Genomic DNA, 56757 nt, shown 5'->3' with positions numbered 1-56757 from the left:
CGACTGTATTGCCTGGTATTCACCATTCGCGGCGAAACGTTACGGGCAATCAGCCTGCGTAAAGCCAACTCCCGAGAGGTGCGAGACTATGAACAGGAAATCTGACCTCATCATGCCCACGCCCGCAGAGGACGCCGCCATTGCGCGCGGCATTGCCGCAGACCCGGATGTGGTGTCCTTGCCGACCGGGCAAATCAAGCGCATGCGTGCCGCGCGCGAGGTACTCGAGCAGGTCGTGGGAAAAGAAAAAGCGGATGCGCTGGTGAAGCGCCGTGGCAGGCCAGCCAAGCCGGCTGACGAGCGCAAGGTCAACCAGACGCTGCGGATCGATCCCGATGTGCTGGAGGCCTACAAGGCAACCGGCAGCGGCTGGCAAACGCTGATGAACGACGCGCTGCGCGACTATGCGAAATCGCACCGGATGCTGCCCCGGCGCTAAGCCGGACGAAGCCGGCACCGGGCACCGCCAGCCAGTCAGCCAGCCAGTCAGCCAGTCAGCCGGCCAGTCAGCCGGCCTGCAGCCGGCCCAGCAACCGCCGCCCCGCCTCGATCACCGCCGCATCGGGCTGCACCTGGTAGCGCACGATCATGCCTTCGATGCACAGCATCGCTTCTTCTGCCACTGCCTGCGGCTGGTCCAGGCCCAGGCGCGCGGCGATGCCGGCGACGAACGCCGCGAGTTCGGCCTTGTGGGCGGCCGCCTGCTCCGCCGCGCGCGCGTCCCCGCCCGCCTCGGCCACCACGTTGATAAAGGCGCAGCCGCGGAAGTCGCGGCCGAACCAGTCCGCCAGCGCATCGGCGATCACGTCCAGATGGGGGTGTGCCGCCAGGCGGGCTTCCACGTCTTGCCGGAACCACGCCATCCACTCGTCATGCCGGCGCGCCAGGAACGCCGAGATCAGCTCGTTCTTGGAGGCGAAATGCCGGTAGAGCGACATCTTGGCCACGCCGGATTCGGCAATGATCCTGTCGATGCCGGTGGCGCGATAGCCCTCCTGGTAGAACAGGCGGGCAGCGGTGTCGAGGATGCGGTCGCGGGCGGAAGGCGTGGCCATGGTGGCGGCGGAGTCGGTAATGGGAGCGGCCGGACAGCGCCCTGCGCCATCCGGCCTCTATCGGTCGATACTATGACAGACAGACCTGTCTAGCAAACCTCGCCTACTCAGGCTTCGAGCTTTGTCGCCGCATCGCGCAGCGCCGTACGCAGGCCCTCTTCCACCACCGGATGGTAGAACGGCATGCCCAGCATCTGCCCGATGGTCAGGCCCTGCTGGTAGGACCACGCCAGCAGGTGGGCGATGTTCTCGGCACGCGGGCCGGTCCATTCCGCGCCCAGGAAGCGACCCGTGGCCTTGTCGGCATAGACGTGCATCAGGCCGCGGTTCTTCAGCATCACGCGGCTGCGGCCCTGGTCCTCGAAGCTGACCTCGCCGGTCACGAACGTGCCTTCGGCCAGGTCGGCGTAGCGTTGGCCAACCATCGCGATCTGCGGGTCCGTGAACACCACCGCGATCGGCGCGCGGCGGGCCAGCGGCTGCACCTGCGGATAGCTGGCGGCGTTCTCGCCGGCGGCCTTGCCTTCGTCGGCGGCCTCATGCAGCAGCGGCAGGATATTGTTGGCATCGCCGGCAATGAACACCGGCGCATTGCCGCACTGGAGCGTGCGCGCATCGAACAGCGGCACGCCGCGCGCATCCAGCGCGAGGCCGGCGTTCTCCAGGCCCAGGCCGCGCACATTGGGCACGCGGCCAGTTGCAGCCAAGGCATAGTCGAAGCGCTCAGTGACGCTGCGGCCCTCACGGTCGAGATAGGTCACGACCACCTGGTCGCCGTCGCGGCCCATGTCGGAGACCTTGGCGTCCGGGTCGAGATAGAACTCGTCGTTGAAGGTCTTGGCCGCGTGGGCACGGATCACCGGGTCGGTCAGGGGCCCGAGCGAGCCGCTGACGCCGAACACGCGCACCCGCACGCCCAGGCGCGACAGGGCCTGGCCCAGCTCCAGCCCGATCACGCCGGGGCCGAACACCACTACGCTGTCGGGCAGGTCTTGCCACGAAAACACATCGTCATTGACGATCAGGCGGTCGCCGAACGCCTGGAACGGCGCCGGCAGCATCGGCGCGGAGCCGGTGGCGATGACCACGCGGCTGGCGCGCACGGTGGTGTGCCCGTCCACTTCCAGCGTGGTGTTATCGATAAACCGGGCGTAGCCGCGGATGCGGTCGGCCGCGGGGATGTTCTCCACGCCGCGCACCACGAAGCCGACAAAGCGGTCGCGCTCGCTGCGCACACGCGCCATCACCTCGCGGCCGTCGATGCGGATCTGGCCATCGACGTGCACGCCGAACGGCGCGGTGTGGCGCAGTTCGTGCGCGGCCTCGGCGGCGGCGATCAGCAGCTTGGAAGGCATACAACCCACACGGGCACAGGTGGTGCCATAGGGGCCGCCTTCGATGATCACGGCGCGCTTGCCCGCGGCGATGGCGGCACGGTAGGCGGCAAGGCCTGCAGTGCCCGCGCCGATCACGGCGACGTCGGTCTGGATGGTGGTCATGGCGGTCAGTTCCTTTGTCTTGATGGCGTCAGGCTGGTGTCAATCAGCGGGCTGGATGGGGCCGCCATGCCGTCGGGCAAGGCGGCCCCATCGGGTCCGGCGACTGCCGGTCCCCGGATGGGGATGAAACGGGAATCGGCTTACTTGCCCAGGTACTGCTGCAGCGCCTCGGCGCCGCCGATGAGCTTGCCGTTGATAAAGACCTGCGGAGCGGTCATCTCGCCGGACACGGCGCCCAGCACCTTGCCGCGCACCTTGTTGTCCAGCGGCACGTCGATGTAGTCGAAGCCGTTGTCGTCCAGCAGTTGCTTGGCCTTGGCGCAGAACGAGCAGCCGACCTTGGAGAACACCACCACCTGGTCCGGCTTGCGGGCATCCGGGGCGATGTGGGCCAGCATGGTGTCGGCGTCGGACACCTTGAACGGGTCGCCCGGCTCTTCCGGCTCGATGAACATCTTCTGTACCACGCCGTCCTTGACCAGCATCGCATAGCGCCAGCTGCGCTTGCCGAAGCCCAGGTCGGCCTTGTCCACCAGCATGCCCATGCCTTCGGTGAATTCACCGTTGCCGTCTGGGATCATGGTGATGTTTTCGGACTCCTGGTCCTTGGCCCATTCGTTCATCACGAAGGTATCGTTGACCGACACGCACAGGATGTCGTCGACGCCGTGCCTGGCGAACACCGGCGCCAGCTCGTTGTAGCGCGGCAGGTGGGTCGACGAGCAGGTCGGCGTGAAGGCGCCCGGCAGCGAGAACACGACCACGGTCTTGCCGTTGAACAGCTCGCCGGTGGTGACGGTCTTCCATTCGTTGTCTTCACGCATGCGGAAAGCGACATTGGGAACGCGTTGGCCTTCACGGGATTGCAGCATCAGTTCACTCCTTGGTCTGGATCGGGTTGGTATCGGCTGCGGGTTGCAGCGAAGGCCCCATTCTGTCGACCGGGATGTGATTTGTACAATTCATCGTTTTAACTGCGACGATTGTCTTATGCTATTGATCTGGCATAGCCATTCCTTATTGCGCCGGCAATGGCACCTCATCCGCGCGCACGCAAAAGCATATTTTTTCGGCAAATACCGGCGAGTGCCCTATCATGCGGCATCCACCCAGACTCCCGTTTTGTCCGCAATGACCCGACCTTGCCGCCTGCCGTCTCTCCGCCGATGGGCCCCGATGCTCGCGCTGTCGCTGATGCTGGCGCACCCCGCGCAGGCGCAAACCCTGAAGAAGCCGGCCCTGGATGCGCTGGTCTCCGGCACCCGAACGGCAGCCCAGGCCGACCTGCAGGCGTTCATGGCCGCCGCTGCCAAGGCCGAGCCCTCAGTGGCGCCGGCGGTGGCGGCGTGGCAAGCCCGGTCGCCGCTGGCCGGCGACAACCTGGCCAATATCGGCCGCCTGCTGGGCGTCTACAACCGCGTCCACAACGAGGCCGCGGTGATCGACGCCATCGGCAGGATGGTGGCGCTGCGTACCGTGCGCGACGAGAAGATCCCGCAGCACGAGAACCCCGCCATCATCGAGTTCGGCAAAATGATCGAGGCCATGGCGCGTGACTTCGGGCTGGCCTACCGCAATGTCGACAACCGGGTCTTCGAGGTCACACTGCCTGGCGGCAAGGACACCTTCGGCATTCTGACCCACGCCGACGTGGTGCCTGCGGCGGCCGAGGAATGGGTGCTGGAGGACGGCACCAAACTGGATCCGTTCCGCATGACGCGCGTGGGCGACACGCTGTACGGGCGCGGCACCATCGACGACAAGGGCTCGATCGCCACGGTCATGTATGCCATGAAGACCGTCAAGGAAAGCGGCGTGCCGCTGGCGCGCACCATCCGCCTGATGATCGAGACCACCGAGGAAACCGGCGGCGACGGCATGAAGTACTACCGCCAGCACACCACCCTGCCCGAGTACAACGTCGTGCTCGACAGCAAATACCCCGCGGTGGTGGCGGAAAAAGGCGCGGGCACGCTGACCGTCTCCTTCGGCATCAAGGCGGCGGACGGCCAGAGCGCGCAGGGCAAGCCCGACCACAAGGGACCGGCCATCGTTGCCATGCGCGGCGCGGCCTCTGCCAACGCCATTCCCGAGACCGCCACCGCGCGCATTGCCGGCGGCGATGCTGCCGCCGTGGCTGCCACGCTGGAACAGGCGCGCGCTGAATTCCTGCACCGCCACACCCCGCGCGGCAAGTTCTCCATCGACGTGAAGCGCGCCGGCAACGACGTGGAAGTCAAGGTCACCGGCGCCTCGGCGCACGGCTCGCGCCCGGAGGAAGGGGTCAACCCATTGCCGCGGCTGGCGCTGTTCCTGCAGGCCAGCGGCGTGCAATTTGCCGAGAACCACTACCTGAACGCGGTCCGCTACCTGAACGACCTGTACGGGCTGGACTACCTCGGCACCAGGATGGAGGTGGCCTACCGCGATCCGTTCATGGGCCCGCTCACCATGTCACCCACGCTGGTGCGCGAGCGCGGCGAATATGTCGACGTGGTCACCAATGTGCGCATGCCGCGCGGCCGCACGCCGGACGAGCTGGGCGGCAAGATCACCAAGCGTATTTTCGGCTGGGCGGCCACCCATGGCCCGGTCGAGATCAAATATGACCAGGGCAACTGGATGGCGCGCGATCCCAAGGGCGCGTGGCTGTCCACGCTGCTGAACATCTTTGGCGACACCACCGGGCTGGAAGCCAGGCCGGTTTCCACCGCCGGCAGCACCACCGCCAAGCTGATGCCCAATGCCATCAACTTCGGGCCAGCGATGCCGGGCAAGAAGTACACCGCGCACAATGCGCGCGAGTACAAGGAAGTTCCCGACCTGAACCTGGATATGCAGATGTTCACCGAGATGCTGGTGCGGATCGGGAACCTGGACAAGATGCAGTAGAAGGGATTCTGCATGTCCCTCGAGCGTCAGCCCCTAAACTGATACCCGGACCACCGTCACAACCCCAGCTCACTCAACCCCGCATGCGCATCCGGCCGCCGGCCCAGGGTCCAGTGGAACTTGCGGTCCGCAGCCTTGATCGGCGCATCGTTGATGCAGGCATAGCGCCTGCACATCAGCCCCGCTTCATCGAACTCCCAGTTCTCATTGCCGTATGACCGGTACCAGTTGCCGGAATCATCGTGCCATTCGTAGGCAAAGCGCACGGCGATGCGGTTGCCGTCGTGCGCCCATAGCTCCTTGATCAGCCGGTAATCCAGCTCCTTCTGCCACTTGCGCTGCAGGAAGGCGACGATGTCGGCGCGGCCGCTGACAAATTCCGCGCGGTTGCGCCAGGCGCTGTCGACGGTATAGGCCAGCGCCACGCGCTCTGGGTCGCGGCTGTTCCAGCCGTCCTCGGCGGCACGGACCTTGGCGATGGCGGATTCACGGGTGAATGGGGGCAACGGCGGACGGATTTCGGCTTGCGCGGACATGCGGGGCTCCTTTTGCTGAAAACAGGAAGAACCAGACGGGAAGAACAGCCTGCTCGAAATGATACAGACTTGTCTCATTATTGATAGACAGATCTGTCTTGTCAAGGCAGGCTGCCGGCCAGAATTCAAAAGCAAGACCCGGAGTGCGAGGCGTTCGCGGGCGGCCTAAAGTTGGCATCATGCAAGCGAGATACAGGAGACCCACGGTGAGCATCAGCCAGATACAACGCCCCGAAATGGCCGTGCCAGGGCCGCGCAGGCCAATTCCGCCGGCGCGCGGCACGGCGCGGGAGCATGGGCACGGAGCCGATATCGCCACCCGCGTCAATGGCACCGACTGGGCGGCCGTTGCACGCGAGCTCGACGACTACGGCTGTGCCGCGATCCGCAGCCTGCTGTCGGCAGCCGAATGCGACACGCTTGCCGCCGGCTACGCGCAGGACGCGCTGTACCGCTCTCGCATCGAGATGCGCCGACACGGCTTTGGCCAGGGTGAGTACAAGTACTTCCGCTACCCCCTGCCCGACACCGTGGCCGCATTACGCACGGCGCTGTATCCGCACCTGGTGCCGGTGGCCAACCGCTGGAACGCCGCCATGGGCATCGATGTGCGTTATCCCGCCGCGCACGCCGACTATCTTGCCCGCTGCCACGACGCCGGCCAGTTGCGCCCGACGCCATTGCTGCTGCGCTACGGGCCGGGCGACTACAACTGCCTGCACCAGGACCTGTATGGCGAGCACGTATTCCCGCTGCAGGTCGCCATCCTGCTGTCCGAGCCGGGCCGCGACTTTAGCGGCGGAGAATTTGTGATGACCGAGCAGCGGCCGCGCATGCAGTCGCGGGCCGAGGTGGTGACGCTGCACCAGGGCGACGCGGTGGTATTCGCCGTCAGCCAGCGCCCGGTGCAAGGCAGCCGCGGCAGCTACCGCGTGAACCTGAGGCATGGCGTCAGCCGGCTGCACGCGGGCCAGCGCTACACGCTGGGCATCATCTTCCACGACGCCACGTGAGGGATTCCATGACCCGATCCATGACTCGTCACGCAGAGCAGCCAGAAGCCAGCGCCACCGAACGCGACCCGCGCTGGGCCCGCGTGCTGGCGCGCGATCCGGGCGCCGACGGTGCCTTTGTCTATGCGGTCAAGACTACCGGTGTTTACTGCCTGCCGAGCAGCCCGTCGCGCCTGCCACATCCGGCCAATGTCGAATTCTTCGACAATGCCGCCGCGGCCGAAGCCGCCGGCTACCGGCCCAGCCGCCGTGCCGCCGCGCCCGCGCTGGCGGAACAACACGCAGCCATCGCGGCCGACGCCTGCCGCCGCATCGAGGCCGCCGACACCCTGCCCACGCTGCCCGAACTGGCCCGTGCAGCGGGCGTCAGCCCCTATCACTTCCACCGCCTCTTCAAGGCCGCCACTGGCCTGACGCCGCGCGCCTACGCCGCGGCGCACCGAGCGAAGAAGCTGCGCGAGCAACTCGGCACCAGCGGCTCCGTGACCGAGGCGATCTACGACGCCGGCTTCGGCTCCGACAGCCGTTTCTATGAGACCTCGGACGCGGTGCTGGGCATGACCCCGTCGCGCTACCGCGCGGGCGGGGCCGACACCGATATCCGCTTTGCCATCGGCCAGTGCTCGCTGGGCGCGATCCTGGTGGCCCAGAGCGGGCGCGGTGTCTGCGCGATCCTGCTGGGCGACGATCCGCAAACGCTGCTGCAGGACCTGCAGGACCAGTTCCCGCGCGCCAACCTGATCGGCGGCGACGCTCAGTTCGAGCAACTGGTGGCGCAAGTGGTGGGCTTTATCGAAGCACCGTCAATTGGCCTGGCGCTGCCGCTGGATGTGCGCGGCACCGCGTTCCAGCAGCGTGTATGGCAGGCCCTGCGGGAGATCCCTGCGGGCAGCACCGCCAACTATGCCGAGATCGCGGCCCGCATCGGCGCGCCGCGTGCGGTGCGCGCGGTGGCGCAGGCCTGCGCCGCCAACCATCTGGCGGTGGCCATTCCCTGCCATCGCGTGGTGCGCAGCGACGGCAACCTGTCGGGCTACCGCTGGGGCGTGGCGCGCAAGCGCGAACTGCTGGAGCGCGAGGCGCAAGCCTGAGTGGCCCGCGCTCAGCGCGCCACGGCTGCCTGCACCCGAGCCAGGTAGTCGTGGATCTGCGCCACCACCGCCGCGCCCTCACCTACCGCCGCGGCGACCCGCTTGGTCGACCCCGCCCGCACATCGCCGATGGCAAACACGCCCGGCACGCTGGTCTGCAGCGGATACGGCACCGCCGACGCGCAGCCCAGCTCGCCTCCGCCGGTGCGCACGAAGCCCTTGTCATCGACCTCGACGTTGCAGGTGCGCAGCCACGACGCATTGGGATCGGCGCCGATAAACAGGAACAGGTGCCGCACATCCATCGTCACCGGGGCCGGGCTTTCCGCCCGGCATTCGTAGCGCACCGAACTGAGCCACCCTTCCCCCGCCAGCGCGCTGATCTGCGCGTGCGTGTGCAGTGTGATATTGGGCAGCGAACCGATGCGGTCGATCAGGTAGCGTGACATGGTGGCGGCCAGCCCCGGCCCGCGCACCAGCATATGCACATGTGCCGCGTGCGAGGCCAGGTAGACCGCTGCCTGCCCGGCCGAATTGCCGCCACCCACCAGCATCGCCGGCTCGTTCTTGCACAGCTTGGCCTCCACCGGCGAGGCCCAGTAGTACACGCCGCGCCCTTCAAAATGCTCCAGCGCGGCGATGTCCGGGCGCCGGTACTGTGCGCCGGTGGCGATCACCACGGTGTGGGCCGGGATCATGCGGCCATCGGCCAGCTCCAGCCGGATCGGGTCCGCACCGCAATGCAATGCCTTGACCTCCAGCGGGATGGCGATATGCGCGCCGAACTTCAGCGCCTGCACGAACGCGCGCCCGGCCAGCGCCTGCCCGGAGATGCCGGTGGGAAAGCCAAGATAGTTCTCGATCCGGGCACTCGCGCCCGCCTGCCCGCCCGGCGAGCGGCAATCGATCACCGCCACCGACAAGCCTTCGGAAGCGGCATACACGGCCGTGGCCAGCCCTGCCGGCCCGGCGCCGACCACCACTACGTCATAGACGTGGGCCGGATCGAACTCCGGCAACAGCCCCAGGCACGAAGCCAGCTGCCCTTCGTCCGGCGCGCGCAGCACGCGGCCATCGGCGCAGATCACCAGCGGGAAGTCGCTGGCGGGCGCGTTGGCGTAGTCGAGCAGCAATGAGCAGTCGCGTTCCGCGTCGATATCGATGACCGTATGCGGGTAGCCGTTGCGCCGCAGGAAGGCCTGCAGTGCCACCAGCTGCGGCTCGGTGCCGTGGCCGACCAGCACCGGCCCGCTGCCGAATTCGATCAGCCCCACGCGGCGCAGGATCAGCGCGCGCATGATGCGTTCGCCCAGTTCGGCCTCGGCCACCAGCAGGGCGCGCAGCCGCTCTGGTGTGATCGCATAGCCCTGGGTATCGGTCACGGCCACGCCGTCGACCAGCGCCGGGCGGCCGCTGAGCGTGCCGACCTCGGCCAGGAAGTGGCCGGCTCCCTGCTCGGTGATCTGGTGTTCGCGCCCCAGGCCGTCGCGCCGCATCAGGCGCACGCGGCCGCTGCCGATCAGGTACATGCCCCGGCCCGTATCGCCGATGGCAAAGAGCTTCTCGCCCGCGCGCCAGCTCTGTGGCGTGCCAAAGCGGCGCACGCGCGCCATGTCGTCGGCGCTGAGCTGCGGGAACATCTGGTGCCAACGTGACTCCAGCGTGGAGTACGGCGCCTCCAGGCCGCCGCCAGTCTCCGGCCCGGGCTCCGTGCCAGTCTCCAGGTCCGCTCCCGTCGCTTCCTGCAAGATCGCCATGCTGCTTCCTCCGTCTGGATCCGCACCTGCCAGGACACACCTTTCCCGCTGCCGCGGCGCGGCCTATCGATAGTAGACGGCACGGCGCAGAATGCGAGAACCGCACGGCGCAGTTGCGGATTGTGCCGGCTTGGGATTGAATGAGCGCCTGGGCGTGCCACCAGGCCTTTGCCACCGCCGCCACCCTTAGTCCAGAACCAAGACTTGATGCATTCCAGCCCTGAATCCGACGCCAGCCAGTCTGGCGAGCACACCGGCCGTCCCGCCCGCCCCGCCCTGCGGCCCCTCACGCCTGTCGAGGGCCGCGTGCTGGGCGTGCTGGTCGAAAAACAGCACACCGTGCCCGACACCTACCCGCTGTCGCTCAATGCACTGGCGTCGGGCTGCAACCAGAAGACCGCCCGCGCCCCCGTGATGAACATCAGCGAGGCCGAGATCCTTGAGGCCATCGATGGCCTCAAGGGCCTGAGCCTGGTCTTTGAAGGCAGCAGCAGCCGCGTGCCGCGCTTCGAGCACAATATGCAGCGCGTGCTGGCTGTGCCCAGCCAGTCCGTCGCGCTGCTGGCGATGCTGCTGCTGCGCGGCCCGCAGACCGCAGCGGAACTGCGCCTGAACACCGCGCGCCTGCACGGCTTTGCCGATATCTCGTCGGTCGAGGCCTTCCTTGACGAACTGGCCAGCCATGCGCCGCCCTTTGTTGTCCGGCTGCCGCGCGCGCCGGGTGCACGTGAAAATCGCTGGATGCACCTGCTGAGCGGCGAAGTGAGCGCCGCCGCGGCCGCCGACGAAGCCGAACGCACCACGGGCGGCGCCACCGCCTCGCCGGGCGAGCTCGAACAACTGCGCGCCGAGCAGCAGGCCCTGACCGAGAAAGTGGCGAAGCTGCAAAGCCTGGTCAAACACATGGCCGGGCAACTCGGTATCCCCGTGGACGAGTTTCTCGACTGACGCCTGCGTCATACCCCACGGTACCAGCCACCCCGCTGCCGGCCAGCATTGGTGGTTGGTGGATATTTCTGGCGGTTAATTGCGTAATTGCCCCCCCCCCCCCCCGAAAGCGAGTCACGATGCTCAGACCGCTCGGGAAAGGCATCATGCACGCAGCGCGGCAGGCAACTTGCCGCCGACCTGCCCGATGACCCGGATGTCGCCTATGCTCTGCTCAGGACAGCAGACTGGACGGGGAGACCGGCGCAGCCATGGACAAGACAGCCTTCGTATTTGCCGGCGGCGGCAGCCTGGGTGCGATCCAGGTCGGCATGCTGCGCGAACTGGTGGCTTGGGGCGTGATGCCCGATATTGTGATCGGCGCCTCGGCCGGCGCCATCAACGGCGCCTACTTTGCCTGCAATCCTGGCGTGGCCGGCGCCGGCCGGCTTGACGCGCTGTGGCGCGGCATCCGGCGTTCCGACATCCTGCCGTGGAGCTGGCGCAGCGTCTGGAGCATGTTCGGCGGCAACCGCGGCCACCTGGTTGAGGCGGCCGGGCTACGCGCGCTGCTGGCGCAGCACTTCGGGCCGCGGCGGCTGGAAGCGGCGGAACTGCAGCTGCATGTGGTGGCCACCGACATGCACAGTGGCGACGAGGTCTTGCTGTCCAGCGGCAGCATCGTCGACGCGGTGCTGGCCAGCGCGGCGATCCCCGGCGTGTTCCCGCCGGTGCAGTTCGAGGGCCGCACGCTGATCGACGGCGGCGTGGCCAACAACACCCCGGTATCCACCGCAGTCGCACTCGGTGCCACGCGGGTGATTGTGCTGCCCGCGGGCTTCACGTGTGCTGAGCGCCGCGCGCCGCGCGGCGCGCTGGAGCATGCGTTCAACGCGCTCTCGCTGCTGGTGGCGCGCCAGCTCGTGCACGACTTGCAGCACTTCGCCGAGCGCGCGCAGATCAGCGTGGTGCCGCCGCTGTGCCCGCTCGACATCTCGCCCTACGACTACTCCAAATGCGGCGAACTGATCGACCGCGCCGCGGCCACCACCGCGCAGTGGCTGCAAGGCAAGGGGCTGGACAGCCAGCGCATACCGAGCGCGCTGGCGCCGCATTCGCACGACGAAGCGGCGCCCAGCTGCAGCGCCGACATCCCGACGGCTGCGCCCCACTGAAGCCGCTCAGCGCGGTGCCTGCCAGCCGGACTACGACAGCCAGGGCTTGTCCGAAGCGGTGCGCTGGCGGATGGCGCGCCTGCCGGCCCCGGCAGGTCTGGACGCCTTGCTGGCGCGCATGCACACGGAGTAGTCCGCCGGATCAGGGCAGCCGCGCCAGCAACCGGTCGCCCAGCGTGGGTGGCAGCGCCAGGCGCCCTGCCTTGCCAGGCGCCGCGGCATCGAAGACCACGGCCTGGCCGTCCCAGCTGAGCCGCACCGGCCCGCTGCTGTTGAAGGTGCGCTGGGCCAGCACGCGGTTGCGCTCCACGCCGTAGATGCGCAGCAACACCCGCTCCCGGCCCAGATAGCAGTATTCCGCGGCGTACCGCGCAGCGGCATCCAACGACGGCAGGTGCCGGCAGTTGTGCGCGCCGGCGCGCTCCCAGGCGCCGTGGCCATAGGCGATGGCGGTCCAGATACCACCGAGCGCCAGCAGCCGCCCCGCGGTGACCCGTGCCAGCCGCTGCGCGCGGGCCTTGCGCCCGTCCGCGGTGGCCATCACGTGCGACACCGCGCGAGATACGGCCAGCCCCAACAGCAGCATCGTCACCGCCGCCAGGTGGAAATAGAACGCCGACTCCGGCATTGACGCCATGATCTGACCCATGCCCGCTCCCGGAAAATATCGTCAAACTACCGTCCCGCCGAAATCAGAATCCGGCCTCCGCGCCGTCATATAAATCCGCGCCGCATTAATCGGCGCCATTTATTCCAACATATTGAAAATCGGCGCCCTGATATATTCGAGCATAATCAACCGACCGCACCGGGCCAATCCGGTGTATTCCCGCACCGGACCCTGCCGGCGACCGCCGCGGTCTTATTTTTCCGATGGCAGCGCCACGAGCAGGCTGAGCAGCCGCGCCACCGTCGGGGCCACGATCGCGGCCAGCGCAGCCGCGCTGGCGGCATCGCCGTCGCGGGCGGCATGCTCCAGGCGCTGGGCGAACGCACACAAGCCGTGGCAGCCAACGTAGTGGGCAGATGCCTTGAGCCGGTGGGCGACGCTGCGCACCGTGTCCAGCGCACCGTCCGCGGCGCGCAGCTTCGCCAGGTCAGCCTGCGTCGCGGTGACCAGGGCGCGCACCAGTTCAGCGGCAAAGGCGCGGTTGCCGAAGGTCTGCGCCGCGATGGCTGGCACGATGCCCGCGGCCTCGCGCGGGGACAGCGCCAGGTAGCGCTGCCGGGCCAGCATGGCGACGATGGCCGCTTCGGTCACCGGTTCGCGCAGGCAGGCGGTCACGCCTTCGTCCGCACCGGGTACCTGCACCGCAGCGGCCGGCAGCACCACGGCGCAGACCGGGCCGGCGGCACGCCAGGCACGCAACAGGGTGTCGGGGATCTCGGCGGCGGCGCCGGCAATCACCAGGCCGACGTCCGCGGCGGCGTTCGGCGCGGGCGTGTCGGTATGCACATCAAAGCCGAGATCGCGCAGGATCGGCGCAACGCCGGCGACCCAGCGCGTGTCGCCGGGCGTGGCAAGCAGCAACGCGCCGGTCATGCGCAGCCTCGCGACGCGAGACCAATTGCGGGCAGCATGCTAGCCAATCGCGATATGGTGGCGCCGCGCAAAGTCGATGACATCGACAATCGATCTTGCCCCGAGTTTTTCCATGACCCGGGTCTTGTGCGTGCTGACCGTCTTGTTGGAGATAAACAGGGTTTCGCCGATGTCCTTGTTCGACATGCCCTTGGCAAGCATCTGCATGACCACCAGTTCCTTGTCGGAAAGGCTGGCCAGGCGCGCAGCTTCGTCGGCCTGGCCGGCGTTGTTGCCATGGTCGATTTCCGGCATCACCGTATAGCCGGCCAGCACGGACTCGGTGCAGCGCACGATCTCGCCCAGTTCCTGGGTCTTGCTGACAAAACCATGCGCGCCGGCCTGGCGCACGCGCGGGGCAAACGTGTTCTGGTCCTGGCCGGAAATGACCAGGATGCGCACCGCCGGGTGGCTGGCCTTGAGGCGGGGGATCACGTCCAGCCCGTTGATCTTCGGGATGTCCAGGTCCAGGATCACCACGTCGGGGGTGTATTGCCGCACGATCTCGATGGCGGCCTGGCCATTGTCGGCCTCAAGCACATGGGTAATGCCCAGCACCTGCGAAAAGTGCGCCTTTAGCACCACCCGCACGGGCGGGTGGTCGTCGACGATCAGGATTGTGGCCACGACTTGAACTCCATAGCAGGCGCCTCGATGTCCGGGCACCCGGGCATGTCATTGTGCTCAGCATTTGCGCCGGAGGGCACCGGAAATTTCCGAGCGGGGGCTTGCATCTTCCGAAAACCCGGCCGGGGCTTTGCAAGCCTGGCGCAATGCGGGCCATGGCAGATGCGCAACGCCAATCATAACGCTGCCACCACGGCATAAAAGACCACGTCGCCGGACAACGGCCGGGGATATCCAAAGGGCTTTCGGCCTGCCCGCAGCCATCGGGTTTCCCGATGCTGCCGCGTGCGTTGCCTGACTGGTGCCGGCGTGCCGGGCCGTGAGATGCTGAGCGGGATTGTCTTCGATATGTGACGCGACAGGCGAAAATGGCGCGTGATCCGGAAATTTCACCCTCAATCTCAGATTCGTCTTAATGAGATAACGAGGCTGAGCCCATAGAGTGAAAACAAGCCCGCCACCGCTACGCTACCGCGCAGCGGTGGCTGCCACGTTTTCACTGTATTTTGGCGCCCCGCTTGTCTATTCGTCCGCTCATCCATATCGAATCGCCCTCGGTCACCGCTTGCCCGCACCGCTTCACGCGCGCCTGGCGGCTTGCATGCATCGCCCTGCTGCTCGTTGGCGTATCGGTCTGCGCCGGTACCCGACCGAGGGCAGAGCCCGCGCCAGCGCCCGCCACGGTGCCATCCCTGGGCGGCATGCCTGTCGCCTCGCCCGAGGCACCTGCCCTGCAGCCAGCCCAGCCACCGGGGATCCGCACGCCGGCACCGCGCATCGCCCCACCGCCGCACGCAAAGCCACAGGCGCACTGGCGGGTGCTGGGGTGGACGACCGGACTGCTCTGCCTGCTGACGCCATGCCTGCTGACATGGATCTTCGTGCTGTATCGCGAGGTGCGCCGGCGCCGGGCCGCGGAGATAGCGCTGAAGGACAACATCGCGATCCAGTCGGCGCTGCTCGACGGCATTCCCCAGCCGGTCTACCTGCGCGATGCCTCGCTGCGGCTCATCACCTGCAACCGCAGCTATGAAGAACTGGTCGGCGCCACGCGCGACACACTGCGCGGGCAGCCGCTGGATGCGTCGGTCCAGGTGCATCCCATCGCCATCGACATGGCCGAGGTGGCTCGCGACTACCGCAAGGTGATTGAAGACGGCACCCCACTGCACAAGGACCGCTGCCTGCGCCTGGGCGGGCGCACCCGCCACGTGCTGAACTGGCTGACACCGCTGCGCGGCGCCGATGGCACCGTCAAGGGCCTGGCCGGCGGCTGCGTCGACCTGACCGAACGCCACGACATGCTGGCCGAGCTGGCCCACGCCAAGACAGAAGCCGAGGCCGCCAACCGCGCCAAGTCCACCTTCCTGGCCTCGGTCAGCCATGAGATCCGCACCCCGATGAACGCCATCACCGGCATGCTGGAGCTGACCCTGGCGCGCTGCCAGCTGGCCGAGCAGGAACGCCTGCAGCTGGTCACGGCGCACAAGTCGGCGCTGGGCCTGCTGGCGCTGATCGACGACATCCTGGACCTGTCCAAGATGGAGGCCGGCAAGTTCAGCATCCACCCGGCACCCGCTTCGCTGCCCGGGCTGGTCAAGGACACGCTGCTGATCTTCGGGCCGGTAGCGACGCAGAAGGGCCTGTCGCTGACCAGCGGCATCGGCGCCGCCGTCGCGCCGCTGCACCAGGTCGATGCGCTGCGTTTCCGCCAGATCCTGGCCAACCTGGTGTCCAACGCAGTGCGCTTCACGGACAGCGGCTCGATCCACGTCAGGCTCGACGCGCAAGCGCCTCGCGACGGGGTGCAGCAGGTCATGCTGACCGTCTCCGACACCGGCATCGGGATTCCCGCCGGCGCGCAGGAGCGGCTGTTTGAACCCTTCGAGCAGGTGCATGGCCTCACACGCCCCCGGGCCGGCGGCACCGGGCTGGGACTGGCAATCTGCCAGCGCCTGGCCAGCGCGATGGGCGGCCAGATCTCGCTGTCCAGTCAGCCGGGCCAGGGCACGCGCGTCATGGTGACGCTGCCGCTGACGCTTGCCGTCGCCACGGAACTGCCCGAACCGGTGCCCCCGCCCATGGCGGGCTGCGCACGGCGCCGGGCCAGCGTCCTGGTGATCGACGACCATGCGCCCAACCGGCTGCTGCTGCAGCGCCAGCTGGAACACCTGGGCCACCGCGTAAGCACCGCCTGTGATGGCCGCGAAGCGCTGGCCAGACTGGACGGCGCCAGCTTCGACGTGATCGTGTGCGACTGCGCCATGCCGGTCATGGACGGCCTGGCATTCGCACGGGCGGTGCGCGCACGCAAGGATGCGCACAGCTGCGTGCCGGTGATCGGCTGCACGGCGAGCGCCGTCGCGGTGGACCATGCCGCGGCGCTGGCGGCGGGCATGGATGCCGTGATCGTCAAGCCGGTTGGCCTGCAGGCGCTGGATGCGGCGGTGGCACAAGCCTGCGCCAGTGGCTACCGCGCGCGCAAGGTGGCCGTGCCAGTGCAGGTCAGCACGCCCGGCAGCCAGGCCGGCACGCGTGACGAGGCCGCCCACTGCGGCGTCATGCCCGGCTCCCGGCCGTCATGGTGCGCGGTGTGCCGGGCGATGAACGTGCAGTGCGACCGCCTAGACCAGCCGGAAGACTAAGCCCGCTCAGGCCTCCAGCGGCACCGCGCTGGTGCACTTGATCTCGTCCAGGCATACGCTGGACTTCACGCCGCTGACACCCGGAATACGCATCAGCGTATCGAGCAGGAAGTCAGACAGCGACTTCAGGTCCTTGGCGACCACCTTGAGCACATAGTCAATATCCCCGGTCACCGAGAAGCATTCCTGGATCTGCGCCAGCTCAGCCACCAGGCGCTTGAAGTTGGACAGGTCGCGGATATGCCCGCGCTCCATCGTCACATGGATAAAGGCCACCACGCCAAAGCCCAGCGCCGCCGCGTCCAGCCGCGCCTCATAGCGCTTGACCAGCCCGGCCTCTTCCAGGCGGCGGTGGCGCCGCAAAGTCTGCGCCGGCGACAGCGCGATGGCCTCTGCCAGTTCCAGGTTGGAGGCCCGCCCCTGCTCCTGCAACACCCCCAGCAAGCGGCGATCGGTACGGTCCAGCTCGATCGATTGCACTTTTATTTCCTCATCCTAATGTTTATAGCAATCCGATTTCATAATCTAGGGTTTCCCTGCCTGTTTTACGAAATCCAATTTTGCCGTCAGGAATATACACTGCATCCCAAGCAAGCGCACTACAGGCCTGTCCTGCAACAGGTTTCCGCCGAGCCGGCTGGCACCGGCGCGACCTCGTTGCCAAGTGCCGCCGCCACAATATTATTTCCCGCCCCTTTAGTGAGAAAGCCATGGCCGACCTGTTTGACAACCCGATGCAGCTGATGGGCTTCGAATTCGTGGAATTCGCCTCGCCCACCCCCAACGTGCTTGAGCCGCTGTTCGAGCAGATGGGCTTCACGCTGGTGGCAAAGCACCGCTCCAAGGACGTGGTGCTGTACCGCCAGGGCGAAGTGAACTTCATCGTCAACCGCGAGCCGCACAGCCACGCCGCCTACTTTGCCGCCGAGCACGGCCCGAGCGCCTGCGGCATGGCTTTCCGCGTCAAGGACTCGCACAAGGCCTACGCCCGTGCGCTGGAACTGGGCGCACAGCCGGTGGAGATCCCGACCGGCCCGATGGAGCTGCGCCTGCCCGCGATCAAGGGCATCGGCGGCGCGCCGCTGTACCTGATCGACCGCTTCGAGGAAGGCAAGTCGATCTATGACATCGACTTCGAGTTTATCGAAGGCGTCGACCGCCACCCGGTTGGCCACGGCCTCAAGCTGATCGATCACCTGACCCACAACGTCTACCGTGGCCGCATGGCTTACTGGGCCAACTTCTACGAAAAGCTGTTCAACTTCCGCGAAATCCGCTACTTCGACATCCAGGGCGAATACACCGGCCTGACCTCCAAGGCCATGACCGCGCCGGATGGTAAAATCCGCATTCCGCTGAACGAGGAATCGTCCAAGGGCGCCGGCCAGATCGAAGAGTTCCTGATGGCCTTCAATGGCGAGGGCATCCAGCACATCGCCTTCCTGACCGACAACCTGATCGAAGTCATCGACCGCCTGCAACTGGCAGGCGTGCCGCTGATGACCGCGCCGAACGACTACTACTACGAAGCGCTGGACACGCGCCTGCCCGGCCACGGCCAGCCCGTGGAGCAGCTGAAGTCGCGCGGCATCCTGCTGGACGGCACCACGGAAGGCGGCAAGCCCCGGCTGCTGCTGCAGATCTTCTCCAAGACCGCGCTCGGCCCGGTGTTCTTCGAGTTTATCCAGCGCCGCGGCGACGAAGGCTTCGGCGAAGGCAACTTCAAGGCCCTGTTCGAGTCGCTGGAACGCGACCAGATCGCACGCGGCACGCTCAAGGTCGAAGCCTGACCGGCATCGGCCTTCCCTGACCGGCAGCCCTTGACGGGCACCGCCGGTTCCGGAAACGCGCACACCACCTTCGCGGCAGTCACCCTGCCGCGCGGGCGGTGACGTCCCCCAGGCCCAAGCGTTCGACTCGATACAAGCCAGAAACGCGGGCCCGCATTCCATGAGAATGGGTAGAGGAAACAACAGAATGCATTCAAGCAGCAATGACGGCACGCTCAAGCGCGGCCTGAAGAACCGGCATATCCAGCTGATCGCGCTGGGTGGCGCCATCGGCACCGGCCTTTTCCTGGGCATCGCCCAGACCATCAAGATGGCGGGCCCCTCGGTCCTGCTGGGCTATGCGATCGCCGGCATCGTGGCGTTCTTCATCATGCGCCAGTTGGGCGAGATGGTGGTGGACGAGCCCGTCGCCGGCTCGTTCAGCTACTTCGCCGACAAATACTGTGGCCACTTCGCCGGTTTCCTGTCGGGCTGGAACTACTGGGTGCTGTACATCCTGGTGAGCATGGCCGAGCTTTCGGCCGTTGGCATCTACGTGCAGTACTGGTGGCCTGAGATCCCGACCTGGGTCTCGGCGCTGGCGTTCTTCATGATCATCAACGTGATCAACCTGTCGAGCGTGAAGTCCTTCGGCGAGATGGAGTTCTGGTTCTCGATCGTCAAGGTCGCGGCCATCATCGGCATGATCGGCTTTGGCGGCTACCTGCTGGTGTCCGGCAATGCCGGCCCGCAAGCGAGCGTGGCCAACCTGTGGCAGCACGGCGGCTTCTTCCCCAACGGCATGGGCGGCCTGGTGATGGCCATGGCGGTGATCATGTTCTCGTTCGGCGGGCTGGAACTGGTGGGCATCACCGCGGCCGAGGCAGATTCTCCCGAGAAGACCATCCCCAAGGCCACCAACCAGGTGATCTACCGCATCCTGATCTTCTACGTGGGCGCGCTGGCAGTGCTGCTGTCGCTGTACCCCTGGGAGAACGTGGTCACCGGCGGCAGCCCGTTCGTGCTGATCTTCCACGCGCTGAACAGCAACTGGGTGGCCAATGTGCTGAACGTGGTGGTACTGACCGCGGCGCTGTCGGTCTACAACAGCGGCGTGTACTGCAACAGCCGCATGCTGTACGGCCTGGCCCAGCAAGGCAACGCCCCCAAGGCGCTGCTCAAGGTCAACCAGCGCGGCATTCCGCTGACGGCACTGGCGTTCTCGGCCGTGGCCACCGCGGCCTGCGTGGTGATCAACTACTTCATGCCCGGCAAGGCCTTTGAGATGCTGATGGGCCTGGTGGTGTCGGCGCTGATCATCAACTGGGCGATGATCAGCCTGATCCACCTGAAGTTCCGCGCCGACAAGCGCCGCGCCGGCCAGACCACGAAGTTCCAGAGCTGGGGCTATCCGCTCACCAACTACCTGTGCCTGGTGTTCCTGGCCGGCATCCTGGTGGTGATGTACCTGACGCCTGGCCTGCGCCTGTCGGTCTACCTGATCCCGGTGTGGCTGGTGGTGCTCGGCGTGAGCTACCTGGTGCGCCAGAAGAACGCGGCCGCCGCGCTGCAAAGCGGCGTGGCCGCCCAGCAACTGCGCTGAAGCGGCAAGGCGGCGCCTGCAGGCTGCGGGCGCCGCCGGTTAGAATTCAGGCTGCGCGACGCCCCCTGCGCCGCGGCAGCTGCCCCCCGACCCCATTCCATCGCATCCCATGTTTGCACACATCGAGGCATTTCCCGGCGATCCGATCCTCTCGCTCAATGAGGACTTCCAGCGCGACCCGCGTACCGACAAGGTCAACCTGAGCATCGGCATCTACTTTGACGACGAGGGCCGCCTGCCGGTGATGCAGGCCGTGGCCAGGGCCGAGGCCGCGCTGCTGGCCGACATGGGTCCGCGCCCCTACCTGCCGATGTCGGGCCTGGTGGCCTACCGCAACGCGGTGCAGGCGCTGGTCTTCGGCGAAGACTCGCCGGCGCGCGCCGCCGGCCGCATCGCCACGCTGCAGACGCTGGGGGGCTCGGGCGCACTGCGCGTGGGCGCCGATTTCCTCAAGCGCTACTACCCGCAGGCGCAGGTGTGGATCAGCGATCCCAGCTGGGAAAACCACCGCGTGGTGTTCGAGCGCGCCGGCTTCACCGTCAATACCTACCCGTACTATGACGACGCCACCGGCGGCCTGAAGTTCGACGCAATGATGGACGCGCTGGGCGCCATCCCCGCGGGCAGCATCGTGCTGCTGCACGCCTGCTGCCACAACCCGACCGGCGTGGACCTGAACCAGGACCAGTGGCGCCAGCTGATCGCGCTGCTCAAGGCCAACCAGTTGCTGCCGTTTGTCGACATGGCTTATCAGGGCTTTGGCGCCGGCCTGGAAGACGACGCCTTTGCCATCCGCGAGCTGGTGGCACAGGACGTGCCCTGCCTGGTGGCCAACTCGTTCTCGAAGAACTTCTCGCTGTACGGCGAGCGTTGCGGCGGCCTGAGCGTGTTCTGCAACACCGCCGGCGAAGCCGCCAACGTGCTGGGCCAGCTGACCGGCGCGGTGCGCGCCAACTACAGCAACCCGCCCACGCATGGCGCGCGCGTGGTGTCCAAGGTGCTGACCACGCCCGAACTGCGCCAGCTGTGGGAGGAAGAACTGGCCCAGATGTGCAACCGCATCGCGCGCATGCGCGAGGCCATCCACCACAACCTGCGCGACCATGTCAGCGGCGAGGCCCTGTCGCGCTACCTGACCCAGCGCGGCATGTTCACCTACACCGGCCTCACCGCCGACCAGGCCGAGCGCCTGCGCGAGCAGCACGGCGTGTACCTGCTGCGCTCGGGCCGCATGTGCGTGGCCGGGCTGAACGAGCGCAATGTCGGCATCGTGGCCAAGGCCATCGGCAGCGTGCTGAAGGGCTGAGCCCAGCACGCAGACAGCCTCATGGCGGCGCCTTCGGGCGCCGTTTTTGTTTTTCGGCGCCAGGCCCCGGCCAGCGTAATTTCTACAAGGGTCGTGGCGTTTTTGACTCTTTCCTTGCGGCTTGCCCAGGCCGCGCGCAACGCCATCGCCGCGGCCATGCCCGGCACTGAACTTGCAGCCTTCCTGTATCCCCGGCACCACCTCCTGCCCTGCCGGCTCCTACAGAAGGCTCGCATATGTCCGAAGACAACGCTCCGGCCCAGTGCAGCACCGCCCTGCCCCCTGGCGCGGCCGCGCGCGCGGTCACGCTGCACGTCAACGGCAAAGCCTGCACGCTGCAGCTGGAACCGCGCTGCACCCTGCTTGACGCGCTGCGTGAAGTGATCCACCTGACCGGCGCCAAGAAAGGCTGTGACCGCGGCCAGTGCGGCGCCTGCACGGTGCTGGTCGACGGGCGGCGCATCAACGCCTGCCTGACGCTCGCGGTCATGCAGGAAGGGCGCAAGATCACCACCATCGAAGGCCTGGCCAGCGGCGACAGCCTGCATCCGATGCAATCCGCCTTCGTCGCGCACGACGCGCTGCAGTGCGGCTTCTGCACGCCGGGCCAGATCTGCTCGGCGGTGGCGATGCTGGCCGAAGCGCAGGCCGGCGAAGCCAGCGCGGTGCAGCCGCTGCGGCCGGCGGCGCTGCGGCTTGGCGACGATGAGATCCGCGAGCGCATGAGCGGCAACCTGTGCCGCTGTGGCGCTTACCCCAATATCGTTGCCGCGGTCCGCGAGGCCAGCGGCAAGGGTGGCGGCAGCTAAGGGGCGGGCATGAATCCTTTTTCCTATGAACGGCCCGGCTCCGTGGACGACGCCATGCGCCTGGGCAGCCAGCCCGGCGCACGCTATGTGGCCGGCGGCACCAACCTGCTGGACCTGATCAAGGCCGGCGTGGAAACGCCGCGGCTGCTGGTCGATGTCAGCCGGCTGCCGCTGGCCCAGGTGGCGGCGCTGCCCGATGGCGGCCTGCGCATTGGCGCGATGGTCAGCAACACCGATGCGGCCAACCACCCGCTGGTGCGTGAACGCTATCCGTTGCTGGCGCAGGCGCTGCTGTCGGGCGCCTCCGGGCAACTGCGCAATATGGCCACGGTGGGTGGCAACCTGCTGCAGCGCACCCGCTGCCACTATTTCTACGACCCCGGCTTCCCGGCCTGCAACAAGCGCAAGCCAGGCTCGGGCTGCGGCGCGCGCGACGGCATCAACCGCATCCACGCCATCCTGGGCGCGAGCGAGCATTGCATCGCCGTGCATCCGTCCGACATGTGCGTGGCCCTGGCCGCGCTGGAGGCCGTGATCGTGGTGCGCGCCACCACCGGCGAGCGCCGCATCCCGATCGGCGATTTCCACCGGCTGCCCGGCGACACGCCGCAGTGCGACACCATGCTGGCGCCTGGCGAACTGATCGTCGCCATCGACCTGCCGCCCTCGCCCTATGCGCCCCATGCCCACTACCTGAAGGTGCGCGACCGCGCCAGCTTCGCCTTTGCGCTGGTCTCGGTAGCCGCGGCGCTGGACATCGACGGCAATACCGTGCGCAGCGCCCGGCTGGCGCTGGGCGGCGTGGCGCACAAGCCATGGCGCGTGCCGGCGGCAGAGCGGGCCCTGGCTGGCCGCCCGCTGAGCGCGCACAGCGCGGCGCAAGCCGCGCGCCTGCTGCTCGATGGCGCGCAGCCCTATGCCCACAACGCATTCAAGATCGGACTGGCGCAACGTGCCGTGCTGCGCGCGCTGCAGGTCGCCAGCCGGTCACAAGGAGCTTCGGCATGGGCGTGACCGGCACCCCGCTCGACCGCGTCGACGGCATCCCGAAGGTCACCGGCCGCGCGCGCTACACCGCCGACCACGCCCTGCCCGGCCTGGCCCATGCGGTGATGGTGACCAGTTCCATCCCCCGCGGCGAGATCGCGGCAATCGACACCTCGGCCTGCGAGCACATGCCCGGCGTGCGCCTGGTGCTGACCCCCTTCAACGCGCCGCGCCTGCCCAAGGGCGGCAAGGCGGCCGCGGACATCCCCACGGCCGGCCACGTCATGAGCCTGTTGCAGGACACCGCGGTGCACTACAACAACCAGCCCATCGCCGTGGTGGTGGCCGACACCCTGGAGCAAGCCCGCGACGCCGCCCGCTGCCTGCCGGTGCAATACCGGCAGGCCGATGCCGTGCTGGACTTTGCGCAGGCCCGCATGCAGGCCCGCAAGCCCGACGAGGACGAAGACGGCTCAGCCGACAGCCACCGCGGCGATCCCGACGCCGGCATGCGCGGCGCGGCTGCCGTCATCGACGCGGTCTACACCACCCCGATGGAGAACCACAACCCGATGGAGCCGCACGCCACCATCGCCGCCTGGGACGGCGACCACCTGACGCTGTACGACGCGACGCAGTACGTCACCGGCGTGCGCAAGGCCGTCTCGGCCGCGTTCGGCATTCCCGCGGACAGGGTGCGTGTGATCTGCCCTTACGTAGGCGGCGGTTTCGGCTGCAAGGGCTCAGTCTGGTCGCACGTGGTGCTGGCCGCGATGGCGGCGCGGCAGGCAAGCCGCCCGGTCAAGCTGGTGGTGGAGCGGACCCAGATGTTTGGCCCGGTGGGCGCGCGGCCAATGACCGAGCAGCACGTGGTCGCCGCCGCGGCACGGGATGGTGCGCTGAGCGCAATCCGCCACGACGTGATCGCCTGCACCTCGACGACAGAAGAGTGGCTCGAAGCTTGCGCGCTGATCACGCGCAGGCTCTATGCGTGCCCCAACCAGCAGACCAGTCAGCGGCTGGTCGAACTGAACATCGGCCCCCCGACTTTCATGCGCGCGCCGGGCGAAGCCACCGGCAGCTTTGCGCTGGAGTGCGCGCTGGATGAACTGTCGGAACAACTTGGCATCGACCCGGTGGAACTGCGCCTGCGCAACCATGCCGATTCCGATCCCGAGAGACACCTGCCGTTTTCCAGCAAATCGCTGCGCGAGTGCTACCGGGTGGCCGCCGAGCGTTTCGGCTGGGCGCGCCGCAACCCCACCCCGCGCTCGATGCATGCCGACGGCAAGCTGGCGGGCCTGGGCATGGCCACCGCGACCTACCCCACTTACCGCTCGGCCGCCAGCGCAATGGTGCGCCTGCTGCCGGACGGCACCGCGCTGGTGCGCTCCGGCTCGCAAGACCTTGGCACCGGCACTTACACGGTCATGACGCAGGTCGCCGCCGACGCGCTGGGGCTGCGGCCCGAGTGTGTACGCTTCGAACTGGGCGACACGGCCTTCCCCGAGGCCCCGGTGTCGGGCGGCTCGCAGTCGGTTGCCAGCGTCGCGCCTGCCGTGCAGCAGGCGGCCGAAGCTGCACGTTTGCAACTGATCCGCGAGGCCGTGGCCGACTCGGCCTCGCCGCTGTCCGGCGCGCCGGTCGAAGACGTGGAGATTGCCGACGGCTGGCTGCAACGCCGCTCCGATCCGGCGCAGCGCGAACCCATGTCCGCGCCGATCAGGCGCGCCGGCGCCCGTGCGATTGAAGCGCGCGCCAGCGCCAGGCCCGGCAAAGAGCGGAGAAAGTATGCGATGCACGCCTTCGGCGCCGTCTTTGCGGAAGTCCACGTGGACCCAGACCTGGGCGAGATCCGCGTCCACCGCATCGTCGCCAGCTACGGCGTGGGCCGGCTGCTGAACCGCAAGACCGCGCACAGCCAGCTGATGGGCGGCATTGTCTGGGGCATCGGCATGGCGCTGCATGAGAAGACCGAGCTGGACCCGGTCACCGGGCGCGTGGCTAATGCCAACCTGGCCGAGTACCACATGCCGGTCAACGCCGACGTCGGCACCATCGACGTGACGGTGGTCGACGAGGTCGATCCGCATATCAACGCGCTGGGCACCAAGGGCATCGGCGAGATCGGCATCGTCGGCGTCGCCGCGGCCATCGCCAATGCCGTTTACCACGCCACCGGCCGGCGCGTCCGGGACCTGCCGATCACGCTGGACAAGCTGCTGGACTGAGACCATCCGCTCCCACGCTGCCCGCCGGTGGTTGCGCTGGCCGCCATCCAATGGAAAGATGTCGTCTACGGGCCCCGTGCCCGCAACCCGACTGCCCGCCGCGCGGGCGTGGAGGCTGCCGTGACTGAGTTCTGCCCGAAGCGTCCATCCTCGTGCATCGCCCTGCTGCTGGCCGCCGGCGCCGTCCTGGCCCCGGCCCTGGCCAGCGCCCAGACCCCGGCGCCGCTGGCCGAATGGCAGTTCTCCGCCGGCATCCCGCTGCAGAAGCTGTTCGAGGAAGAAATTCCGGTCTGGCAGGTGCGCGTGGGGGCGGCGGCCATGGTCCGGCCGCGCTACGACGGCTCTTCCGAGTACATTGTCCTGGGCGGCCCCAGCATCGATATCCGCTACCGCGACCTGGCCTTTGCCTCGGTCGGCGAAGGGCTGGGCGTGAACCTGCTGCGGGGCAAGAACTGGCGCGCGGGGATTGCGCTGTCCTACAACCTGGGGCGGCGCGCCAAAGAGGATTCGCCGCACCTGGACGGCATGGGCAATATCAACCCGGCGCCGGAAGGCAAGCTGTTCGCGGAATACGCAGTCTCGAAGGAATTCCCGCTGGTGCTGCGCATCGACGCGCGCCGCAGCCTGGGCGGCAGCGACGGGTGGGTCGGAGATATCGGCGCCTATATGCCGCTGCCTGGCAGCTCGGAGAAATTCTTCTGGTTCGCCGGACCCACCGTCACGCTGGCGGACTCTCGCTACATGAACGCCTGGTACGGCGTCAGCGCGGCGCAGGCCCGCGCGGGACGGCCGCAGTACCAGGCAAGCGGCGGCATCAAGTCGTACGGGTTCGGCGTGACTTCCGTCTGGTATTTCGCCAAACATTGGTTTGCCAGCTCGGACGTGGCCATTTCGCAGCTCGCCGGGGATGCGGCCGACAGCCCGATCACGCGCAAGCGGACCAATGCGGTGTTCGACCTGTCGGTTAACTACGAATTCTGAGGTTCGTTGCCGTCGCCTCCGGGCGGCTATCGCACAGTGGATGGGTTGCACCCGCGCCAGGGCCGGCATCGCCCCGGCATCTCGATCACTACATCCCGCATAATTTGGCCAGCCGGAGTATCCGGCCGCAGAGTCCCCACCAGGGGATTGCCGAAGAATGCCAAGGAAGGAGATGTAGTTGAAGTCCAGCATCAAGCATCGCGCCGCGCTCAGCTCGCGTTTCGCCGCCATCGCCATTGCCGGCCTGGCCGCCGCCCACACCGCCCCGGCTGCCCTCGCCGCTGAAGCGTGGCCCGCCAAGCCGATCAAGGTGATCGTGCCTTACACCCCCGGCGGTTCCACCGACACGGTTTCGCGGGTCGTGTTCGAGCAGGTCTCGCAACGGCTGGGCCAGCCCATCATCATCGAGAACAAGCCCGGCGCCAACAGCACCCTGGGCGTCGGCGTGGCTGCGCGCTCGGCGCCGGATGGCTACACCTTCGTCTCGGTGCTGGCCGCCTACAGCGCGAACATGTCGCTGTACTCCAAGCTCAGCTACAAGCCCACGGACCTGGTGCCGGTGGCTGAGATGGCCGAACTGCCGCTGTTCCTGTTCTCCAGCAAGAAGCTGCCGGTCAAGACCGTGGCCGAACTGGTCGACTACGGCAAGAAGCATCCCGACACGCTGACCTTCGGCTCCAGCGGCGTCGGCAGCTCCGCGCACCTGACCGGCGAGCGTCTGGCGATGGCATCAAAGCTCAAGCTGACCCACGTGCCGTACAACGGCAGCGCGCCGATCCTGCCCGCGCTGGTGTCCGGCGAAGTCTCCGTCGCCTTCGACCCATTGCTGGTGCCGATGCCGCATGTGAAGTCGGGCAAGATCAATGTGCTGGCCGTGGCCTCCGCCAGGCGCTGGCCGGGCGAGCCCAACATCCCGACCATGGAAGAAGCAGGTTTCCCCGGCTTCGTGATGAGTTCCTGGACCGGGCTGATGGCGCCTGCCGGCACGCCGCAACCGATCGTCGCACGCATGGCCAGGGAAATCGCCGCGGCCACGCGCAGCCCGGAAGTCACGAAAAAGCTGACGGACCTCGGTTTTGTGCCCGTGGGCGGTACGCCTGACGAGTTCCGCAAGCTGATTGAGCGTGATACCGCGCGCTATGCGGAGATTGTGAAGGCGGGGAAGATTACGCTGGATTGAGGTTGCAGACCGCGATACAAGCCCGGGCATAAACGTGGCGAGCTACCAGGCTCGCCACGTTTTTTTGGATGGCGACTACCGGGTAAAGGTCTCTTGTCGACCCAAAGCGGCGATTCCCGCGCCGCGCCCCGCAGAAATTCTTTATTGAATTCGGACAGCGAGCCCTCGTGATCGATCTCGACGCCGAAGTTCGAATCAGTCTCGAGGCGCTCAATGGCGACCTTCACGCTGAATCCTGTGAAGGTCATGCCTGCCCATTGCCCCACTATTTCAGGCGATGACCTTCTGGTCTGCGGCAGGCTGCTCGCGCATGCGACGGGCTTCGTCGCGCAGGAACTGCTGGTAATCGTCCAGATCGCCGTCGAAGGGCTCGACGCCGCCCTTGGTGACCAGCCAGAACTCGTCACATACGGCGCGCAGCAGGGCGCGGTCGTGACTGACCAGCATCACTGTGCCTTCGAACTCATTGAGCGCCATGCCCAGCGCTTCGCGTGTGGCCAGGTCGAGGTGGTTGGTCGGCTCGTCGAGCAGCAGCAGGTTGGGGCGCTGCCACACGATCATGCACAACACGAGCCGCGCCTTTTCGCCGCCGCTCATCGTGCTGACCGCCTGATGGACCATGTCGCCACTGAAGTTGAAGGTGCCGAGGAAGGTGCGAAGGGATTGTTCGGTTCCACTCTGGCCAGGGGCGCGCATGTGAGCCGGCGTGTCCTTGGCAAGGCGAATCATGTGTTCCATCGGCGTATCGAGCGGGCGCAGCACGTCGAGTTCCTGCTGTGCGAAGTAGCCGATATTCAGGCCCTTGCCTTCGCTGATTTCGCCGCCAATCGGCGCCAGCGCGTGCGCCACCGTCTTCACCAGCGTGGATTTGCCTTGACCGTTGGCACCGAGAATGCCGATGCGCTGCCCGGCCAGCACGGAACGGTTGATGCCCCGCACGATGACCGTGGGCGGCGTGCCCGGCAGTGCGCCTGCCGGCGCCGGATAGCCGAAGCTCGCGTCCAGCATCGACAACAGCGGGTTCGGGACGTTGAGCGGCTCCTTGAACTCGAAGTTGAACTCTGCCTCGGCAAGCACCGGTGCGATCTTCTCCATGCGTTCGAGCGCCTTGACCCGGCTCTGTGCCTGCTTCGCCTTCGAGGCCTTGGCCTTGAAACGGTCGATGAATTTCTGCAGGTGGGCGATCTTGTCCGCCTGTTTCGCCACCGCGGCCTGCTGCAATACGAGCTGCTCGGCGCGCATGTCTTCAAACTTGCTGTAGTTGCCGCCATAACGCACGAGCTTGGCGTTGTCGACGTGCACCGTCACCTGCGTCACCGCGTCGAGGAATTCGCGGTCGTGGCTGATCACTACCAGCGTTCCTGGATAGCGCTTGAGCCAGGCTTCCAGCCAGACCAGCGCGTCGAGGTCGAGGTGATTGGTCGGCTCGTCGAGCAGCAGCAGGTCGGACGGGCACATGAGCGCGCGCGCCAGTTGCAGTCGCATGCGCCAGCCGCCGGAGAAACTGTTGACCGGCTGACTAAGCTGCGCAGCACTGAAGCCAAGGCCCAGGATCAGCGCTTGGGCACGTGCGGGGGCATCGTGTGCGCCGGCGTCGTGCAGGGCCATGTAGGCGTGCGCCATGCGCATGCCATCGTCGCTGGCCTCGGCGGCGGCGACTTCGGCCTGCGCGGCCAACAGCCCGGTGTCACCCTCGACGACGAAGTCGGTCGCGCTCTGCCCGGTCTCCGGCATCTCCTGTGCAACCTGGCCCATCTTCCACGCAGCGGGAATCGAGAACTCGCCGCTGTCTTCGTGCAGCGTGCCGTTGAGAAGGCCGAAGAAGGACGATTTGCCGGCGCCATTGCGACCGACAAGACCGATCTTTTCGCCGGGGTTAAAGGTGACGCACGCGCGGTCGAGTACGACATTGACGCCACGACGCAGCGTGACATTACGGACGGAAATCATAGGGGGCTACTTCGGAGAGGATAGGCATGATAGCCGAACGGACATGCAGGGCTGTCACTTTTCTGGGAGCCGCTTGCGCTTTGCGGCGCCCACCGGCCACAAAGCAGGGCAGCCCCTGGCGCACCGGGCGTTCCGGCTGCGGGGCCAGCGAACATAGCGGTGAATGACGGCTACTGGCTGCGGATTCAACCGGCAGCCTGGTGCCGCCAGACTATGGCTGCCTCAGAACGACCCAGAGGCGAACTTCGTTCCGGCTCGCCAGACAGCCGGAAAGCCGGCGTACAAGGGGTTAGCTCATTAGGGCACCACGGTGCTTGCCTGCGCGGTGATTGTCGTGCGCGAGCGAGACGCCCCCCTTAGCCGAGTTGCTCGGCAAGGCCGACGATGATGCCCTCAGGCCCACGAATATAGGCGAGCCGGTACGATTTTTCGTACTGCATCCGGCCAATGAGTTCTGCGCCATGGGCCTGCATCCGCGCAACGACAGCATCGATGTCATCGACGGCAAACAGGATGCGACGAAGACCCAAAGCGTTCACTGGCGCGTCCACTGGACCAAACCTGACTGCATTTGGCGTGTGGAATTTGTCCAGTTCAACCCCCTGCCCATCGGGAGTCCGCAGCATCACGAGGGTGGCTCGGACGTCTCCAAGCCCTATGAGGCTCCCGACAGAAGGCCCTTCAACCGTGGTTTGGCCCTCAAGCTCGAGGCCCAACTCGACAAAGAAAGCCTTCACCGCTTCGAGATCGTCGACAACTATCAGGACGTTGTCCATTCGCTTGACTGTCATGTCCTTCGGTCCCTCTCTTAACGGTGCCGCGTATTCGGGGGGAATTGGCGTCCAGTGTGTTGCTGTGGCTGGCACGCCTCAGGCGACGGCACCTGGCGGCGCATGACGTGCCAGGAAGCGGTCCAATTGGCCAGCGAACGCCTTGCTGTCCTGTGGAGCGTACGGTGCCGGTCCGCCGGTATCAACGCCCGAGCCGCGCAGTTGGTCCATCACCTCGCGCATCGTCAGGTACTCCTGGATATTCTCACGGCTAAACCAGCTTCCGCGTGGGTCAAGCACATAGGCGCCCTTGTCGAGGACCGCGGAGGCAAGCGCTATGTCCGCCGTAATGACGAGATCCCCGCTGCTGACCAGTTCGACGATACGGTCATCGGCGACGTCGAAGCCCGCCGGCACTTGCAGTGCCTTGATAAAGCGGGAAGGCGGCGTGCGCAGATACTGGTTGGCAACCAGCGTGACGTACACTTTGGCACGTTGTGCGGCCCGATACAATATTTCCTTGACGACAACCGGGCAGGCGTCTGCGTCAACCAGTACTTGCATCGCGGTACTTCCAAGTGAGTGAGGGAACGCTCATATTCTGACGTCTTTCCTATGGTTGCGAATCCAGCCTGCGGCGAAGATCCACCGCTTCACCTAGCACGTCCAGCACTGCCACCGATTCGTCCCACCCGATGCAGGCGTCGGTGATGCTCTGTCCGTATGACAAAGCGGACGGACTGTGCTCGCCTGGGGTGAACTTCTGTGCGCCGGGGAACAGATGGCTCTCGACCATCACCCCGAAAATGGATTCACTGCCGCTGCTGATCTGATGCGCCACGTCCCGCGCGACATCGACCTGCCGCTGGTATTGCTTGCTGCTGTTGGCGTGGCTGCAATCCACCATCAGCGAGTTGCCGAGGCCGGCCGCTTCCAGTTCCCTGCAGGCGGCCGCCACGGAATCCGCATCGTAGTTCGGGGCCTTGCCGCCACGGAGAATGACGTGGCAGTCTGGGTTGCCCTTGGTATGTACCGTCGCCACCTGCCCGTTCTTGTGCACTCCCAGGAAGTGATGTGGGCGAGATGCGGCCTGGATAGCGTCGATGGCAATCTTGATGTTCCCGTCAGTGCCATTCTTGAAGCCAATCGGCGCTGAAATGCCCGAAGCCAGCTCGCGGTGCACCTGGCTCTCGGTGGTGCGGGCACCAATCGCGCCCCAGCAGATCAGGTCGCCAATGTACTGGGGCGAGATCACGTCCAGGAACTCACCGGCCGCCGGCAATCCAAGGCGATTGATATCGACCAGCAGGCTGCGCGCGATGCGCAGGCCCTCATCGATGCGATAGCTCTTGTCCAGATAAGGGTCGTTGATCAGCCCTTTCCAGCCCACCGTGGTGCGCGGCTTCTCGAAGTACACACGCATCACGATCTCCAGGGACCCGGCGTAGCGCTGCCGCTGCTCCATCAGCCGCCGTGCGTACTCGAGTGCCGCGTGCGGGTCATGGATCGAGCAAGGTCCCATGATCACAAGCAGCCGGTCATCCTTGCCGTGCAGAATGCGCGAGATGCGCTGGCGCGTCTGGGTGACCAGGGATTCGACAGGCGTGCCCCGGATGGGGAAGAAACGGATCAGGTGTTCAGGCGGAGGCAGCGGAATGATGTCTTCGACGCGGGCGTCGTCAGTCACGCTGGTGCGGTCCGGGGGCGCCTGCCAAGCCTCGGCAATGGTCAACGGAGATTTCTGTGGATCATTCATGGCTAGCTCCTGGAGAACTGGGACAGGGAAGACCGCCGGCAGGCGCCAGTCAGGCGCGGCAGCGGAATCCGGGCAATGTGTCGTTGCGATGCGGCAGGTAGCGACGGCGACAGATCCTGAAGGACGGCCCAGGCGCGCTGGCGCGCGTCAGCAAACGCCGCAACCAGCCAGGACCTGGCTATTCTCACCCCCTCAGCCCTTATCGTCATGCATCCTCCCGAGGCCACTGTCGTGATTATCCGCCCGGCGCTGCGCAAAGCCAACCATGGCGATTGGCAAACCAGCCAATCAGCGGTCCCGGCTTTTGCGGGGGAACTACGATGTCAGGCCGCCCGCCGAATGCCCATAGCCGGGGCAAGACGGCAGCCGTGCGCGCCACGAAGCTTGGCTCGAAAGCCGTCTGTGTCGCGTGCTGCGATTCGGGGAAGATCAAGCCGTTGACGCCCCGGTCGGAGTGGATTATCGAATCGATCTCACGGCATGCCAACCGAAGATCCGCACTTCCTTAAAATCGCGCTCGCCCACCGGACATGTCAAAGACAGCGCCTGCATTAAAGCGGCTGGCGTCCGAACATAGCCACGCTACCAGGTGCGCAGCCTCGGCCGGATCACCCAGACGCCCGGCCGGGCTATCAGCAACCATGGCCGCCACCTCGTGGCTGCCGAGCGCGTGAATCATGTCGGTATCCATGGGCCCGGGCGCCACGCAATTAACGTAGATGTTGCGCTTCACCAGTTCGCGGCCGATTGCTTTGGTTAGAACGACCACGCCGCCGCTGGCCGCGGAGTATGCAGCCAGCCCCGCCAGCCCCTCCTTGCCGGCCAGCGAGCCCATATTGATGATACGGCCACCTCCCCAGCGCAACATGTGCGGCAACATCGCCTGCACGACGTACATGGTCCCCAGGAGATTCACGGCGATGATGCGATGCCATTGTGAGGCTTCGTGATTCTCGAATGGCTGCATCGGGCCAAGGTAGCCGGCAGCATTGACCAGGATGTCGAAGCGATATCCCGCATCGACCAGTCGCGCCAGCGCCAGCGCCACCTGCCCGGCATCGGAGACATCGACGACCTCAGTGCTGGCACCTTCCATCTGGAACGGCACGATATCCCAAGCATGCACAAGCGCACCACTGTCGATCAGTTGCGCAACGATCGCCCGACCGAGCCCCTTTGCACCGCCGGTCACCAGCGCTGCCTTCCCCGATAGATCATAGATATTTGACACGGCATCCCCAGCGCGCCATGGCTGCGTAGAAGCGGTAGCGCGCACGGCAAACGCCGCCCCCTCTTTATGACGCAGGCAATACCCTGAGCCTTGCCTCGTCGCGTCATCGGCGACAGGACTTGCCATGCAACCCACCCGCCGATCCCTACGGTACTAGCCCTCGTCGGGCATGCTCTGTTCGCTTCCAGACAAATACTTGCATGGTCGAAGGCGGCCACACAGACATGGTGTTCGCCGGCCGTCAGATGTCAGCGGAGTCCCTCTCGCGGTCGTCAATCTGCGCCACCGTGGGCGCTGAAGCTCAATTACGGCCCAGACCGTGACCAGCTAGCTGCCAGTCGACGTGTAGTGGCGCAGCCCGATACGCCATGCGCCGATAGCCGCCAGGAGAAAAACGAAACCCGTCAACGGTGACACCAGCCCGATCCAGGCCGGCGCACCGATCGGATCAGGCTTGCCCATTATCGCCAACGCAGGGTAGTAGGCGACGCAGGCCAGCGGCACAGCAAAGGTCAGCACGTACCGGAACCACCGCGCATACAAGGCCACCGGATATTGCGTCGCCTGTACGCCACCGTATGTCAGCACATTGGCGATCTCGAGGCGGGCCCTGCCCGTCAGCTCTCGGGGTCATACCCAAACTCGCGGAGTTCCTGCGAGCAGCGGCAAGCTTTGGCGATCTTTGCAGCCCACAGGATGGCGGCTTCGCGCGACGGGAGCTGCAGGACACAGAAGCCGCCGTCGAACTCCTTCGTCTGGGGATAGGTTTCGTTTGTGACCGTGCCGTCTGAGGCGACCATGAGGGGTGCGACATCCTCGTTGATACCACCACCGAACACGTACACGCCTGCAGCCTTTGCCTCGCGTATGACCTCGTGCGCAGCTTCGCCCACGGCAGCGAAGTCCTCGGCGGGGACTTCCATCGCCCTTCCAGGAAAGGAGATAAGGTATTTCGTCATCGTTCGGTCCTTCGGTTGAGGTCGGTGCTGTTTGTGAGGCCTAACGTGTTATGGGGCGATGTGTAACGCGCCCCTAATCCGGATGTGCGCTTTAACACGTGCAGATTCCGGGCATGTAAGCCGTTGATCTTGCAGCGTCTTTGCACTCATTGGCTATATTTTCATCCAGCATTGAATTTGCCGTGTTTTAGCGCTGCTGTTACAACTGGCCAGCGGCTGTGTGATCTTGCCATGAGGGTCATCAGATGTCGTCATATGTTTTGCCTTTTGCTCCTTTGTGTACGCGTGTGCCGCCGCTGAGAATGGTTCGTCGCCCAGACAACCGCGACCAGGTTTAACAGCCTGCTCGGACACTCGGTGAAGAAGGCTTGCACCAAGCCCTCTTCTAAACGCCTTCGCACGCCCTTGCTCAATGGGCGAGCCTTGGCTGGGGAGCCTTTGGGCTCGCCGGGTTTCCGAGTGCCCCGGTCTGCTAACCCTGCCCTGTGCTCGCCCACCCGGTTAGCAGCGGACTGCGAACAACTGATCCGACCGGAAGCGACGGCCCGTTCCGTGCGAAGTGCAACGAACAGACGTCCAAAACCGCGGTCCGGCACGCATTCCGGCAGGGCCGCGGCGACCGGACGCTCAGCCCAGCCCGGTTGCCATGGCCGGGTCCGTCACGCCATGCTGGCCGGTCTCCAGGCGACCTGCGAAGCGCCGTTCGAATCCGCTTTCGGCTTCCGTGACCGTGAAGTCGTACCAGTTGCCGCTCTCCTGCAGCGGCCAGTGGTGTTCCACCTCGGCGCCGGCCGTGATATGGAGTTGCCACGGACCGTCGTTACGATAAGCGTTGGGCGTCACCACCAGCGTCAGCGGCTTGCCTCCACCGTTGACTGCGCCCTTGCCGTCATTGCGCGCCGACAGGTAGACACTGCCCTTGTCCAGGTCGTAGCAGACGCGGATCTCAGGCGCATCGGCCACGGCGTCCGCAGGCAGTTGGCCCTTGAACATGCGCACGAAGCCGTTAGGCCCGTAGACCGCCAGGTCATAGCGCCCGTTGTCCGTGGCGCGCGCGTCCCATTCATCGTCCAGCATCTTGCCGGGCTCGACCGTGTAGCGGCGCGGAATCTGGTCCAGATGGAGCCGGTCGTAGACATGGAAGACTGCGCCCTGCTCCCCCGTATTGCTGAAGATCAGCTTCAGCTTGCCTATGGTGGGCTCGGCCAGCGCACTCGCATGGAGGACATAGGGCAGCGCGCGCGAGTACTTGGTGCCAGTCTCCTGGAACAGCGACGCCGGCACGGCCGGTGCCGCCGCCTTGGGTTTCGCCAGCTGCTCGGCGATCACCTGCTTATAGTTGCTGGTATCCGGCAGCGTCGGAAACACCTGGTCATTCGGCGTCCTGAAATCGAAGACGGAAGTCAGGTCGCCGGCCACTGCGCGGTGCCACGGGCTGATCGCGGGCACCGTGATGCCGAAGCGTTGTTCCAGGAAGCGCCCCATCGAGGTGTGGTCGAACACCTGCGAGTTGATCCAGCCGCCGCGCGTCCACGGCGAGATCACATACATCGGCACGCGCGGGCCGAACCCGTACGGGCGCAGGCGGATGGTCTCGCCGCTGGTGGTGGTGCCGTCGAGCGCCGTATTGCCGGCGGTGTCAAAGTATTCGCCGGTGACGTCGACGGTCGACTTGCCGTGCAGGACACCATTGGCGTCGTAGGACGGCACCGCGGCCGGCGGCATATGGTCGAAGAAGCCGTCATTCTCATCGAAGGTGATAAAGAACACGGTCTTGCTCCAGACCTCCGGGTTGGCAGTCAGCGCCGTCAGCACTGTGTTGATGAAGGCCGCGCCTTCGGTCGCGCTCGACGGCCCCCCCGGATGTTCGGACTGCGCCGGCGTCGGCAGGATCCAGCTCACGGCCGGCAGCGTGTCGTCCCGCACATGCGCGGCCAGCTGCTCGATGGTCCAGCTGCTCATGCCGTTGTCGTAGAGCGGATTGCCCGGCTGCGATTCACGGAAGCTCTTGAAGGCGAGCCCGCCATGCAGCAGGCCGCCCCAGTTGGCGTTGGGGTTCTGGTAGATGCGCCAGCTCACGCCCTTTGCCTGCAGCAGTTCCGGCAGCGTGGCCCACTCGAAGGCGGAACCCTTGTATGTGTAGCCCGGCGTCGGCAGCTTGCCGCCCACGCTGCAGCGCAGGTTGTTGACCTCCGCATCGTCAAGCGTGCAGTTGCGCCCCGCCTCGCGCATCGCGGGGTTATAGTTGGAGCCCGACATAAAGGTGATGCGGTTCGGGTCGGTGCCGCCGGCGTGGCTGCAGTGGTAGGCGTCGCAAAGCGTGAAGGCCTCGGCCAGCGCGTACTGGAACGGAATGTCTTCACGACGGTAGTAGCCCATCGAATGGTCGTTCTTGTACTTGGCCCAGAAGCCGAAACGGCCCTGGTTCCACGCATTCTGCGCATCCATGAAGCTATGCGGCGTGCCGGAGACGCGCAGCGCGTTGACGGCCGCACTGTCGAGGTGGAACGGCGTGATCTCGCGCGTGCCGTTCGACTCGAACCACACCGGCTTGCCTGACGGCACCGGCACCGGGAAGCGGTCACCAAAGCCGCGCACGCCGCGCATGGCGCCGAAGTAATGGTCCAGCGCGCGGTTTTCCTGCATCAGGATCACCACGTGCTGCACGTCCTGGATCGTGCCGGTATTGACCGCTGCGGGAACGGCGAGTGCGCGCGCGATGCTGGGCGGCAGCATCGACAGAACCGAAGCAGCGGCCGCGCTTTTGACGGCGCCGGAGAGGAAGGTACGTCGATCGATTTTGGTCATGATCGGGGGAATGGTAGGAGCGGACGATGGGGGGAGAGTCGCGGGCGTGTCAGGGTGCGCAGTGCACGCCCTTCTTCGACGCTGCCGCGTCGTCGGCTGCTGCCGCCTGCATGGTTGTCTTGACGGCCTGGGGAGTGATGCTGCTGCTATCTTCGCCGCCACCGCACGCGGTGAGGGCCAGGGACAAGAGCGCCGCGAGCAGCGCGGCGCGGCCATACCACAATGGCTTGTTCATGAGGACTCCTTATGTTCGAGGGCCAGGGGGAAGGGACTGACGCGACTCGAAGCGTAGGGGTTCGATGTGACATCAAAATGAATATTGCTCAATGCAGTTGTTGGTACATTTGAATTATTCTCATTTTCTGGACGTGGAACGACACCCGCCCCCGTCACTGACGGAGCAAGGCTGGACGACAATGCGGCAGGAAAATGTCAGGATGCCGGCGCGGGCCGGCTGGGGCTCAATATCGCTTGAGCGACAGGACGTCGAACGTACGCCGCAGCGTTTCGACGGAGGTGTCGTAGTCGGTAAGCGCGAGGCATGCGATCAGCACATCGATGATCGCCAGCTGCGCCAGGCGGCTGGTCATCGCCTCGGTCCGGAAGCGGGTCTCGCGCGCCATCGTGAACAGCACGACGTCGGCGAAGGCCTGGATCGGCGACTTGCCGAAATTGGTGATGCAGATGGTGCTGGCACCGCTCTCCCGGGCCAGCCGCGTGGCCGTCACGGTTTCGTGCGTGCTGCCCGAATGCGAGATGGTCAGCGTGGCAACCCTGGGGCCCGCGAGCGACGCGCTGATGGCCTGGATATGCGAATCCACGACCGCCTTCACGTTGAGCCCGATCCGCAGCATGCGGTACTGCGCATCCTCGGCGATCGGCGCCGCGCTGCCAATGCCATAGATCTCGATGCGTTCGGCCGCCCTGAGCAATGCGACCGCGCGCTCGATCGCGGCCACGTCGAGCACGGCGCTGGTGTCATGCAGCGTCTGGACGTTGCTCTGGAAGATCTTGCGCATGACCGCCGGGCAAGTGTCGCCGGGCTCGAGGTCTTCGTGGATGATCTGGACCCCCTGCACCAGTTCCTGCGCCAGCAGGATCTTCAGTTGCTGGAAGCCCGTCGCGCCCAGGCTCTTGCAGAAACCGACCACGCTGCCCTCGCTCGCATTGGTGCGCTCGGCCACTTCGCTGACCGACATATGGATCACGGTCTGCGGATACCGGGTCACGAAGTCAGCAATGCGCTGCCCGGCCGGCCCCAGCGAGTCCCGCATGCTGTGAATGCGCGCGAGCATTGCCGACGTGGTGGGCGACGGCGGCGCTGGCTCGGCGGTCTGCGCGGCCTCCGTTCTGGCCGATAACGCCTGCGACGATGATTTCCGGCCCTGCGCTGCGCCCGCGCCGCGGCGGCCCTTTACCATGGGCCCCGCCCGCCCATGGACTGACGGTAGGGCGCGAAGCCAGGGTGGCAAGACGGAATCGGCATCAATCGACCTGCAAAGTGTATGGTGAATTCAATGTTCCGGATGAAACCGGCAAGGCACGGCACGATGATAACCGCGTTGACAAACCCGGAAGTCACACCGGCCGCGGCCGCCAGCGAGATCGCCGGCGGCGCCCCCGTATGCGGGCGCGGCCTGCATCCAGCACCGAGATCCATATCTCGGCACCGGGGCATGCCCTGGCCGGCGGCGGACAGGGGCCCGCGGTGCGCGCGATGAACTAGCGCGCCTGGAAGCGTCGGTCAGTCGCGATACGCCCACAAATCGACCACGCGGCCACCATCGTCAGCAATCAGGCGGAATGCGGCAGGCTGGTAGTCGGTGTCGATGGCCAGGACGCCGGTGGCAGTGGCCGGCACCGTGCCGCAGGCTGACGCGGATAGCTTCAGGCTCAGCGTATTCGGCATGGCATGCGCGGAGAGCGCGCCGGAGAGTTGGCAGGCCGAAGCGCCGGGCGTGATTTTTCCCTCCGCCGAGACCGTGAAGCTTGCGCTGGCGCCTGAGGGCAGCACGGCCGTGTACGAACCTGCCACGCTACCGGCGTCCACGCTCGCCGCGGGCACAGGATCCTGACGCAGCAGCTTTACGTTGGCCGCAGCATCCGCACCGGGGGCGGCTACCCAGCTGCCGTTCTTGTCGCGGCGGTAGATGGTGGTGGCCTTGTCCTCGGCATCGGCAAGGGCCAGGTAGCGGCTGCCGTCCGTGCCGGCGTAGTACTTGCCGACGGTCGGGTTGTCGGCGTCGCCAACGCTGACGACATATGCGCCTGGGTCGAGGTCCGTGACGGACAGGCTCGCGGTGGCGGGCGGCGTGGTGTTGTCGGACGCGTCGTTGCCGCCGCAACCGGCGAGCAGCGCGACTGCCAGGGGGAACAGGGGAATGAGGCGTTTCATCGGGACATGCCTCACTGGCCGAACAGTTCACCCAGGCGCAGGCGCAGCCATTGCTGGCCCGCGGGACGCTGGTCGAAGCCGATCTGCATGGCGGTGACGGCCACCTTGGTCTTGTAGACCACGGACTCATCCTCGGCCTGCGCGGCGGTCGGCGTGCCACTGCCGGCGCCGATGCCCAGCCCGTACGGCGCCGTGCCGTTGAACTTCAGCGCATAAACATCGAAGGTGCCATGCCGCGAGAACGCGAACGGCGTGGCGGCCGACGGCGCGTTCGGGAAGTTGACGTTCAGCGCCAGCCCTGCCGGCAGCAGCGGACCGCCGTTGGCTTTGGCACGCAGCGCGTTGACCAGCTTGATGGACAGTTGCGCCACCACGCCGGACACCGGGCTCGCCAGGCCGGTATTGTCGACCGAGTCCGTGCCCGCGCTCAGGGCGATGGCCGGAATGCCGCGCGATGCGGCGAACTGCGCATTGCTGACGGTGCCCGAGCTGTTGACGATGCGGCCGACGTTCTGCCCTTCGTTGGGCCCGGACAGCACCAGGTCGGGGGCCTTGCCCCAGCGCGCGGGAGCCAGCACGTCCAGCCCGTACATGGTCGCCATCACCGGCGTGCCATGGGCGTAGTTGTAGTCGCCGTTGGTGTAGCCCGGCTTGGTGAAGGGGCCCACCGCCGGCTCGCCGGTGGCCGCCGCGCCGTTGTGGCAGCCGCCTTCGGCCTCGACCTGGGTCTTGTCGTTGTCGGGCACGATGACCGTGGTGCTGTACATCACGATGCCGGCGCCGCGGCCGCTCTGGCCGGTGCAGGGCACGCTGACGATGACGTTGTGGCCGGCGCCCTTGAGGGCGTCGTACAGCGCCTTCAGGTTGCTGGTCAGGCCATCGTCGTTGGTCAGCAGGACGTTCAGGGCGAAGGCAGGGCTCGCCGTGGCGGCCAGCAAGGCCGCGGCGATCAGGCGGATTTTCATGTCGTGGTGTCGAGGCGGTTCGGGAATGCGGGCAAAACGTGCCCGCGCTGCAGCGCAAGGTACTTCCGGGCAGCCTGGTGAGGCTGGCGGGCGCACGCCCCGGCAGCGCCGGGTTGGGGGCGCGGGCCGGGCGAAACGCCCTGTGGTATCCGGTAGTGGACGGACGCTACGTTACCCGCGCTTCGTTACAGTTGCGTGAACAACAAAGGGGCCTGGCGATGAACCAGGCGTGCGCGGAAACCGCTTTACGCACCACGCATGAGCTGGCTGGAGGCCGTGCGGCTCAATGAAAATCCCGGCTCCCCACCATCAACCGCCCCAGCATCGGGCTTAAATCCACCAGTTCCCTGGCCACCAGGTGGCGCACGTCGCCCTGGCGCTGCCAGGTGCCGACCACCCCCAGCAGCGTGGCGCCCAGCACCTCCTTGCGCTGGCGCTCGACCAGGTCGGGCCACAGGATCAGGTTGACGGAGCCGGTCTCGTCCTCGATGGTGGCGAAGATGGTGCCGCTGGCCGTGGATGGGCGCTGGCGCACGGTAACGATGCCGCAGGCGCGCACGCGGCGGCCGTTGCCGCAGCGCGCGAGCTGGCTGGCGGTGGCAAAGCGCATGGCCGCCAGCTTGTGCCGCAGCAACGCCAGCGGGTGCGACTTGAGCGACAGGCCCAGGCTGGCATAGTCCGCCGTCACGTCTTCGCCGAGCCGGGGCGCGGGCAGCGCCAGCGCGGCTTCGGCGGGCGGCGCTTCGTACAGCAGGTCGCGGTGCGCGGCATGCGCGGCCGCGGCGCGCGCCTGCCAGCGGGCCTGGCGGCGGTTGCCGGCCAGCGGCGCCAGCGCGTCGGCGGCGGCCAGCACGTCGATGTCGTGGCGGTCCAGGCCGGCGCGCAGCGCCAGGTCTTCGACGCTGCCGAACGGACGCCGGGCGCGCGCGGCCTCGATGCGCAGCGCGGCCGCTTCACGCATGCCCTTGACCCGGCCCAGGCCCAGGCGCACGCGCGGATGCTGCGGGCGGCGTGGCCCGGTGCAGGCCTGCGCGTCAGCGACATCGGCCTCCACCGGTTCCAGCGTGCTGTCCCAGCGGCTGACGGTGACATCCACCGGCAGCACCTGCACGCCATTGCGGCTGGCGTCCTGCACCAGTTGCGACGGCGAGTAGAACCCCATCGGCTGGCTGTTCAGCAGCGCGCACAGGAAGGCGGCCGGATGATGGCACTTGAGCCAGGCGCTGATATAGACCAGCTTGGCGAAGCTGGCCGCGTGGCTCTCAGGGAAGCCATACTCGCCAAACCCCTCGATCTGCTTGCAGATCGCCAGCGCGAAGGATTCCGGGTAGCCATTGCCGGTCAGCGCGCGCACCAGCGCATCCTGGTGCTGGCGCAGGTCGCCGCGCCGCCGCCACGCCGCCATCGATCGGCGCAGCTGGTCGGCCTGCCCCGGTGAAAAACCAGCCGCGTCGATGGCCAGCTGCATCACCTGCTCCTGGAAGATGGGCACGCCCAGCGTGCGGCCCAGCACCTTCTCGATCACCTTGTTGAAGTAGACCGGCGGCTGCTGCGTGCGGCGGAAGGCCTCGCGCCGCTTCAGGTAGGGGTGCACCATGCCGCCCTGGATCGGGCCTGGCCGCACGATGGCGACCTCCACCACCAGGTCGTAGTACTTGCGCGGCTGCAGCCGCGGCAGCATCGACTGCTGCGCGCGCGATTCGATCTGGAATACGCCGATGGTCTCGGCCTTGCAGATCATGTCGTAGGTGGCCGGGTCTTCCTTGGGGATGTCTTCCATGCGCGCCGGCAGCCCCGCGCGCGCCGGGTCCGGGTTGGGGATCATCTGCAGCGCGCGCCGGATCGCCGACAGCATGCCCAGCGCCAGCACATCGACCTTGAGCAGGCCCAGCGACTCCAGGTCGTCCTTGTCCCACTGGATCACGCTGCGGTTGGCCATGGCCGCGTTCTCGATCGGCACCAGCCGCGACAGCTTGTCCCGCGCAATCACGAAACCGCCTACATGCTGCGACAGGTGGCGCGGAAAGCCGCGCAGCTGCGCGGTCAGGCTGGCCCACTGCTGCACCGCCGGCGAATCGGGATCGAGCCCGTAGCGGGCGATCTTCTCGACAAAGCCGCGGCCGCCGTCCCACCAGGCCTGGCCCTTGACCACCTGCTCCACCACGCTGGCGTCGATGCCCAGCGCGCGGCCCACGTCGCGCAGCGCGCTGCGCGAGCGGTAGGTGATCAGCGACGCCGCCAGCGCGGCGCGGTGGCGGCCGTATTTCTTGTAGATGTACTGGATCACCTCTTCGCGCCGCTGGTGCTCGAAGTCCACGTCGATATCGGGCGGCTCATCGCGCTCGCGCGACAGGAAGCGGCCGAACAGCAGGTTGGCCTGCTCGGGGCTGACCTCGGTCACATACAGGCAGAAGCACACCAGCGAATTGGCGGCCGAGCCGCGCCCCTGGCACAGGATGCCCTCCCCGCGCGCAAAGCGCACGATGTCGTGCACGGTCAGGAAGAAGGGTTCGTAATGCTTTTCCTCGATCAGCTGCAGCTCTTCTTCCAGCTGGGTTTCCCATTCGGGCTTCAGGCCGTTGGGAAAGCGCTCACGCTTGCCGCGCGCGACTTCCTTGCGCAGGTAGGAGATCGGCGTCTCACCGGCCGGCACCAGCTCCTCGGGATATTCATAGCGCAGCATTCCCAGCGAGAAATCGCACGACTCGGCGATCTTCAGCGTCTGCGCCAGCGCCTCGGGCGGGTACAGGCGCGACAGCACCTGGCGCATGCGCAGGTGCTGCTCGGCATTGGGCGCCAGCGCCATGCCGCATTCCGCCAGCGGCTGGCCCAGCCGGATCGCGGCCAGCACATCGGACAGCGGCTTGCGCGAACGCACATGCATGGTGACCGCCCCGGCCGCCGCCAGTGGCACGCCGGTCCGCGCCGATACCGCTTCCAGGCGCGCGCGGTGCAGCGCGTCGGCATGGCCCTGCAGTTGCTCCAGCGCAATCCAGGCGCGCTCGCCGAAGACCGCGCGGCACCACTCGGCCTGCTCGCGCAGCAGTTCAGGATCGGCGCAATAGTCGGGCAGCAGCAGCGCCACGCAGCCGGGCATGCCGCGCAGGTGCGCTTCGTCGGCGGCGGGCGCGGCCAGGTCTTCCGGATGCAGCCGGTAGCTGCCCTTCGGCGCGCGGCGGCGGCCCAGCGTGATCAGCTCGCTCAGGTTGCCGAAGCCCTCGCGGTGCTGGGCGATCAGCACCAGCCGCAGCGGCGCCCGCTCCGAGCCATCGGCCGGCGCCAGGCTGAAGCGGCTGCCGATCAGCAGCGAGAAGGCATCGGCGGCGCGGGCCAGCGCCTGCAGCCGCTGGTGGCGGCTGGCGTGCGCGTGGGGATCGTCATCGCCGGCCTCAGGCTCATCGTCATGGTCCAGCAGCGGCTCGTCCACGCCCTCCTCCCCGCGTGCCGCGCTGCGCGCCACCGCGTCGTGCAGGCGCTTGCGCAGCGTCTCGATGGCATCGTGCGCGCGCGCGGTGCCGGCCACCGAGCACTCATCGGTCAGCGCCAGCCCGCTGTAGCCCAGGCCGAAGGCGCGCTCGATCAGCTCGCCCGGATGCGAGGCCCCGCTCAGGAAGGTGAAGTTGGAGATGCAGTGCAGCTCCACGTAATCCGGCAGCGCGGGCAGCAAACCCGGCAACGAGGCAGGCAAGGACAGCGCGCTCATGCGAACAACCCGTGCAAAAACCAGCGGTACTCGCCGCCATCGTCCTGCGCCGCATGGCCCGGACGCTCGCGGAAAATCCAGCAGCGCAGGCCGTCGGCGCGCTCGGCGATAAAGTAGTCGCGCGTGGCCAGCGCGCCGTCCCACCAGCCGGCCTCGATGCGCTCGGGCCGGCTCAGCAGCGCCAGCGGGCCGTCGTGGCAGGGCCGGTGGCGCTGCACCGGCAGCGGCAGCGGTTGCGGCAGCAGCCACAGCGGGCGCTCCGGCTGCGGGCCCGGCAGGCTGGCGGCCTTGTTGCCGCCGGGCTCGTCGACCGGGCACCAGCGGTTGGCGCGCTCGGGCCGGTGGTCGGCCAGCGGCCGCGGCTGCAGCACGTTGTCGCGGCCCAGCCGCGCCATCAGCGTATCAAGCAGGCGGCCCAGGTCTTCCGGCGTGCCGCCGGGCTCGGGGAACAGCGCGTCGCTTTGCGGCACGCATGCTGCCATCGCCTCCACGCGCAGCGCCAGGCCGGTCACGGGGGCATGGAAGTTGAGCTTGTCGAGCTTTTCGCGCAGCAGCCGCGACAGGTGCGCGGGGTCGCGGCTGGGCTGGGCCAGGCCCACCGCCACCTCGGTGCCGTCGGTGTCCACGCCGCGCCGGTAGCGTTCATGCTCCAGCACCAGCACGCAGCGCGTGACGCCGGCCTGCTGCACCGCCAGCCAGCCCGCCAGCGCCAGCAGCAGGCGCTGCGCGCCGGCCAGCACGCCCTCGGCGGATTCGATGCGGCCCGGCAGGTCCATGCGCTGCGCAAACGCGGGCGGCGCCACAAACCAGACAAAGCGCGCCGGCGTGTCGCCATAGGCCTGGTCCAGCCGCGCCAGCAGCGCCGGGCCCAGCCGGCGCGTCAGGCCCGCGCGCGGCAGGCGCCGCACCTCGCCCAGCGTGCGGCAGCCGATGCCGTCCAGCCAGGCAGGATCGGCCAGCGTGTGCAGCGCCTCTACCGGCAGGCGGTCCAGCAGCCGGTGCAGGCGTGCCATGCCCACCGCGCGGCGCCCGGGCCGCACCACGCCGCGCCGCGTGCGCCGCAGCGGCTGGCGCGCCAGCCACGCGGCGCCGTGCGCGGTCGGGCCGGAGCCCACCTGGGCAAAGGTGCCAAGCTGGCGCACACAGGCGCGCACCGCGCGGCACAGCGCGCGGTGGCCGCCAAACAGACGCAGGCTGGCGCTGACGTCCAGCATCACCGTGGCCGACTCCGGTTCCTCGTCGACGGTCACGCCCGGCGTGAAATGCAGCAGCGCCAGCGCCACCGCCTCCATCAACGAAGCTTCCGCGGCCAGGTCGCGCTCCAGCTGCACGATCTCGGCCGACAGCGCCTGCACGCCGCCACGGCGCATGCCGTAGCGCACCCCGAGCTGCATCGCCGGACCGTTGGCCAGCACCACCTGCTCGCGAGCCATCACCGCCACCGGCAGCGCATGGTGCAGCGTGGCGGTGGCGGCAGGCGGGCTCACGGCGGGCGCCAGCTCAGGCCAGTTGGGCTGCAGGGCGTCCAGGGGCAGGCGCGGCAGGTGCACCGCGATCCAGTACGGCATCGGAAGAAGATGGAGAAGACGATTCAGACAAGGCAGGCGCACCTGCCGGTACAGGCCAGGCGGCCGCGCGCGTAGCCGCCGCCATCCCGTCCAGGCGCAGCAGCAGCGGCGTGTCCCGCACCGGCCCGCGCCGCTTGTGGAAGGTGATCGACAGCACATTGCCGGGCAGCGGCGCCAGCAGCAGCCGCAGCACCGCCGGCGACGACTCGCGCAGCGCCGTGGCCGGGCGTAGCGCCCATGCCACCGCGTCGCCGGCCTGCGCCAGCACCTGCAGGCGGCGCAGCGCCTCGGGGCGGGCCGCGGGCAGCCAGACCAGCACGCCGCCAAAGGCCTGGCTGCGCAGCACCTGCTCGGCCGCCCACAGCATGTCAGCCTGCTGTGCGGCCTTGGCCGATCCGGCCGCGGGCCGCATCCAGTAGAGCTGGCGCACCGGCAGCCCGGCCGCGGCCAGCCCCATCGCATTGGGCAGGTAAGGCGGCGCCACCAGCGCGATGCGGCGCCCCGCCCCGGCCAGCGCGCGCAGCGCCGGCAGCAGCAGGCGCAGCTCGCCCGCACCACCCTGCGCCGTCAGCAACTCCGTCAGCCCGCCCGCCGGCCAGCCGCCGCCGGGCAGTTCCGCCGACAGCGCGTCATATCCGGTCGGGCATATCGCAACACCGCCGGCACGGCCCAGCTGGCCGGCCCGCCACAGCCCGGGATAGCGCTGCTCGAGCGCCGACAGCGCCTGCTGGCGCGAGGCCGGGGCAGACGGGGCAGGCTCCGGGGGCGCCGGCGCAGGGAAAAGAAGGCCCTCCGCCGCCATGGGCGGGGCTGCGTGCGATTGCGCAGTCATGTGGAGTTGGCGTCGCTCGCCGGGGACGGCGAGGAACTAGTAGGTTTACGATAACTGTATATTTATACAGTATCGGGTGCCAGCGCAAGGGGGGAGTGGCGAGGGTGGCCTGAGGGGCACCGTGGAAAGTGAGACGGGCGGGCGGCGGCCCGTCTTCATATGCTTCCACCCAGTTTCCTCCCGGGTGGGGACCGCACTATAAAATAATTCGATAGCATTAATTTTTATCAGAATAGCTACTATCGAATTATACGACTTGCTTATCCGCGTATCGATGCATCATACTAAAGTATGCATACATCAGCAAAATAATGCTATGTCATTAGTTTCTCAGTGCCGCGACATGCGTGAAGCCAGAGGCAAGACCCTGACCGAAATCGGGCGGGTGCTGGGCATGGCCACCCAGAACCTGTCGGCGATCCTGCTGGGGAAGAAGGACAGCCGCGCGTCGACCCTCGAAGCCCTGGCGGCCGCCCTGGACGCAGAATGGGTCCTGGTGCCCAACGAGCGGGCACAGGAAGTCAGGCAAGTCCTGGAAGGCAAAGGCAGCGGGCCCGACCGCAGCGCCCGCAGCGCGGTCGACATCTTCCTGGACCAGGAATGAGCTACGAACTGCATCCGCGCTTTCTTGAGGTCCGGCTGTACGACCAGCTATGCGGCTACCTGTGCGAGGCCAGCGGCAATGTCCGGTTCGTGCCATCCGAAGCATTCCGGGGCGACACGCGCCGCCCCACGCTGAGCCTGTCGATCAGCGTCCCGACCGAGGCCGGCCGCAAGGCCACCGCCGAGGTGCTGGACAACCCCTTTCATCCTGCCGTCTACAGCACGGGCCATGAACTGCCGCCCTACTTTGCCGGCCTGCTGCCCGAAGGCGAACTGCGCAAGCGGCTCGAGGCAACGCGGAGCAATCCCGATGACAAGGACGATTTCGGCATCCTGGCATCGGCCGGCAATGATCTCCCCGGGGCCGTCGTCATCGTGCCGGCGGACATCAGCGCCTTGCCGGAGTATGCGCGGACGTATGGCGTGACCGGCGGCGCGGACAACCTGGAAATTGCCGTGGTGGAGGGCGCCACGCAGGGCGCGGCCTCGGTGTCCGGGGTGCAGAACAAGCTGGCCCTGTCGACAGTGCTGCAGGACAAGCGCTACACCCTGCCAGCCAAAGGCAGGCTGTCCGACATCATCGCCAAGCTTCCTGCCAGAAACGATGATTCGCAGGTATTCAACGAATCGATCTCGATGCAGCTCGCGGCCGCCGCCGGCGTCCATGTTGCGCCGACGAGAGTGCTGCCGGTCTCGACCATCGAGGTCGAGGGACTGGTTGAATCGTTGGGCGAAAATCTGCACTACCTTGCGGTGGACAGGTTCGACCGCACTCCGGCCGGACGTGTGCACGCCGAAGACGGCTGCCAGATGCTGGGCAGGATGCCAGCGAAGAAGTACGCCGGCACCGAGAGCTACATTCAGCTCGTTGCCACCCTGTATCGCCTGAGTCCGAGCGGGGTCGAGCATGCCCGGCAGTTCTTCCTGCGCCAGGCGGTCAACACGCTGATCGGCAACAGCGATGCGCACCTGAAGAACTTCTCGGTGATTTATCACAACGGGGTCTTGCCAGAACTGGCACCAGCGTACGACATCGTCTGCGTGGCGGCCCTCCCCGGCTTTGCGACCTATGGCCAGAACGTTGCCATCGACAAGCGGCAGCGTGAAGAAACCCTGGCAACGTATGAGACCATCGCGGAAAAGGCCGGCGTCCCGCGGCGCATTGCGACCGCCGCCGTCAGGGAAGCCGTCGCGCTGGCACATGCCAACTGGCTGCGCATGCTGGACGACCTGGGCGCGCCGCAGGCCATCCGCAATGTCATTGCCGAGCGCCTGCAGACGCTGCCGCTTGCGCGGGCCGGCAGGCCGGCCAGGTGAGGCGCCCGCCAGCCACCCTCACGGCGCCTGCATCGACACCCCATAGCCGGCAAAGATGCGCGCCAGCTCGCCATTGCTGCGCAGCGCGCCCAACGCCTTTTCCAGCGCTTCGGCCAGTTCCCGCTCGCCTGCCTTGACCGCCAAGCCGACGGCCCACCCGCGCTGCGGCAGCAGCGGCGCGCTGGGTTCCGTCGCGGCAAAGCGCGCCCCGGATTGCCCCGCGGCCTTGAGCGCGCTCTCGTATTGGGCGCGCGTCACCATCGCCGCCACGATCTCTCCGGAAAACAGCGCGCGCAATGCCGCGTCGGCTTCGGGGTAGATCCTGACCTTTTCGCGCAAGGCGCCGCCCGCGCCGGACAGCAGCGCATTGGCCCCGGCCGAACCGGCTGCGGCGCCGGTCGGCTGCCCGGCCAGGTCTTCCAGGCCGCGCACCGCCGGCACGCGCTCGCGGTCCTGCACCAGCACGAAGGTCTCGCGGTAATACGGCGCGAAGATCAGCGCCTTGTCGTTCTCGCGCATGAAGGCGCGGTCGACCGGCACGTGCAGCATCACGTCGGCCGGTCCGTAGCCAAGGTAATGGCCGCGCCAGACCATGGCACGCAAGTCGTCAGCCATGCTTTCGTCGGCATCGAACGGCATCAGCGCCACCGACAGGCCCAGCTCCTTGCCCAGTGCCCTGGCCAGGGCCACGTCGATGCCCGCGACCTGGCTGCCCGCGATCGCGGAGAACGGCGGCAAGCCTTTGTAGACCGCCACCTTGAGGGTGCCGGCCTGGCGGATCCTGGCCAGGTCGGCCTGGGCCGGTTGCGCGCAGACGAGCGCGGCGGCAGCCAGCAAGGCGCCGCATAGCCAGCGCACGGCGCCGGCCGGCGCCGCCGGCATGGGGGACACGGAAAGCCTAGGGCCGCGGACAGGGCTGGCAGGCATGGGATGGCTCCTGGAAGATGCGTTGACCCGGCACTGCGGGCCGGGGCTGGACAACGGGAAGGATTGCCGGCGCAGCCGCCCCTTACTCGCGGCGCGACTCCAGGTAGGTCTTGATGGCCCACACCGCTTCCTGGCTCAGCACGCCGTCGAACGGCGGCATGTACACGCGGCCGTCGCGCGTGCGGCCCTTGCGCACGGTGGTGGTGTAGAACTGCGAGATCTCGCTCATGCACGTCTCTTTCTTCTTTGCATCCGCCAGTGAGACGCAGTCGCCGTCAAGCTTGCGCAGGTCCGGCGCGATGCCCCCTGACACCGCTTCCAGGCCATGACAGCGCGCGCAGTTCTGGTTGTAGGCCGAGGTGCCGATGCGCAGCGCCTCCTTGTGCGCATCGCCGCTGCGGTAGGGATTGTCCGGGCGCCATTCGTCGCCCAGTTGTGGTAACGCTTTGGTATCGACGGCCTGGGGCGTGACGTCGCCATGGGCCAGCACAGAGCCGGCCGGGACGGCGGTCAGGGACGCGCAAAGCGCGAGCAAGGCAAGCAGGCGGCGCTGCGTTTTCATGGATGTCTCCTACAGTGGATGGGTCTTGGTGGTTTGCCCCATTTCCGCAAGAGCCATACCAGCCAGCCGGACCCGGCCCGGAGGCGCCTGAGGGCAGGCTTCGCCGCGCCGCCATCGCTCTGTGCAACGCAGCATCGCGGCACGGGTGTCCCGGATTGCCACACCCTGGCAAGTGTTTTGCTTCATGACGCAACACTGTCGACCATGCGCCTGGCGAAGGCGCCGACAGCGACCCGCGCAAAGATCGCGGGCGGACTTTCCACAGGAGACAGAGAAATGACCTTCCAGCCGGAACCGGCCCGCCCCGCGGCGGGCGCCCCGGGTGACACGAGGCAGCCCGAGCGCGACGAACTGATTGCCCAGGCCCACCAGCGTTCCGAGTCCTATGGCCTGCGTCCCTATGAATCGCCCGACTTCTGCCCGGTGCTGCAGAGCGAACTGAAAACGCGGATCGAGCGTAGCCAGTCACTGTTCGCCTATGCGCTGCCGGTGATGGAAACGCTCTACGACCAGATCGTGAATACGCAGAGCATGGTCATCCTGACCGACGCCGATGGCCTGATCCTGCACTCGATGGGCGATGACGACTTTCTGGCCCGGGCCAACCAGGTCGCGCTGCGCCCGGGCGCGGAGTGGTCGGAAGCGCGCCGCGGCACCAACGCCATCGGCACGGCCCTGGCCGAGAACCGGGCCACGCTGGTACACGGCGCCGACCACTTCCTGGAGGCAAACCAGTTCCTGACCTGCTCGTGCATGACCATCCTCGACCCTTATGGCAAGACCGTGGGGGCGCTGGATGTGACCGGCGACCAGCGCGGTTTCCACAAGCACACCATGGCGCTGGTGCGGATGTCGGCGCAGATGATCGAGAACCAGCTGTTCGGCAACGCCTTCCGCGACATGGTGTGCATCCGCTTCCATTCGCGCGCGGAGTTCCTGGGCACGCTGGTGGAGGGCATTGTCTCCTTCACGCCCGGCGGGCGTTTTCTGTCAGCCAACCGCAGCGGGCAGTTCCAGCTTGGCCTGTCCAATGGCGCTCTGCATGCGCACACCTTTTCCTCGCTGTTCGGGCTGTCGATGTCGCAGCTGTTCGACGCGGTGCGCGCGGCCCATGCGGGCATCGTCCAACTGCACCTGCCTAGCGGCGTCAAGGTCAGCGCCCGGGTCGAATGGAAGTCACCCGCCGCATCCCTGCCAGGCAATACCGATACCGGCCACGCAGTCCAGGCCGGCACGGCCGCCGCACCGCGCAGCCTGGCCGCAGGCCCGGCCCGCTCGCCCGGGCTGGACGACCTGGACACGGGCGACGCGCAGATCCGCGCGGTCATCGGCAAGCTGCGCAAGATCATCGGCAAGGATATTCCGGTGATGGTGCTGGGCGAGACCGGCACCGGCAAGGAACTGATGGCGCGCGCCATCCACGCCGACAGCCCGCGCCATGCCGGGCCATTCATTGCCGTGAACTGCGCCTCCATCCCGGAAAACCTGATCGAGTCCGAGCTGTTCGGCTATGAAGAAGGCGCCTTCACCGGCGCCCGCAAGAAGGGCGGCATCGGCAAGATGCTGCTGGCCAACGGCGGCACCCTGTTCCTGGACGAGATCGGGGACATGCCGCTGCATCTGCAAGGACGGCTGCTGCGCGCGCTGCAAGAACGCGCGGTGTCGCCGCTGGGCAGCAGCAAGGTCATCCATGTCGACGTCTCGGTGGTGTGCGCCACCAACCGCAACCTGCGTGATCTGGTCGCCAATGGCCAGTTCCGCGAAGACCTCTACTACCGCCTCAACGGGCTGGTGGTGCGGCTGCCGGCCCTGCGCGAGCGCGGCGACCTCGACGTGGTGGCCGCCAGGCTGCTGCGCCAGGACCAGGCGGGCGTGCAACCCGGCGAGCCGCCCCGCATCCGCGAGTCGGTGATGGAGATGTTCCGCCGCTACCATTGGCCGGGCAATATCCGCCAGCTGGGCAACCTGCTGCGCACCGCGCGGCTGATGGCCGAAGGCGAAGCCGAGATCACCGAGGACCACCTGCCCGACGACTTCCTCGATGACCTGCGCGAGCGCCAGGGGCATGCGGCGGTGCCCGCGGGCCATATGCTGCCGGGCGCGCAGCCCACGCGGCTGGCCGATGTCGAGGCCATGGCCATTGTCGCCACGGTCAAGGCGCACAACGGGAATATCTCTGCGGCGGCCAAGGCGCTGGGCATCTCGCGCAATACGGTCTACCGGAAAATGGAAGAGGCCCGCGGGCTGCCCCACCAGGCCGGCTGATCCCGGCCACGCGCCAGGGCAGCCGCGCGCTCAGGCCAGCGGCTCGCCCTGCATCCACAGGTCTTCGAGCTCGCGCCAGGCGCGCTGCACGTTCAGCGGGTGGCGCGAATGGAAATGGCGCCAATGCCGGAACGGCTCCGCCGCCACGGCGTCGCTGGCGCGCGAGGCATCGCTGCCCGCGGCCAGCGCGGCGCCGATTCCGTCCGCCAGCGCATCCAGGTAACCCAGCGTCGGCGCCAGGGTCTGGGCGGGCGTGCCCGGCGCGGTGCCCACTACCGTGCGCGCCGGCAGGTCCTGCAGCCGCCGCAGCGCACGGCGCCACCCCAGCAGGGAGGCCTCCTGCATCTCCGGCACGCGCTCGCGGTAAGCCAGGCCGCCCGCACACAGCAGCTGCAGCTGCGGCGCGTACAGGACCGTATCCGAGGCACTGTGCGCACTCGCGTAAACCTGCACCTGCCAGGCGGTAGCGCCGGTGTGCAGCCAGCCATCGGGCTGCAGCGCGGGCTCCGGCAACACGATCGCGGCGCCGCGCATGGCACCGTTCCCGAGCAGCGTCGCCATGCGGGCCAGGCAGGCCGCGCAGCGTTGCCGCATCAGCGCAGCCGTAGCGGCGGAGGCCAGGAACACGGGCCGGGGCCGCAGCCGTGCGAACACGGCATTGGCCAGCACGTTCTCCGGGTGGGCGTGCGTGTTGACCACCCAACGCACGGGCTGCGGCGTCAGCGCCCGGATGGCGCCGAGCAGCGCACCGCCCCACGCCGCCTGCGGCCCGGGGTCCACCACCAGCACGCCCGCACCACTCAGATGGACCAGGGTCGGCACCACTTCCGCGGCGTTGGCGCGCGCCGCTTCGGCATTGCCGGCGCGCGCCACGTACACGCCTGGCTGCAGCCGCTCCAGCGTGACCCGCGTGCCGGCAGCGGCCGCCGGGTGCCAGCCGTTCATGGCCAGCGCAAGCGTGGCGCCAAGAAAGCCGCGCCGCGTCGTGGGCATCACCGCTGCCAGCCAGCGGCGCGGATCGCGGCCACCAGCGCGTCGCGCATGGCTCCGGCCGCCAGGTGCCCGCCGTCCACCCAGGCCAGCCTTGCGCCCGGCATGGCGGCCTGCAGCCGCAGCGCGTTGGCGGGACAGCAGACCTTGTCGGCGCGGCCATGCAGCAGCGTCACCGGCAGGCCATGCGCGTCGATGACGCGCGCCGCCCTGAGCAAGGCCGGCTTGCCCAGTCCGGCCCGGTTGCGCAGGTAGTGCGCCTGGATGCGGTATTTGTTCACCATGGCCATGCGCTCAGGCCGCGGCTGCCGGCGCGAAGGCGACGCAGGGGAAAGACCCAGCAACGCCTGTTCGCTCGCCTGCCACGCCGCGGCAGTGTCCCGTTTTTGAACAGGCGTACCACTTTGCAACAGCCGTGACACAGTTAGCAGCCGCGCGCGCGCATCGGGCAAACGCTCGCCCCATGCCTTGACGCAATGCAGCATGCGGCGGCCCCCATGGCGCGGGGAAAACAGCGCGAGCACATCGTCGCGGCCAGTCAGGAAGGTCCCGCGCAGGACCAGCGCCGCCACAGCGTGCGGGCATTGCGCCGCGTACGCCAGGGCAAGTGCCGCACCCCATGATCCGCCCACCACGCCCCAGCGTTCGATGCCCAGCGCGCGGCGCAGCTGCTCCAGGTCGGCCAGCAGCGCGCCCACGGTATTGCGGCGCAGGCAGCCAGCCGGCCTGGAGCGGCCGGCGCCGCGCTGGTCCGGCATCACCACGCGCTGCCGCCGCGGGTCGAACCATTGCGCCATGGCGGCAGAGCAGCCGCTGCCCGGCCCGCCATGCAGCACCAGCCACGGCTCGCCGTCCGCGGCACCGGCCAGCCGCACATGCACGCGCTGGGCGTCGGGCGTACGCAGGTGGAAAGTGGTGGCCGTGCCGGAAAACCGGCGGATATCGTGGATGCGTCGGGCATGGATGTTGCCTTGAGGGGATGCGGCAGTCGGGCGGCAGCCAGGCTGCCGCTGCAAAACGATATTCACTAACCATGCCACCCAAGGAGAGAGACATGCGCTGGACCACCCCTGCCTACACCGAGCTGCGGCTTGGCTTTGAAATCACGATGTACATCGCCAACCGCTGAACGTGCCGCGGTGCCTGCGACCGGCGGTGCGCCGGCCGGCAAGCCGCGGACCGCAAGCACAACCAACGCAGGCAGGCGCCAGGGCTGGCGCCTGCTCCGTGAAGCCATGACCCAACACCAAGCGCTCGCGCCATGACAACCATCCGGGTACTGGGGTCGGCCGCCGGCGGCGGCTTTCCGCAGTGGAACTGCAACTGCCACAATTGCGACGGCGTGCGCCGCGGCACGGTGCGCGCCACGCCGCGCACGCAATCCTCGATCGCGCTGACGGGCGACGGGCCTGATGCCATCCTGGTCAATGCCTCGCCCGATATCCTGCAGCAGCTGCGCCAGGCGCCCGCGCTGCAGCCCGCACGCGCGCCGCGCGACACCGCCATCGCCGCGGTCGTGCTGATGGATGCGCAGATCGACCACGTCACCGGCCTGCTGATGCTGCGCGAACACCGCCGGGCGCTGCCGGTCTATGCCACGGCCGCCGTCCTCGACGACCTGGGCGCCGCTTTCCCGCTGACGCGCATCCTGTCGCACTACTGCGGACTGCAGACGCACACCCTGCCCTGCGACGGCACCGCGTTTTCAGTCCCACCGCTGGACGGCGTGACACTGACGGCGATACCGCTGGAGAGCAAGGCCCCGCCCTACTCGCCCAACCGCCACGCCCCGCGCGCTGGCGACAACATCGGCCTGCGCATCAAAGACCGCCGCAGCGGCCGCAGCGCCTTCTATGCGCCCGGCCTGGGCCGCATCGACGACCACGTCTTTGCGGAGCTGCACAGCGCCGACATCGTGCTGGTCGACGGCACCTTCTGGCGCGACGACGAGATGCAGGCGCCGGGCTTTTCCGGCAAGACCGCCGCCGACATGGGCCACCTGGCCCTGTCCGGACCCGGCGGCATGATCGAGGTCCTGGAGCGGCTGCCCGCCAGCCGCAAGATCCTTATCCATATCAACAATACCAACCCGGTGCTGGTGGAAGACTCGCTGGAGCGCGCCGAGCTCACGCGGCACGGCATCGAGGTGGCGTACGACGGCATGGAAATCGCGCTATGACATCTGCCATCCTCCCCATCTCCCCCATCGCCTGGACCGAGGCCGAGTTCGAATCCCGCCTGCGCGCCAGGGAAAGCGGCTACCACATCCACCATCCCTTCAACCAGCGCATGGCGGCGGGCCAGTGCTCGCCCGCGCAGATCCGCGCATGGGTGGCCAACCGCTTCTACTACCAGGACAACATCCCGCTGAAGGACGCCGCCATTCTGTCCAACTGCCCCGAGCGCGACACCCGCCGCGAGTGGGTGGTGCGCATCCTTGACCACGACGGCACCGACGCCCAGCCCGGCGGCATCGAGGCCTGGCTGCGCCTGGGCCAGGCGGTGGGCCTGGAGCGCGAAGCGCTGCTGAGCCACCGGCACGTGTTGCCCGGGGTGCGCTTTGCCGTCGATGCCTACGTCAACTTTGCGCGCCGCGCGCCGTGGCAGGAAGCCGTGTGCTCGTCGCTGACGGAGATGTTCGCGCCCGCAATCCACAAGGAACGCCTGGCCGGCTGGCCCACGCATTACCCGTGGATCGAGGCCGCCGGGCTGGACTACTTCCGCTCTCGCATTCCGCTCGCGCAGCGCGACGTGGACCATGGCCTGCGCGTGACGCTGGGCCACTTCCGCAGCGCGGTGCAACAGCAGCGCGCCCTAGACATCCTGCAGTTCAAGCTCGACGTGCTCTGGTCGATGCTCGACGCCATCCAGCAAGCCAACCCATGACAGCCAGCACGCAAGACTTCGCCAGACCGACCCTGCACCGGACCTTTCGCCTGCAATGGGAAACGTCCCAGCAAAGCTGGGTGCTGCTGTACCCGGAAGGCATGGTCACCCTCAATGACAGCGCCGCCGCGATCCTGCAGCGCTGCGACGGCAGCCACACGCTGGACATGCTGATCGACGACCTGCAGGCCGCGTTTGGCGTGCAGGGCATCGCCCCGGAGGTACATGCCTTTGTCAAACATGCGATCGAACGCGGCTGGCTGGTCTGAGGTCCCGCCCGGCCCGCCGCTGTGGCTGCTGGCCGAGCTGACCTACCGCTGCCCGCTGCATTGCGCCTTCTGCTCCAACCCGGTGGACTATGCCCGGCATACGGCCGAGCTAAGGAACGTGCTCGAAATAACTTCCCGCTATGCGGCGTTCCGTGAGCGGATGCTGTAGTTCCACGCAGGCAAGGTTGAGTCGTACTCGATGTTCAGTGAAGCACGGACGCAACGAGTGACTGTCCGTCCGGCTTCATAGACTCCGTCAAGAATGTCAGCAGTAACTTTCAGTCCGGTTTTTGTGCAGGCTTTTTCGATCAGTTCACGAACCAGACTAACGCTGCT

At 67.3% G+C, this 56757-nt stretch carries 51 protein-coding genes and 2 pseudogenes (1 of these 53 only partly in view); 24 read left to right on the top strand and 29 right to left on the bottom strand.

Annotated features, from left to right (window positions below):
- Together A3A5_RS45835 and A3A5_RS0132955 are read left to right on the top strand one after the other, a co-directional pair.
- On the top strand, positions 1-105 hold the 3' portion of the coding sequence (locus A3A5_RS45835; RefSeq protein WP_081624045.1) for a BrnT family toxin. The gene continues 24 nt to the left of window position 1, outside the view; the window shows 105 of its 129 coding nt (coding positions 25-129); its start codon lies off the left edge, out of view; the stop codon is at positions 103-105.
- Positions 89-439 carry a BrnA antitoxin family protein gene (locus tag A3A5_RS0132955; protein ID WP_026201373.1) on the top strand — a complete coding sequence of 117 codons (351 nt, stop codon included), beginning with the start codon at positions 89-91 and terminating at the stop codon, positions 437-439. Before A3A5_RS45835 ends, A3A5_RS0132955 begins: the two co-directional genes overlap by 17 nt.
- Before the next feature lie 67 nt (positions 440-506).
- Here A3A5_RS0132955 and A3A5_RS0132950 read toward each other — a convergent pair whose 3' ends face one another.
- The 3 genes from A3A5_RS0132950 to A3A5_RS0132940 all read right to left on the bottom strand — a co-directional run bounded on the left by A3A5_RS0132950 (position 507) and on the right by A3A5_RS0132940 (position 3426).
- On the bottom strand, positions 507-1055 hold the full coding sequence (locus A3A5_RS0132950) for a TetR/AcrR family transcriptional regulator (RefSeq protein WP_018314707.1): 549 nt from the start codon (positions 1053-1055) through the stop codon (positions 507-509).
- Positions 1056-1162: 107 nt separating this feature from the next.
- Positions 1163-2554, bottom strand: coding sequence for a dihydrolipoyl dehydrogenase (locus tag A3A5_RS0132945; RefSeq protein WP_018314706.1), 1392 nt, complete (start codon positions 2552-2554; stop codon positions 1163-1165).
- A gap of 140 nt (positions 2555-2694) precedes the next feature.
- The gene (locus tag A3A5_RS0132940; RefSeq protein WP_018314705.1) at positions 2695-3426 is read right to left on the bottom strand and encodes a glutathione peroxidase; all 732 of its coding nucleotides are present in this window, start codon (positions 3424-3426) and stop codon (positions 2695-2697) included.
- A gap of 304 nt (positions 3427-3730) precedes the next feature.
- Here A3A5_RS0132940 and A3A5_RS0132935 point away from each other — a divergent pair, with 304 nt between their 5' ends.
- Positions 3731-5446, top strand: a complete 1716-nt coding sequence (locus A3A5_RS0132935) for a dipeptidase (protein ID WP_018314704.1) — start codon at positions 3731-3733, stop codon at positions 5444-5446.
- Positions 5447-5502: 56 nt separating this feature from the next.
- Here the strand turns inward: A3A5_RS0132935 and A3A5_RS0132930 are convergent, their stop codons facing one another.
- Entirely contained in the window at positions 5503-5982 is a 480-nt protein-coding gene (locus tag A3A5_RS0132930; protein ID WP_018314703.1) for a nuclear transport factor 2 family protein, read from the bottom strand.
- A 236-nt stretch (positions 5983-6218) separates the two neighbouring features.
- On the opposite strand from A3A5_RS0132930, the gene A3A5_RS0132925 reads away from it, so the two are divergent.
- Positions 6219-6995, top strand: coding sequence for a 2OG-Fe(II) oxygenase (locus A3A5_RS0132925; RefSeq protein WP_369797844.1), 777 nt, complete (start codon positions 6219-6221; stop codon positions 6993-6995).
- A 20-nt stretch (positions 6996-7015) separates the two neighbouring features.
- Positions 7016-8086, top strand: coding sequence for a bifunctional DNA-binding transcriptional regulator/O6-methylguanine-DNA methyltransferase Ada (ada, locus tag A3A5_RS0132920; protein WP_018314701.1), 1071 nt, complete (start codon positions 7016-7018; stop codon positions 8084-8086).
- Between the two features lie 11 nt (positions 8087-8097).
- Here the strand turns inward: ada and A3A5_RS0132915 are convergent, their stop codons facing one another.
- Complete coding sequence (locus tag A3A5_RS0132915; RefSeq protein WP_018314700.1) at positions 8098-9843, bottom strand: FAD-dependent oxidoreductase; 1746 nt, start codon at positions 9841-9843, stop codon at positions 8098-8100.
- A 207-nt stretch (positions 9844-10050) separates the two neighbouring features.
- On the opposite strand from A3A5_RS0132915, the gene A3A5_RS0132910 reads away from it, so the two are divergent.
- Both A3A5_RS0132910 and A3A5_RS0132905 read left to right on the top strand, forming a co-directional pair.
- Positions 10051-10791 carry a YceH family protein gene (locus A3A5_RS0132910; protein ID WP_018314699.1) on the top strand — a complete coding sequence of 247 codons (741 nt, stop codon included), beginning with the start codon at positions 10051-10053 and terminating at the stop codon, positions 10789-10791.
- A gap of 251 nt (positions 10792-11042) precedes the next feature.
- Positions 11043-11945 (top strand): patatin-like phospholipase family protein, encoded by a 903-nt coding sequence (locus A3A5_RS0132905; protein WP_018314698.1) that lies wholly within the window; start codon positions 11043-11045, stop codon positions 11943-11945.
- 142 nt (positions 11946-12087) lie between these two features.
- On the opposite strand, the gene A3A5_RS0132900 is transcribed toward A3A5_RS0132905, so the two are convergent.
- The 3 genes from A3A5_RS0132900 to A3A5_RS0132890 all read right to left on the bottom strand — a co-directional run bounded on the left by A3A5_RS0132900 (position 12088) and on the right by A3A5_RS0132890 (position 14154).
- Entirely contained in the window at positions 12088-12594 is a 507-nt protein-coding gene (locus tag A3A5_RS0132900; protein WP_018314697.1) for a hypothetical protein, read from the bottom strand.
- A 213-nt stretch (positions 12595-12807) separates the two neighbouring features.
- A complete protein-coding gene (locus tag A3A5_RS0132895; protein WP_018314696.1) occupies positions 12808-13488 on the bottom strand; it encodes an Hpt domain-containing protein in 681 nt (226 codons plus the stop codon).
- 39 nt (positions 13489-13527) lie between these two features.
- Complete coding sequence (locus A3A5_RS0132890; RefSeq protein ID WP_018314695.1) at positions 13528-14154, bottom strand: response regulator transcription factor; 627 nt, start codon at positions 14152-14154, stop codon at positions 13528-13530.
- A gap of 518 nt (positions 14155-14672) precedes the next feature.
- Between A3A5_RS0132890 and A3A5_RS0132880 the strand changes: the two genes are divergently transcribed.
- The gene (locus tag A3A5_RS0132880) at positions 14673-16799 is read left to right on the top strand and encodes a PAS domain-containing sensor histidine kinase (protein WP_232431529.1); all 2127 of its coding nucleotides are present in this window, start codon (positions 14673-14675) and stop codon (positions 16797-16799) included.
- Between the two features lie 6 nt (positions 16800-16805).
- On the opposite strand, the gene A3A5_RS0132875 is transcribed toward A3A5_RS0132880, so the two are convergent.
- Positions 16806-17279 carry an Lrp/AsnC family transcriptional regulator gene (locus A3A5_RS0132875; RefSeq protein ID WP_010812428.1) on the bottom strand — a complete coding sequence of 158 codons (474 nt, stop codon included), beginning with the start codon at positions 17277-17279 and terminating at the stop codon, positions 16806-16808.
- A 230-nt stretch (positions 17280-17509) separates the two neighbouring features.
- Between A3A5_RS0132875 and hppD the strand changes: the two genes are divergently transcribed.
- The 8 genes from hppD (at position 17510) to A3A5_RS0132835 (ending at position 27665) form a co-directional block, all read left to right on the top strand.
- Positions 17510-18589 carry a 4-hydroxyphenylpyruvate dioxygenase gene (hppD, locus tag A3A5_RS0132870; protein WP_018314692.1) on the top strand — a complete coding sequence of 360 codons (1080 nt, stop codon included), beginning with the start codon at positions 17510-17512 and terminating at the stop codon, positions 18587-18589.
- A 187-nt stretch (positions 18590-18776) separates the two neighbouring features.
- Positions 18777-20171: an amino acid permease gene (locus A3A5_RS0132865; RefSeq protein ID WP_018314691.1), complete on the top strand. Its 1395-nt coding sequence runs from the start codon at positions 18777-18779 to the stop codon at positions 20169-20171.
- A 109-nt stretch (positions 20172-20280) separates the two neighbouring features.
- A complete protein-coding gene (locus A3A5_RS0132860; RefSeq protein ID WP_018314690.1) occupies positions 20281-21477 on the top strand; it encodes an amino acid aminotransferase in 1197 nt (398 codons plus the stop codon).
- 236 nt (positions 21478-21713) lie between these two features.
- Positions 21714-22286, top strand: a complete 573-nt coding sequence (locus tag A3A5_RS39710; RefSeq protein ID WP_018314689.1) for a 2Fe-2S iron-sulfur cluster-binding protein — start codon at positions 21714-21716, stop codon at positions 22284-22286.
- A gap of 9 nt (positions 22287-22295) precedes the next feature.
- Positions 22296-23300, top strand: coding sequence for a xanthine dehydrogenase family protein subunit M (locus A3A5_RS0132850; protein WP_018314688.1), 1005 nt, complete (start codon positions 22296-22298; stop codon positions 23298-23300).
- The gene (locus A3A5_RS0132845; protein WP_018314687.1) at positions 23291-25504 is read left to right on the top strand and encodes a xanthine dehydrogenase family protein molybdopterin-binding subunit; all 2214 of its coding nucleotides are present in this window, start codon (positions 23291-23293) and stop codon (positions 25502-25504) included. The genes A3A5_RS0132850 and A3A5_RS0132845 overlap by 10 nt, the downstream gene beginning before the upstream one ends.
- Positions 25505-25624: 120 nt before the next feature.
- Positions 25625-26485 carry a MipA/OmpV family protein gene (locus A3A5_RS0132840; RefSeq protein WP_369797843.1) on the top strand — a complete coding sequence of 287 codons (861 nt, stop codon included), beginning with the start codon at positions 25625-25627 and terminating at the stop codon, positions 26483-26485.
- A gap of 178 nt (positions 26486-26663) precedes the next feature.
- On the top strand, positions 26664-27665 hold the full coding sequence (locus A3A5_RS0132835; protein WP_018314685.1) for a tripartite tricarboxylate transporter substrate binding protein: 1002 nt from the start codon (positions 26664-26666) through the stop codon (positions 27663-27665).
- A gap of 270 nt (positions 27666-27935) precedes the next feature.
- On the opposite strand, the gene A3A5_RS0132830 is transcribed toward A3A5_RS0132835, so the two are convergent.
- From A3A5_RS0132830 to imuA, 15 genes and pseudogenes are all read right to left on the bottom strand, one after another.
- Positions 27936-29615 carry an ABC-F family ATP-binding cassette domain-containing protein gene (locus A3A5_RS0132830; RefSeq protein WP_018314684.1) on the bottom strand — a complete coding sequence of 560 codons (1680 nt, stop codon included), beginning with the start codon at positions 29613-29615 and terminating at the stop codon, positions 27936-27938.
- A gap of 356 nt (positions 29616-29971) precedes the next feature.
- Positions 29972-30406 carry a VOC family protein gene (locus A3A5_RS0132825; RefSeq protein ID WP_018314683.1) on the bottom strand — a complete coding sequence of 145 codons (435 nt, stop codon included), beginning with the start codon at positions 30404-30406 and terminating at the stop codon, positions 29972-29974.
- 78 nt (positions 30407-30484) lie between these two features.
- Complete coding sequence (locus A3A5_RS0132820) at positions 30485-30949, bottom strand: YaiI/YqxD family protein (RefSeq protein WP_026201371.1); 465 nt, start codon at positions 30947-30949, stop codon at positions 30485-30487.
- Positions 30950-30998: 49 nt separating this feature from the next.
- A complete protein-coding gene (locus A3A5_RS0132815; RefSeq protein ID WP_018314681.1) occupies positions 30999-32141 on the bottom strand; it encodes a 3-deoxy-7-phosphoheptulonate synthase in 1143 nt (380 codons plus the stop codon).
- A gap of 505 nt (positions 32142-32646) precedes the next feature.
- Entirely contained in the window at positions 32647-33372 is a 726-nt protein-coding gene (locus tag A3A5_RS0132810) for an SDR family NAD(P)-dependent oxidoreductase (protein WP_026201370.1), read from the bottom strand.
- Positions 33373-33699: 327 nt separating this feature from the next.
- Positions 33700-33975 (bottom strand): annotated as a pseudogene (locus A3A5_RS0132805) (ABC-2 family transporter protein); the annotation flags it as partial.
- Positions 33976-33989: 14 nt separating this feature from the next.
- Positions 33990-34331: a YciI family protein gene (locus tag A3A5_RS0132800; protein ID WP_026201369.1), complete on the bottom strand. Its 342-nt coding sequence runs from the start codon at positions 34329-34331 to the stop codon at positions 33990-33992.
- 627 nt (positions 34332-34958) lie between these two features.
- On the bottom strand, positions 34959-37139 hold the full coding sequence (locus A3A5_RS0132795) for a phosphocholine-specific phospholipase C (protein WP_026201368.1): 2181 nt from the start codon (positions 37137-37139) through the stop codon (positions 34959-34961).
- A gap of 49 nt (positions 37140-37188) precedes the next feature.
- Positions 37189-37374 (bottom strand): hypothetical protein, encoded by a 186-nt coding sequence (locus A3A5_RS0132790; protein WP_018314676.1) that lies wholly within the window; start codon positions 37372-37374, stop codon positions 37189-37191.
- 226 nt (positions 37375-37600) lie between these two features.
- Positions 37601-38560: a MurR/RpiR family transcriptional regulator gene (locus A3A5_RS0132785; protein WP_232431527.1), complete on the bottom strand. Its 960-nt coding sequence runs from the start codon at positions 38558-38560 to the stop codon at positions 37601-37603.
- A gap of 323 nt (positions 38561-38883) precedes the next feature.
- Positions 38884-39534, bottom strand: coding sequence for a hypothetical protein (locus A3A5_RS0132775; RefSeq protein ID WP_018314674.1), 651 nt, complete (start codon positions 39532-39534; stop codon positions 38884-38886).
- An 11-nt stretch (positions 39535-39545) separates the two neighbouring features.
- Complete coding sequence (locus A3A5_RS0132770; protein ID WP_018314673.1) at positions 39546-40499, bottom strand: 5'/3'-nucleotidase SurE; 954 nt, start codon at positions 40497-40499, stop codon at positions 39546-39548.
- 283 nt (positions 40500-40782) lie between these two features.
- The gene (locus tag A3A5_RS0132765) at positions 40783-44202 is read right to left on the bottom strand and encodes an error-prone DNA polymerase (protein ID WP_018314672.1); all 3420 of its coding nucleotides are present in this window, start codon (positions 44200-44202) and stop codon (positions 40783-40785) included.
- A complete protein-coding gene (locus A3A5_RS0132760; RefSeq protein ID WP_018314671.1) occupies positions 44199-45770 on the bottom strand; it encodes a DNA polymerase Y family protein in 1572 nt (523 codons plus the stop codon). The genes A3A5_RS0132765 and A3A5_RS0132760 overlap by 4 nt, the downstream gene beginning before the upstream one ends.
- Positions 45703-46602: a translesion DNA synthesis-associated protein ImuA gene (gene imuA / locus A3A5_RS0132755; protein WP_232431525.1), complete on the bottom strand. Its 900-nt coding sequence runs from the start codon at positions 46600-46602 to the stop codon at positions 45703-45705. The genes A3A5_RS0132760 and imuA overlap by 68 nt, the downstream gene beginning before the upstream one ends.
- A gap of 343 nt (positions 46603-46945) precedes the next feature.
- Here imuA and A3A5_RS0132750 point away from each other — a divergent pair, with 343 nt between their 5' ends.
- The gene (locus tag A3A5_RS0132750; RefSeq protein ID WP_018314669.1) at positions 46946-47206 is read left to right on the top strand and encodes a helix-turn-helix domain-containing protein; all 261 of its coding nucleotides are present in this window, start codon (positions 46946-46948) and stop codon (positions 47204-47206) included.
- Positions 47203-48522: a type II toxin-antitoxin system HipA family toxin gene (locus A3A5_RS0132745; protein ID WP_018314668.1), complete on the top strand. Its 1320-nt coding sequence runs from the start codon at positions 47203-47205 to the stop codon at positions 48520-48522. The genes A3A5_RS0132750 and A3A5_RS0132745 overlap by 4 nt, the downstream gene beginning before the upstream one ends.
- A gap of 18 nt (positions 48523-48540) precedes the next feature.
- Here A3A5_RS0132745 and A3A5_RS0132740 read toward each other — a convergent pair whose 3' ends face one another.
- Together A3A5_RS0132740 and pedF are read right to left on the bottom strand one after the other, a co-directional pair.
- Complete coding sequence (locus A3A5_RS0132740) at positions 48541-49449, bottom strand: ABC transporter substrate-binding protein (protein ID WP_026201365.1); 909 nt, start codon at positions 49447-49449, stop codon at positions 48541-48543.
- An 82-nt stretch (positions 49450-49531) separates the two neighbouring features.
- Positions 49532-50011, bottom strand: coding sequence for a cytochrome c-550 PedF (gene pedF, locus A3A5_RS0132735; protein WP_018314666.1), 480 nt, complete (start codon positions 50009-50011; stop codon positions 49532-49534).
- Between the two features lie 276 nt (positions 50012-50287).
- Between pedF and A3A5_RS0132730 the strand changes: the two genes are divergently transcribed.
- Entirely contained in the window at positions 50288-52276 is a 1989-nt protein-coding gene (locus A3A5_RS0132730; protein WP_018314665.1) for a sigma-54-dependent Fis family transcriptional regulator, read from the top strand.
- A 30-nt stretch (positions 52277-52306) separates the two neighbouring features.
- Here the strand turns inward: A3A5_RS0132730 and A3A5_RS0132725 are convergent, their stop codons facing one another.
- Complete coding sequence (locus A3A5_RS0132725; protein ID WP_018314664.1) at positions 52307-53269, bottom strand: MBL fold metallo-hydrolase; 963 nt, start codon at positions 53267-53269, stop codon at positions 52307-52309.
- Positions 53269-54294, bottom strand: a complete 1026-nt coding sequence (locus A3A5_RS0132720; protein WP_018314663.1) for an alpha/beta fold hydrolase — start codon at positions 54292-54294, stop codon at positions 53269-53271. The genes A3A5_RS0132725 and A3A5_RS0132720 overlap by 1 nt, the downstream gene beginning before the upstream one ends.
- Before the next feature lie 26 nt (positions 54295-54320).
- Here A3A5_RS0132720 and pqqA point away from each other — a divergent pair, with 26 nt between their 5' ends.
- The 5 genes and pseudogenes from pqqA to A3A5_RS0132695 form a co-directional block, all read left to right on the top strand.
- Entirely contained in the window at positions 54321-54395 is a 75-nt protein-coding gene (gene pqqA, locus A3A5_RS39705; RefSeq protein ID WP_010809778.1) for a pyrroloquinoline quinone precursor peptide PqqA, read from the top strand.
- Between the two features lie 132 nt (positions 54396-54527).
- The gene (gene pqqB, locus A3A5_RS0132710) at positions 54528-55445 is read left to right on the top strand and encodes a pyrroloquinoline quinone biosynthesis protein PqqB (protein ID WP_018314661.1); all 918 of its coding nucleotides are present in this window, start codon (positions 54528-54530) and stop codon (positions 55443-55445) included.
- Positions 55442-56152 carry a pyrroloquinoline-quinone synthase PqqC gene (pqqC, locus tag A3A5_RS0132705; RefSeq protein WP_018314660.1) on the top strand — a complete coding sequence of 237 codons (711 nt, stop codon included), beginning with the start codon at positions 55442-55444 and terminating at the stop codon, positions 56150-56152. The genes pqqB and pqqC overlap by 4 nt, the downstream gene beginning before the upstream one ends.
- Positions 56149-56421 carry a pyrroloquinoline quinone biosynthesis peptide chaperone PqqD gene (pqqD, locus tag A3A5_RS0132700; protein WP_018314659.1) on the top strand — a complete coding sequence of 91 codons (273 nt, stop codon included), beginning with the start codon at positions 56149-56151 and terminating at the stop codon, positions 56419-56421. The genes pqqC and pqqD overlap by 4 nt, the downstream gene beginning before the upstream one ends.
- Positions 56393-56533, top strand: a pseudogene (locus tag A3A5_RS0132695) (pyrroloquinoline quinone biosynthesis protein PqqE); the annotation flags it as partial. The gene pqqD and the pseudogene A3A5_RS0132695, both read left to right, overlap by 29 nt.
- A 26-nt stretch (positions 56534-56559) precedes the next feature.
- Here the strand turns inward: A3A5_RS0132695 and A3A5_RS42465 are convergent.
- Positions 56560-56757, bottom strand: a 198-nt coding sequence (locus A3A5_RS42465; RefSeq protein ID WP_369797842.1) for a hypothetical protein, incomplete at its 5' end; no start/stop codon positions are given.

It is taken from the genome of Cupriavidus sp. UYPR2.512 (genome assembly GCF_000379565.1).
Classification (GTDB): domain Bacteria; phylum Pseudomonadota; class Gammaproteobacteria; order Burkholderiales; family Burkholderiaceae; genus Cupriavidus.
The sequence above is the reverse complement of the archived record's forward strand: the minus strand, read 5'-3'. Positions and strand labels throughout refer to the sequence as shown.

What these genes read in the sequence shown, in the direction of transcription:
- A3A5_RS0132740 (WP_026201365.1), bottom strand. Translation starts at nt 49,449, where the DNA reads ATGCCTGCCAGCCCTGTCCGCGGCCCTAGGCTTTCCGTGTCCCCCATG.
- A3A5_RS0132900 (WP_018314697.1), bottom strand. Translation starts at nt 12,594, where the DNA reads ATGGGTCAGATCATGGCGTCAATGCCGGAGTCGGCGTTCTATTTCCAC.
- pqqC (WP_018314660.1), top strand. Translation starts at nt 55,442, where the DNA reads ATGACATCTGCCATCCTCCCCATCTCCCCCATCGCCTGGACCGAGGCC.
- ada (WP_018314701.1), top strand. Translation starts at nt 7,016, where the DNA reads ATGACTCGTCACGCAGAGCAGCCAGAAGCCAGCGCCACCGAACGCGAC.
- A3A5_RS0132830 (WP_018314684.1), bottom strand. Translation starts at nt 29,615, where the DNA reads ATGATTTCCGTCCGTAATGTCACGCTGCGTCGTGGCGTCAATGTCGTA.
- A3A5_RS0132730 (WP_018314665.1), top strand. Translation starts at nt 50,288, where the DNA reads ATGACCTTCCAGCCGGAACCGGCCCGCCCCGCGGCGGGCGCCCCGGGT.
- A3A5_RS0132815 (WP_018314681.1), bottom strand. Translation starts at nt 32,141, where the DNA reads ATGAATGATCCACAGAAATCTCCGTTGACCATTGCCGAGGCTTGGCAG.
- pqqD (WP_018314659.1), top strand. Translation starts at nt 56,149, where the DNA reads ATGACAGCCAGCACGCAAGACTTCGCCAGACCGACCCTGCACCGGACC.
- A3A5_RS0132910 (WP_018314699.1), top strand. Translation starts at nt 10,051, where the DNA reads ATGCATTCCAGCCCTGAATCCGACGCCAGCCAGTCTGGCGAGCACACC.
- A3A5_RS0132850 (WP_018314688.1), top strand. Translation starts at nt 22,296, where the DNA reads ATGAATCCTTTTTCCTATGAACGGCCCGGCTCCGTGGACGACGCCATG.
- A3A5_RS0132765 (WP_018314672.1), bottom strand. Translation starts at nt 44,202, where the DNA reads ATGAGCGCGCTGTCCTTGCCTGCCTCGTTGCCGGGTTTGCTGCCCGCG.
- A3A5_RS0132950 (WP_018314707.1), bottom strand. Translation starts at nt 1,055, where the DNA reads ATGGCCACGCCTTCCGCCCGCGACCGCATCCTCGACACCGCTGCCCGC.
- A3A5_RS0132925 (WP_369797844.1), top strand. Translation starts at nt 6,219, where the DNA reads ATGGCCGTGCCAGGGCCGCGCAGGCCAATTCCGCCGGCGCGCGGCACG.
- pqqB (WP_018314661.1), top strand. Translation starts at nt 54,528, where the DNA reads ATGACAACCATCCGGGTACTGGGGTCGGCCGCCGGCGGCGGCTTTCCG.
- A3A5_RS0132930 (WP_018314703.1), bottom strand. Translation starts at nt 5,982, where the DNA reads ATGTCCGCGCAAGCCGAAATCCGTCCGCCGTTGCCCCCATTCACCCGT.
- A3A5_RS0132955 (WP_026201373.1), top strand. Translation starts at nt 89, where the DNA reads ATGAACAGGAAATCTGACCTCATCATGCCCACGCCCGCAGAGGACGCC.
- A3A5_RS0132905 (WP_018314698.1), top strand. Translation starts at nt 11,043, where the DNA reads ATGGACAAGACAGCCTTCGTATTTGCCGGCGGCGGCAGCCTGGGTGCG.
- A3A5_RS0132800 (WP_026201369.1), bottom strand. Translation starts at nt 34,331, where the DNA reads ATGACGAAATACCTTATCTCCTTTCCTGGAAGGGCGATGGAAGTCCCC.
- hppD (WP_018314692.1), top strand. Translation starts at nt 17,510, where the DNA reads ATGGCCGACCTGTTTGACAACCCGATGCAGCTGATGGGCTTCGAATTC.
- A3A5_RS0132775 (WP_018314674.1), bottom strand. Translation starts at nt 39,534, where the DNA reads ATGAAACGCCTCATTCCCCTGTTCCCCCTGGCAGTCGCGCTGCTCGCC.
- A3A5_RS0132860 (WP_018314690.1), top strand. Translation starts at nt 20,281, where the DNA reads ATGTTTGCACACATCGAGGCATTTCCCGGCGATCCGATCCTCTCGCTC.
- A3A5_RS0132945 (WP_018314706.1), bottom strand. Translation starts at nt 2,554, where the DNA reads ATGACCACCATCCAGACCGACGTCGCCGTGATCGGCGCGGGCACTGCA.
- A3A5_RS0132725 (WP_018314664.1), bottom strand. Translation starts at nt 53,269, where the DNA reads ATGCCCACGACGCGGCGCGGCTTTCTTGGCGCCACGCTTGCGCTGGCC.
- pedF (WP_018314666.1), bottom strand. Translation starts at nt 50,011, where the DNA reads ATGAAAACGCAGCGCCGCCTGCTTGCCTTGCTCGCGCTTTGCGCGTCC.
- A3A5_RS0132770 (WP_018314673.1), bottom strand. Translation starts at nt 40,499, where the DNA reads ATGAAAATCCGCCTGATCGCCGCGGCCTTGCTGGCCGCCACGGCGAGC.
- A3A5_RS0132790 (WP_018314676.1), bottom strand. Translation starts at nt 37,374, where the DNA reads ATGAACAAGCCATTGTGGTATGGCCGCGCCGCGCTGCTCGCGGCGCTC.
- A3A5_RS0132845 (WP_018314687.1), top strand. Translation starts at nt 23,291, where the DNA reads ATGGGCGTGACCGGCACCCCGCTCGACCGCGTCGACGGCATCCCGAAG.
- A3A5_RS0132825 (WP_018314683.1), bottom strand. Translation starts at nt 30,406, where the DNA reads ATGACAGTCAAGCGAATGGACAACGTCCTGATAGTTGTCGACGATCTC.
- A3A5_RS0132820 (WP_026201371.1), bottom strand. Translation starts at nt 30,949, where the DNA reads ATGCAAGTACTGGTTGACGCAGACGCCTGCCCGGTTGTCGTCAAGGAA.
- A3A5_RS39710 (WP_018314689.1), top strand. Translation starts at nt 21,714, where the DNA reads ATGTCCGAAGACAACGCTCCGGCCCAGTGCAGCACCGCCCTGCCCCCT.
- A3A5_RS0132750 (WP_018314669.1), top strand. Translation starts at nt 46,946, where the DNA reads ATGCGTGAAGCCAGAGGCAAGACCCTGACCGAAATCGGGCGGGTGCTG.
- A3A5_RS0132795 (WP_026201368.1), bottom strand. Translation starts at nt 37,139, where the DNA reads ATGACCAAAATCGATCGACGTACCTTCCTCTCCGGCGCCGTCAAAAGC.
- A3A5_RS0132915 (WP_018314700.1), bottom strand. Translation starts at nt 9,843, where the DNA reads ATGGCGATCTTGCAGGAAGCGACGGGAGCGGACCTGGAGACTGGCACG.
- A3A5_RS0132865 (WP_018314691.1), top strand. Translation starts at nt 18,777, where the DNA reads ATGCATTCAAGCAGCAATGACGGCACGCTCAAGCGCGGCCTGAAGAAC.
- imuA (WP_232431525.1), bottom strand. Translation starts at nt 46,602, where the DNA reads ATGACTGCGCAATCGCACGCAGCCCCGCCCATGGCGGCGGAGGGCCTT.
- A3A5_RS0132940 (WP_018314705.1), bottom strand. Translation starts at nt 3,426, where the DNA reads ATGCTGCAATCCCGTGAAGGCCAACGCGTTCCCAATGTCGCTTTCCGC.
- A3A5_RS0132895 (WP_018314696.1), bottom strand. Translation starts at nt 13,488, where the DNA reads ATGACCGGCGCGTTGCTGCTTGCCACGCCCGGCGACACGCGCTGGGTC.
- A3A5_RS0132935 (WP_018314704.1), top strand. Translation starts at nt 3,731, where the DNA reads ATGCTCGCGCTGTCGCTGATGCTGGCGCACCCCGCGCAGGCGCAAACC.
- A3A5_RS0132745 (WP_018314668.1), top strand. Translation starts at nt 47,203, where the DNA reads ATGAGCTACGAACTGCATCCGCGCTTTCTTGAGGTCCGGCTGTACGAC.
- A3A5_RS0132785 (WP_232431527.1), bottom strand. Translation starts at nt 38,560, where the DNA reads ATGGTAAAGGGCCGCCGCGGCGCGGGCGCAGCGCAGGGCCGGAAATCA.
- A3A5_RS0132760 (WP_018314671.1), bottom strand. Translation starts at nt 45,770, where the DNA reads ATGCCGTACTGGATCGCGGTGCACCTGCCGCGCCTGCCCCTGGACGCC.